The sequence below is a fragment of the Stenotrophomonas sp. SI-NJAU-1 genome (genome assembly GCF_020883215.1).
GTDB classification, from domain to species: Bacteria; Pseudomonadota; Gammaproteobacteria; order Xanthomonadales; family Xanthomonadaceae; genus Stenotrophomonas; species Stenotrophomonas indicatrix.
Genome location: NZ_CP086598.1, coordinates 4,082,468 through 4,138,987, shown reverse-complemented (window position 1 = coordinate 4,138,987; position 56,520 = coordinate 4,082,468). Strand labels below are relative to the sequence as shown.

The window sequence follows — 56,520 nt, the reverse complement described above, 5'->3', positions numbered from 1 at the left end:
TGCAGCCACTGCAGCACCTTCGATTCCATCGGGCTGCGCGCATCGGTCTGCGCGGCGTCGGGCGCGGGGCGGTCCAGCTGGCTGGCGTAGTAACGCAGCGCATGGCCAATCGCGCCGCGGAACGCATCCACCGGCATCGAATGGACGAACCAGATCGCCTCCTGCGCGCGGGAGAAGCCGACATTCAGGCGCTGCACTTTCAGCTTGTCTTCCACCGCATCCACCGCGCCGCTCAGGCTGACCGGGAAGATGTAGTTCAGCGCATCCTGGCCGGCGGTCGCCACCATCGAATAGAAGATCAGCCCGCGTTCCTCACCCTGGCAGGAGTCGACCGTCATCACCTTCAGGCGAAGCCGTTCTTCAAACTCGCGGCCGCGCGGATGGTTGAACAGCGTCTTGGACAACAGCGTCTGCTGCTCGCGGAACGGGGTGATGATGCCGACCGTGGGCGGCGCATCCGTTTCCAGCAGTTCCACCAGGCGCTCGGCGATGAAGGCCGCTTCGGCGTCGTTGGTGCTGCGGCTGGTGCGGTGCCCACTGGCATCGACCTGGCTGAAGCGGATCACCTCCTGCAGCGGCCGGCTGCGGATCTTCAATGCCTGCAGCTGGTGGTTGTAGAAGGTGGAGGACGAGAACCCGATCAGTTCCGCATAGCTGCGGAAATGCTTGCGCAGCATCACCGAGTACGAGGCCGAGAGCGAGCAGAACTCCAGCACCGAGCGCTTCACATCGAACATGGCCAACCGTTCCAGCACGTCGGCCTGCTGGCTGACGTGGGTGCGGAAATAGTTGACCAGGTCCGAGCGGTACTTGTCGTTCAGCGCGATGCTGGCGTTGGCGGCCTTGACGTTGGAGAACTGCTTTGAGTCGCCCAGTACCACCACCTTGCGCGCGCGCAGCAGCGCCGGCAGCGCCTGCGCCACCGAGACCTGCGAGCCTTCGTCGATCACCAGCACATCGAACAGGTCCGGCGCCAGCGGCATGTACTCGCCGAACTCGCGGATACTGGCGATCATCACCGGGAACGACTCGCGCACGCTCTCGAACTTGTCCACCGGGAATTTCTGCCGGTTGGCGATCACGCCCGCCAATGCCCGCGCATCGGCGCGGTGATGATCCATGAAGCTGATCAGGCGCCCATCCACATGGGCATTCATCACCGAGGTGTTCAAGCGTTCCAGCTTGGTCTTGGTGCCCACATAGTCATACTGCGGCGCGTCGACGAAGGCCTTGCGCGTGGCCATCCAGCCCTGCAGGAAGCGCAGGGTCAGCGCCCACAGCGCGGGGTCGTCCTTCGGCTCGGCCAGCAGGGCCTCGACGATGGCCGGATTGAGCCGCGCCAGCAGGGTCATCGCCTGCCGTGCAACCGCCGCACCCGGCCCCGGCGCGGCGCCGTGGGCAATCTGCCGGTAGCTGGCCGCCAGCTGCGTGCCCAGGCCTTCGGCCTCCAGTTTCATGCGCAGCGCGTTTGCGCCCTGCACGATGTCCTGCAGGGCAGCTGCATCCTGCTTGAGCAGCAGCGGGCGGGTGGTACCCAGCTGGTTGAGCTGAAGCTCCAGCCCGCGCACCGCATTGCCGCGCAGCAGATAGCCCAGCAGCGGCATCTTCAGCTGCTGGTGCTGCAGCAACAGCGTGCCCAGCAGCCGTATCTGCCCGGCATCCAACGACTCGAACAGCGCCCAGCCGTCAACCGGTCGGTCGGCGAGGAAGGCGGTGGTCACCGCATCGCGGCGGATACGTTCGTCCAGCGACGCCGGCGTGTAGTCGGTGCTGCCGAACAGGTCGGCAAGATAGGCCTCAAGCACGTCCGCCTGCGCAGCCACCGCTTCCAGCTCGGCCAGCACGTTGGCATCCATTACCGCGTGCACCTGCTGCAGCACTGCAGGGGCGCGCTCGCCCAGTTCCGCTTCCTGCTCGTGCATGGTCTTCACTGCAGCAAGCGATACACGCCCCAGCGTCTGCACGGTAGTGGAGATGGCCTGCCGGAGCGTCTGTGCCGTGTCCTGGCGCTCGCTCTCAAGGGCGGGCTGGTTGGCCTTCATGGCCTTGGCGAAGGCTGAAATCTGGCTGATCGTGCCGGTGGAGGTCAGGCGCTTGAAGTTGGCCGCCTGCTGGCCGAGCCGCAGGATCGGGTTGGGGAAATCGCGATCATGGCGGACCCGGCTCATCGCATCGGACAGCTTGTCGTACACCACGTCCAGCGCTTCGGTCTTGTCCGACAGCACCAGGCAGCTCTTCTTGTTGAACGCGCAGTCCGCAGCGATGGCGGTGATGGTGTGCGACTTGCCGGTGCCGGGCGGGCCTTCGACCACCACGATGCGGCCCTGTGGTTCGCGCACGGCCAGCAGGATCTTGCGCTGTTCCTCGTTCAACGGAATGGGCGAATCGAACACCATGCGCTCCACCAGCGGCAGCGCATCCCAGGCCGATTCCACCCGTTCGCCGATAGGTTCAGGGTTGCGCATCAGCACGCCTTCCACCATGCCGTGGAACAGATCCACCAGCTTCGACCCGCCATTGCGGGCCTGGTCGATGATCTCCTCGAAATCATTCAGCAGCGCCTCGTCGGCGCGCTCGAACGCAGCCAGGTGCAGGGCAGGCGACAGCGCAACGGTGGCGGTGGATGCCTCGCTGGCAGACGAGGAAAGCGAGACGTCGCCGCCCAGATCCACCGCGTTGGCTACCTGCCGGAACAGCGATGCCGCCACTTCAAACAGGCTCTGCGCCGGGTCGAGGTACTGGATGCGCTCCTGGATCGGCGACACCCACTCGCGGGCCATGCCCACGGCCAGTTCCTGCAGCACGAAATCGATCGCGCGGCGGTTGGCGAACAGCCGGTTGCTGAGGGTCAGGGTGTAACCCGATCCATCCTTGGCCCGCACCACGTCCAGCGGCAGGTAGAACACCGGGTACTGCACGCCCGCGTACTTGAGCGTGCCCACGTAGAGATACAGCTGCAGACCATCGCCGGTGGCGACATAGGTTTCCAGGTCGCGGAACTCATGGAAGGCGTCGGCCGCCACGAAGTTCTCGAAGAACGCCATCAGCGCGCTGATCGTGCCGTCGCGGGTCAGCTGGTGCTCGCAGGCCTGCTGCAGCGGCAGCTCGTCACCGGTGGCCAGCAAGCGCGCCAGCACCTCCGGCAGGGTCTGGTACAGATCGACAACGGAGCGGGTGACCAGGTCCGATTCAGCCGCGTGCAGCGAATCCATCACCCAGTACGCCTGGCCCTGCAGTGGACCGGCCAGATGCGCGATCAGCGGCCGCACCACCTGCACGCACATCGCATCCACCAAGGTGCCCTGCACCGATGCCACCCAGGCTTCCGGGTCTTCCAGCGCACCGGCCATGCTGGCGCGCGCCTTGTCCAGCACGGCCACGCGCACCGTGGCGATGGCGGTCTCGGTGATGGCGTTCACTTGCTCTTCGACGATGCGGCGCAGCGTCGCGCTGATCGGCCGGGTATAGCTGCGCGGGCCGATGGTGAACGACAGCTCCTCGCCGGAGGGCCGACTGAGCAGCTTCCACAGCTCCTTGTCCAACGCCGGATACGGCGCGGTGCGCATGCCCGCGCGGAAGCCGGAATCGCTGGTAAGCACGATGCGGCGCCGCGGTGCCTGCGCGCGCTTGAAATCCGATTCAAGGAAATCGCGGAAGTACTGCGAGATCCGCACCGCGATTTCGCGCATCTTCGTTTCACCCAGTGGCCCGCTGCCGCCGGTTGCCGCAGGTGTCAGCGGGGTGGATGCATCGGAGGTCGGCAGGTGCGGCGGTTGCAGAGTGCTCATGGATCAGAAGGCCGGCCTGCTGGGACAGGCGACAACGTAGACAGGGCCTTGCATGGTCGCACGCGGCGTGTGTGGCGGGGAGGGGCGCCTCCTGCGCCGTTGCTTCTGCTCAGGCCAGGTCGCGGGCCCACACCTGGCTGGTCTGGTCACTGCCGAAGCTGTGGTGGTGCTCTTCCTCCACCAGCGAAAAACCGGTCTTCTCATACAGGCGCACCGCATCCAGCAGCACCTTGTTCGTCCACAGCACCATGCGGGTATAACCGGCGGCACGCGCAAAGCCGATGGCTTCTTCCACCAGGCGGCGGCCGACGCCCAGGCCCCGCGCGGTGGCATCCACGTACAGCATGCGCAGCTTGGCCGTGGTGGCATCGTGGCGCACCACGAACACCGAGCCCACCATCTCGCCCTGGCGGTCGGCGATCCAGCAGCGGTCGGAGGTAGGGTCGAACTCGCGCAGGTACTTGCCGACGATGTCAGCCAGCAGCGCCTCGAACTCCTGGTTCCAGCCGTACTCCTGCGCGTACAGCCGCGCCTGCTTGTGTACCACCAGGCCCATGTCACCCGGCTGCGGGGCGCGCAGCACAACATCTGCCGGGCGCCTATCCAGCAGTTGCCCGATGCGGTCCATCGCGTACACCAGCGCCTGCTGCTGCGCCTCCGGCAACGGCGCCAGCATGGCCAGCACCTCCTGGCGCGACGCCTCCTCGAAAGGCTGGAACGTCTGCCGGCCAAGCGCGGTCAGCGCCAGCAACTGCGAGCGGGCGTCGTCCGGGTGGCGTGTCTTCTCCAGTAGCCCCTGGCTCTCCAGCGTGGCGATCACGCGGCTGAGATAGCCGGCGTTGAGCCCCAGCTCCGTGCGCAGGTCCAACGCCCGCGCTGCCCCGCGGCTCGACAGTTCGTACAGCACACGCATTTCCGTTAGCGAAAACGGGCTGCCCAGCAGGTGGTCCTGCAGCACGCCGATGCGGCGGGTATAGAAGCGGTTGAAACGACGCACCTGCTCGGCGCGGTCGAGGGCTTGGCTGTGCTGGGCGGGCATGGCGGGTGTTCTTTGATTGCCTGAGGCAACTAATATTGTGTGCCTCAGGCAAGCAAGTCAACAGTGTGAGGAAGGGGCCGCTATGTGCCTGACTTGCCCCGGTCCAGCTGCCGGTACCCAATGGCCTCGGCCAGGTGCGCGGTCTGGATGGTCTCGCTTTCGGCCAGATCGGCAATGGTGCGTGCCACGCGCAGGATGCGATGCATCGCCCGCGCCGACAGCTGCAGGCGCTCGATGGCTTGTTCCAGCAGATCCTGGTCGGCTTCGCTCAAGCGCGTGCACGCACGCAGGGCAGCAGGCGGCAGGTGCGCGTTGAGACCACCGCGCGCCTGTTGCCGCGCCTGTGCCGCTTCCACCCGCGAACGCACGCTGGCGCTGGGTTCGCCCAGCGGCGTGCTCTCGCGCAGCTCCACCGCATCCATGCGGCTCACGCTGATGTGCAGGTCGATGCGGTCCAGCAGCGGCCCCGATACCCGCGCGCGGTAGCGGGTGATGCGCTCGTCGCTGCACAGGCAGCGGTTGCTGCGGTCGCCTGCCCAACCACAGGGGCACGGGTTCATCGCCGCCACCAGTTGAAAACGTGCCGGGTAGACCACGCTGCGCGCCGCGCGGGAGATGCGGATATGGCCGGACTCCAGCGGTTCGCGCAGGGTTTCCAATGCGCTGCGGTTCCACTCCGGCAGTTCATCCAGGAACAGCACGCCGTGATGCGCCAGCGAGATCTCGCCTGGGCAAGGTGGATTACCGCCGCCCACCAATGCCGCCGCGCTTGCGCTGTGGTGCGGCGCCCGGAACGGCCGCTGTCGCCAACGCTTCGGGTCCAGCCCTTCGCCACTGACCGAGGTGATGGCCGCCAACTGCAGGGCATCGATCTCTTCGCTGTCCGGCAGCAGGCTGGGCAGGCGCGAGGCCAGCAGGGTCTTGCCGCAGCCGGGGCTGCCGATCAGCAGCAGATGATGGCCACCGGCGGCGGCAACCTCCAACGCGCGGCGTGCGAGCGCCTGCCCGCGTACGTCGGCCAGATCCGGCAATGGCAGCGGCGTGGTGTCCACGCGTTCCACCTGTGGCAGCAGGCGTGGATTGCCCAGCCCGGCACAGCATTCCAGCAGGGTACGCGCCACGCGCACATCGGCGTGCTGGGCCAGCGCGGCTTCGGCAGCGTTGCCAGGCGGCACGATCAGGATTCGCCCCGCTTCGGCGGCGGCAATGGCGGCGGGTAGCGCGCCGGACACCGGGCGCAGCTCGCCGGTCAGGCCAAGTTCGCCGAGGAACTCGTACTGCAGCAGCGACTGCGGATCGACCTGGCCACTGGCAGCGAGGATGCCCAAGGCAATCGCCAGATCGTAGCGTCCGCCTTCCTTGGGAAGATCGGCGGGGGCGAGGTTGAGGGTGATGCGCCGCTGCGGGAAATCGAAGCGCGCGCAGAGCAGGGCAGCACGCACGCGCTCGCGTGATTCGCGCACGCTGGTCTCGGCCAGGCCGACAATCTGGGTGACCGGCAGACCGCCAGAGAGATGCACCTCGATGCGCACCAACGGGGCGTCGACCCCGGCACGGGCACGGCTGTGGACCAGCGCCAGGCTCATGTGTGGGTTCCTGCGGAGGGGAAAGGGCTTGATGGTGGGGCGGCGATCTGCGGGCAGCCATCGGGAATTGCTGGAGAAACGACTCGGGAAACTCCGACCGATAGTTGGAGCGTGCTGCTTCCTCTGCCGAGCGCATCCTTGCAATTGAGTGACGGAAATAGACCGGCCTGAAGTACACCCGCGCGGGCGTAATGCCCGCTGTCGCTCTTCCCTGCGTGTTTTTGACACCAGGTGATCTGTACCCACGAGCTTGCTGGACTCAACCCGTTTTCTCGAAAGTTGCCTTGCGAACAGGCAATCAGGTCAACCCAAAACGACACCTGATTACTTGCAGGTAAGCGATCGGGACGCTAAAAATAGCCCCAACACACCCGCCACGCCTCTGACGCGCTAGTTCGCGACATGCCCAAATTGGCGGGTTTTTTTGCCTGCAGATTGGTGTCAGGATGACGCATTACCGCAAGCCGCCGCTGTCAATTGCCGCTGGCCACATAGGATGGGATGAAGCTGCGCGACAGATTGGAAAAATCTACCGAAATGGTGAGCGCATTGATGTGAATGGGACCGCAGGCCGCGACGATGACATTTCGTATGGGGACTACTACGGAAGCTGATGGGACAGCTCTCATCCTGCCCCCAGCCCTTCGCCAGGTAGCGGCGGCGGTGGTGGCGGTGGGGGTGGTTTGTTCGAGGAGATGGAGCGATGAACTTCAAGCCTTCGCGGAAGTACCTTCTGTCTCTATTTGGCGTGATGCTGGCGGTCTCATTTCAGGCATCAGCTGAAGATCCGAGCCTGCCGAAGGACAAGAGCCAGGGTTCACTTGACGAAATTTTTCAATCCCTAATTGACGCGCCTTGGCCACTTGGGTTTGATTACTTTCGACGCGTAGGGATAGCTGAATTCAAGCAGCAGGGCAGCAGCAATGCTGATCCCATAGTTTTTAGGTCGGGCCCGGTAGAGACTAGCGATGGCTACCGAATTGCATATACTGAGTCTCGGATTCCTTCTCGCTTGGTCGAAGGTATAAATTTCTACTATGGCCAGCTGGAAGAAGGTCGTTGCTACCCCGCCGCTCGACTGAAGGAAAAGTACGCGCTCGAGCGGTTCATATATGCGCCGAATCCACACAATGCAGTCGCCGAGCGGACGAGACGTCAATCTGGTTACCAGCTCCGTTCCAGCGGGACTGTGTTGCATTTTACAGCCGACGGATCCGACGACGATTGCTTAGTTAGCTTCTACCGCTCTACGCGGTAGGTGCGTAGGCCCAAATGCCTGGTGATGTCATTATTGTCGGGCGCTAAGTCGCCCGACATTTTGCCCTCTGTTGGGGGCGCAACAACGACAGGTAGTTGAGTTGTGATCGAATTGCAAACAAGTTGCGCGAAATTCGAGCGAATTATCCAGCCATTCCTATGAGGGGCGGATCTTGAGATCCATTTATTCATGAGGGTAAACTATCGTTCTACTTTTAAATGGACGGCGAGGCGCGCGCTGCAGCTCGAGCAGATCGGCGCAACTGTCGATCCGCCATCTGATTTCAATGGGGAGTGCATCATTGGTGTCGTCCACTCGGCGGAAGGGGCTCCAGAATGGGGTGGTGTTTCTTCGCTGATCAGGGAATGGGGCGGATCTTCCCTTGTAACGACGGATTTTTCTGCCGCTGAGATTGCCGCTGCGGATTATTGCGAACTGCTGGTTACTCATGCAAATGGGTATCCTCAGCCAGAGGATGATTTTGGCTTCCTGGCGCAGAGTTATGACACTTCGAAATACTGTGATGAGTGCGGAGCTTGGGCTGTCCAAATTGCGCCTTTTCGTGTGCGGAAGTCATTGAAGTGGGGGCGTAACGCCTTCCTCAAACTGTTCTGGGTTGAAGATGCGATTTTCATGCATAGGGAGGTATGGCAAGCGCACCTTGCTCCACTCTGCATTGAGACGTGGCCGGTTGAGGACACACAGGGGAATGTTCTTGATCACATCGTGCAGCTACGCGCTGACACGAGCGTGGCGTTGCAGATTGAGGAGGACTTGGGGGTTCGTTGTCCGAAATGCGGGCGCGTTCGCTACATGGGCCCAGAGCGAGGATTCCTCCCGGCGCCAGTTGGGGCTCCAGATCTTCCCATCTTCCGAAGCGAGCAGTTCTTTGGGGCAGGCCACCAGTCCTCCAATGCCATTCTCATCAGGCGGGATGTCGTCGCGGCGATTCAGGCGGCCAAGCTAAGGGGAGCTAAGCTATGGCCTTGTGCTGCGCCAGAATAGGCTTCGGGCCGACGTCCCCCAATATTGAGCAGCGGAATTCGACCGTATCAAGCGGAGCAGCGCTGTGGACAGACCCGCCGTCGTTTGGCCAGCCTGTCTCTCACGCGTCCTGACACCCGCCCGAAAGCTCGTTGGCGGGTGTTTCTTGCCCGCTGGCTGGTGCCACGATGGAGCATTACCGCGAGTGGCCGCTGTCAATTCAGGCACAGCTGGATCTGCTCCATCAACGGCGCGAGTGAGTCCCAAGATCGGCCGTAGTTGGCTTGGTGATTGTTGGCGACGTGGTGGCTCAAAATACACAACGCTGCCCATCAGGCACCGCCCCACTGAAGCGCCCAAACAGCGCTTCGATCCACGATGTTCCTGCACTCTGCACCAGCAACGCGCCCTGGCTCTGGTGGTAGTCCAACCATCGCTCGAAACTGAGGCGCAGGCGCTCGATATCCGGCGCCCGCGTAAGTGCATCGGCGGGCACCCGGATCAGCACACGTGAGGGGGCGTTCTCCACGTCCATAACCAGAACACCCTTGCATCGGATCTCGAAGGACGTCACCCCGGCATAGCGCGTGTGCAGTTCAAAACCCTCATCCGCTTTGGCGGTCACGAAGCCGAGTGCATCACTGTGCAGCAGCCGGTAGTCCGTTGGCTGCAGCTTCTGGTACGCCCACACCTGATCGCCCGCTGGCTCGGGCCACCCCGCCCATACTGCGCCGATCACCGCGATGCACACCGCCGCAGCGGCAAGGCCGCGTTTCTTCATTCATCACCCGCACAAAAACAGAACGTCACGCCCACAAGTGCGCCCTCAGTCCTGTGGCCGCACCCGCTCGTGGATGAAGGCCGTGAGTGCGATATCGGCCATTACCAGTCCCTCCATTACACGATCGCCCACGTACTGGTCGGGCTCGCCGTTCTGGCGCGTGCGCTCGGCCGCCAGCAGGATCTCCTGCACGATGCGCTGGCCCGTCAGCGCGCAGTCGGCGTCGGACAACGCCATCTGCCGGCTGCGCAGGTGATGGCGCTCGGGCCAGGGCCGGCCGTCGGCTGCAGCGCCGGCGCCGATGCTGCGCAGGATGGCGATGAGGCTATTGGGGTCCAGGGCATGGTTGGGCGAGGGCGCTTCCTGGATGGGGCGCGGGGGAGGGGAGTGCGGCGTGGTCATGGCAGGCTCCGTGCAAGCAGGCAGAAGCCGCCACCGATAAAGGTGGCGGACGATGCGTGGCTCGAAAACCGGGCTATTAGGACAACCGGCGGGCGCAAGGCCCCCACGCACCGCCCGCCATAGCCGGCAGACGGATTGCCAGCCGGCACCACGCGTGGTGGTGCCGGCTGACAAGCGTAAACAACTTCCTAATAGCTCGGGTTTTCGACGCCCGGCCACCCGTTGTCGGTGGCTCTACCAGAGTTGCCTGATGTTGTTTGGAATGCCAAGGGGTTGGGGCCAAAGCCGCCAAAACCCGAGACGTTTTTGGCATTGTCGCATAGGGGGCGGGGTCGCGAAATTCCTTGGGGGACAAGGCCTTTGGTAGCTATGGGGTTTCATCGACCAGTTCTCCCGATGGTGGATTCGGAAGATGGCAAGTGCGACATCGCTCGTCTAGCAATATTGCCGGGACGCCCATGGGCTGGAACTGGAAGGTGCCGCCTACCTACTTGCGAACACCGGGTGCGGGCTGGTGCGATGTCCGCTCCTGGCCGGAAGCAGACATAGGCCAATCTGACATCAGAGCCCGTGCGCTACTTTGAGTATTTCGGCGGCGCGCTCGCCGATGACGACACAAGGCGCCATCGTGTTTCCGCTGGGGACGTCCGGCATGATCGATGCATCTGAGATCCGTAGCCGGTCGATACCATAGACCTGCAGATTGCCGTTCACGACGGACATCTCATCCCGACCCATCTTCGCGGTGCAGGCTTGGTGCCAGTAGGTGACAGCCGAGTCGCGGACGTACGTCTCCATCTCGGATGAACTCAAATTTCCCGGCATCGCTTCACGCTTGAGCAGGCTGCTGAAGGGCGATGCATGCGCAAGGTCCCGAGCGAGTTGGATCGTCTTCGCTGCATCGCGCAGGTCATCCGGATGCGACAGCGTATTGGCCTCGATCCGGCAATGATCATTGACGCCGGCGCCAGTGAGATGTACTGAGCCGCGACTCTTGGGATGGGAAAGGCCGGCAAACGTCATCCAGCCATGCTCCGGTACGCCACGAGGCGCGGTCTCCAGCGTGGGAACCGGGAACTCCAACTGGCAGTGGAAGACATCCGGCGCGTCCAGTGCGGGGTCTGTCTTCCAGTAGAGCGTGGCTTCGGATCCTCCACTTCCCACCGCAACTGGTCCGTTCGCCTCGAAGAGGCATCCGAACGAGACGTGATCCTGATGGTTGCGGCCAACGCCGGGCAGGTGCTGCACCGTCGCGATGCCATGAGGCGCGAGCTCGTCCTCCGGGCCGATGCCGGACTGCATGAGGACCTTGGGCGTATTGATCGCGCCCATTGAGAGGATCACCTCGCGATCGGCCATCAGGTGCTTGGTGCTCGCGCCCTGGACGACCTCGACACCAACGACAGTGGTGCCGTTGAAAAGCAGTCTGCTGACCTGCGTATGCGTCAGAACGGTCAGGTTGGCCTGCCCCAGCTTCGGGAAGATGTAGGACCGGAAGATCGATGAGCGTCGGCCCGCCTTCACGATCAGGTCGTTGAGCGCGACGCCACCGCGTCCTTCCATCATCGCGCCGTTCGGGCTGTCGAAGATCGGCATGCCCAGCACTTTGGCCGCCTCGATCATCGCGATGGCCACTGGCTGCGGATGATGGGGCGCTTCCACATGCACGGGGCCACCAGTGCCGCGTCGGCGGGGATCCGGCATGCCGCGCCAGTTCTCGATCCGACGGTAGATCTCAAGCACGGACTCGTAGCCCCATGCATCGTCACCTGCTTCGCGTGCGAAGTGGTCCCAGTCGCTCTGATGACCGCGCGCCCACACCATGACGTTGATGCTCGAGCTTCCGCCCAGCGCCTTGCCCATGTTCAACGGGATCGCACGGCCATTGAGATGTGGATTGGGCTGGGCGACAAAGGCCCAGTCACGGTCGGATCCAAGATTCAGGGGCCACCGCGCGGGCTCCAACACCTCCGGCGTCTCATCGGAGCCTCCCGCCTCGATCAACAACACGCGTAAGCCCGGATGCTCGGCAAGACGGCCGGCCAGCGCGCAGCCGGCAGGACCGGCACCGCAGACGATGAAGTCGTAGCGTTCTTGATGGCCGGGATCATGCGTGTGCGAATGAGGGGGGAAGGACGTCGTCAAAGGGGGGAACTCCGGGCAAGGGAACAGCGCCAGGCAGCCGGATACGGCCGCCCGCCGTGGGCAGGGCGTGTTGTCTGAAGAGGAAAGCCGGACGCGACGGGGGAGGAGTCGGCGTCCGGCAGGTTGCGATCTTACTTGGTCGAGCGACCTGCTTCCTTGGCCGCCTGGTCGATCGTGTCGGCGACCACCTTGGGCTGGGTCATGAAGACCGCGTGGCTGGCAGAGACCTTAGTGATGCGCGCCTTGATGCGCTCGGCCATGTGGATGAGCATCGCTTGGTCGAACGCCTTGTCTTCGGTCGCTATCACCGCCCAGCTGGGCTTCGTGCGCCAAGCGGCCTGCGTCAACTTCGTACCGAACACCGACATGTTGATCGGCACCTGCGAATCACGCAGGAACGCCGCATCAGCGTCGGTGGTGTCATGGGCGAAGCCCGCCTTGAACTTGGCCGGGCTGATGAAGCCGTAGCCATCGCTTGCGGTCTCGATGACGAACTCGGGCGTGGGCGCGAAGCCTTCGTATTGCTGGGCGGTGGTCTCGCCCGCATCTGGCGCGAGCGCCGACACGTAGACCAGGCCTGCGACCTTGTCGTGCGCGCCAGCTTCGGTGATGACGGTACCACCCCACGAGTGACCGACCAGGATAGCGGGACCGTCCTGGCGATCCAGCACACGCCGGGTGGCGTTCACGTCATCGGCCAACGAGGTTAGTGGGTTCTGCACGATCGAGACGCGGTAACCGCGTGCGGTCAGGTCGTCGTACACCGGCCGCCAGCCCGCGCCATCGGCGAAGGCACCATGCACCAGGACGACGTTCTTGATCCGGGTAGCGTCACGGGCAGCGATATCCGCGGCGTAGGTGGAGGGGGTGAAGCTGGCCGCCAGGGCGGCGGCCAGCACGGCGGGAATGAGCTTGAACATGGGCGTGTCCTCAGGTGGTGGGTGATGGCGGTTCGATGTGCGGCGTTGGCGGGCAGGGCTACTTTGGAACGAACGGCAGAACCATCGGGTACGTAAAGTCCAGATAACTTGACCAAAAGTACTGACATGCCCCGAACGCAATCCCGCCTAGGGTCAGTGGACGGGCCAGCCAAGCGCGCGCGACCGGGCAAGAGGGGGCCGCGCCATGCCGATGTGGCTCATCGGCGCTTGTCACGCCGTCGGCACGGTCCCGCCGTCGATGACGTGTTCTGTTCCGACGATGGATGCGGCGCGGGGCGAGACCAGGAACGCGATGAGATCCGCCACTTCGCTCGGCTTGGCCGGGCGCCCCAGCGGAATTCCGCCCAGCGCGTCCATGACCATCTGCCTGGCGCCTTCGTAATCCGTGCCCGCGTTGGCTGCGATGGTCCCGAGGAAATCGACCGAGGCTTCGGTCTCGACCCAGCCCGGCGAGACGCGGACCACGCGTACGCCCTTGGAGGTGACTTCCTTGGACAGCGCCTTGCTGTATGTGGACAACGCCGCCTTCGCCGCCGCGTAGGCGATGGTGGAATCATGCAGCGGCAGCACGTGCTGGATGGACGTGACATGCAGGACCACACCGGATCCCTGCGCGATCATCGCCGGCAACAGTGCGCGATCCATCCGCACGGCCGCCATCAGGTTCAGGTCCAGCGCCTTGGCCCACTGCCCATCGTCCAGCATGGCGAAGCCACCCGCAGGCGCCGACGATCCGCCCACCACGTTGATCAGGATATCGACGCCGCCCAGGTTTTGCCGGGCGGCCTCTACCGCCTCTTGGACACCCTCGGCGGTAGAGAGGTCCGCCGCCACGTAGTGCACGCCATCGATCGGCTTTCTGGGATTTGAGAGTGATGTCGCCACGATCCGCGCATCTAGTTGGGAGAGCTGCTCGACGACAGCCTCACCGATGCCTCGCGTGCCGCCGGTGACCACGACGCGCTTGCCTGCCAGTTGGAGGTCGAAACCCATCACGCCACCTCCAGCGAGGCGATCTTGCCGCGCTCCAGGATGAAGGCGTAACGCAGGCCCAGCGGGCTGCCGGGGAAATTTCCCGACACCTGGCAGGTGACGATGTAGCTGCGCCCTTGCGTTTCCAGCGTGTGGGGCTTGGCGGTATAGGTGTACCTGGCGGACGACTCGGTCTTCCAGGCTTCGATCGCGGCGAGGCCCGAATGAGTTTTGCCCTCGTCCAGGACGACACCGTCCTTGGTGAAGCAGCGGGCCACCGTCCGGCCATCCCGGCGGTCAGCTTCGAAATACGCCGAGATCGGCTCGGGCAGGTCCAGATCTTTCATTTCAATGCTCCGGTTGGGGTGTGCGGAGCTAGAGTGAGCCGTTCCCGAAGGTTAGAGAATCAGCTAGGATCTGATCAGGCTATGTAGGAAGCAGTGCACAATGCGGGGCTCCGAATTCGCGGAACTCAAGGCCTTCGTGGCCGTCGTCGACCGGGCCAGCTTCGCCAAGGCGGCCGATCATCTGGGCCTGTCCCGCTCCGCCCTCAGCCAGATCATTCGGCAGCTTGAGTCCCGGCTCGGCGTGCGCCTGTTGAACCGCACGACACGCAGCGTGTCGCCGACCGAACCCGGACGCCGTTTGCACGAACGGATTGCTCCGATGCTGCGCGACATGGACGAAGCAGTGGCACAAGCCATCGGCATAAATGCGCGCACGGCGGGAACGTTGCGGATCAACACGCTGAGCATGGCGGCAAAGAAAGTGATCGCGCCGAGATTGGGGCGTTTCGCAAAGGCGCATCCGGATGTCGTGCTCGACATCGTGATCAACGATGGACTGAGTGACATCGCGGGCGAGGGCTTCGATGCCGGCATCCGCGTGGGTGGTCGACTGCAGAAAGACATGGTGGCGGTCAGGCTGACACCGGACATCGACCTGCTGGCCGTAGCCTCACCCGACTATCTCGCCAGACACGGCGAGCCGAAGACACCGGCCGAGCTCAGCCATCATGCCTGCATCAACTGGCGCTTTCCCGGGAGCGGGAAGGTCGCAGGGTGGGAATTCAAGAAGAAGGGGAAAGGCGTCGAGTTCTTTGGCGATGGCACGGTGATCTCCAATCACCAGGACATCGTGGTGCCCGCCGCACTCCAGGGCTTGGGCATCTTCTATGCCTACAACGATGACGGCATTGCCGAAGCACTGCAGGACGGACGACTCAAGCGCGTCCTCTCCGACTGGTCACCGACGGTGCCTGGCCTGTATCTCTACTACTCCAGCCGGCGCTATATGCTGCCGGCGCTCCGCGCCTTTATCGATTGTCTGCTTGATCGCGATATCGGCACCGATGACTCCTCCACGTCCGGAAGTGTTCGTTGATAGTCGATGTCCGCTTTCGACCCACAGCGGACACTGATGCGGTGGTCGAGCCTGCCGCTGGACCGGTTACGCGCTGGCTTGTTCGCCGCGCCCAGTCGTCGTCAGAAGGTCGCGCTGAACTCCAAAGGAGAGCGCCCTTTAAGGCGCGCAAGGGACATCCACTCGGGCGCGTCGGCCGCATACGGGTCCATGGCGGCATGTGCGACGGCAACAGAACTACACTGCGTTGCAATACCAAACTCTTTACAATTGAATCTCCAGTTCGGCGCGGAAGAGTGCGATCCCGCGCCGAGTACGGACGATCTCCTGGCTTCCTTCGGGGAGTAAGTAGCGCTGACCGCTGACCAGTTCCTGTTGTAGTAGGTTGCTGGCACTGAACCGAAGTCGAGTTTTTGCAGTTGCAGTCCACTGCGCATGAAGATCGAGCTCGCGATTTGGAGATTTCAGGTCCATCTGGACCGACGTGGTGCGTACATCGACGCTGCTGCGGTAGCTATAGCTGATGCCCCCGCTCCAGCGTGGGTTGATACGATAGTCCGCACCCAAGGTAGCGCTGAAGCGCGTTTGATCAGGAATGCGGTTGTCCGGCGCGGGAACGTCATCCACCCGTGACCAGGCGCGAGTGGCATTGAAGCGCAGGTCAATGGCCGGTGCGGTTCTGAAAAGCGCAGATAGCGGCAGGCCGCCGTCCAGCTCTAGTCCCCAGGCAGCGGCATTGCCGCCATTGACCGGTGCGATGAGCCAGCGACCGTTTTGGTACTGCAGTTCCTTCCTCACTACGCCTTTGATCTGGCGGAAATACCCACCCAGATTGAGACGCAACCCCTGGCCTGAGCCAATCTCATAGGCAAGATCGATGCCGGTCGCCAGTTCCGGGCGCAGTGCCGGGTTGCCGATCTCGTCTGGGTTTGCCGGCCGGTTATTGGTCGATGTGTAGGGCCGAGGCAACAGGGATGTCAATGCGGGCGCCTTGAAGGTACGACTCAGCGCGAGGCGAATCCGGTCGCCGTTGTCACCGTTCTTGCCGGGCAGCTTCCAGAGCGATTGCAGCACCGGCGAGAGTACCTGGCGTCGATTGCGGATCGCGACGAAGTCACCTCCGTCGCTGACTGTTTCAATCCGCTCCCACCGAGTACCAAGGTAGAGCGACCATTGCGGCCCGAACGTGAGCTCGTCTTGGAGATAGAAGGCCAAACGCCGAACCTGCGCGTCGTAGGCTTGATTGCTGTAGGTGTCTGGTTCCAGGCCGAAGTAGCGGATCGATTGGGTGCGATCTTCTCTGTGTCGGTCCAGGCTGCCCTCCCAGCCCATCTGCAGGTTATGACGACCTGATGCAGGAAGCGCATAGCTGCCGGTGCTGCTGACGCCGCTCACCCGCAACTCGCGGTCGGTGCGTTCCTCTAGGCTAGGCTGGCCTATGACGTCTTGGCCGTGTTCGCGATACGTATTCCGCTCTCGGTTGCCACCCAGGCCAATCTTCGCATCAAACCTTCCTCCATTGACGGACTGCCGCGACCAGCGCGCATTGCCCTGCAGCAGCGCCACCGCAATGTCCGTGTTCTGCCGGTAACGGGAGTGCTGCAGCGCAGGACCTTGCAGCGTGTTCCATTCAATATCAGTGACGCGGGTAAAGCGGCTCGCCTCTGCGTTGCCTTGCAACCGCAGAGTGTTGTCGTCATCGACGTGAACCTCGATGGTCGGCGCGAACGTCAGTACTTCGCGGCTTCCTTCGGCGCGCAGCTTCGTGGTCCGTGATAGCTGCTCTTCGTCGTCAGAATCCGTCCCATGCTCTTGACCAGTTTCTTCAACAAGGAAGGCACGACGCGAAGCCGTGGCGACCAGTGCATGGCTCCCAGCGTCGCGGTGGCGGTTCCGCTGCCAGGTGATCGCTGGAGCTTGGCGACCGTTGGCCGTCGCGGCCCAGACCAGCGATACCTTGTCCGTGTCCTTGCGCTGGGTGCCCGCCAGCACGATGTTGATCGTGCCAGCGATCGCTTCCGCACGTTGATCCGCAGTGGCCGAGCGCAGTATTTCGACACGCTCGATCATGTCGGGCGTCAGTGAGTCGATGTCGAAACCTGCCGGCGGCTGCTGGCCATCGACCAGGATCTGGGTGTAACCAGCACCCATCCCGCGAAGGGCGATCGCGCCGGAGCGGCCGGGTGCGGGGGTGCCTACCGTGATACCAGGCAGGCGCTTGAGCGCATCGACGAGGGTCGTGTCGCCGTGACGACCCAGTTCATCGCTGTCGACCACTATCCTCGAGGCGGTGCTGTCGCGCCGCGAATCGTACCGGCTTGACTGCACCGTAACGGCGCTGAGTTCGGTGGCATGCGATGCGCCTTTGTTGTCTGCAGCCGTCTGGGCAGACACTGGTCCAGTCGTGAACAGCAGAGCGACTACCAGTCGCGACGACGATGGAACGAACATCGTGATGGCTCCTCGAATGAATCTCCAGGCAGCAGCCGACCCTCCCGGGCCGGGCCGCCGTTGGACGAAGGGGAAAGCTCTCGCGGGGTGATGCGCTATGCCGTCATTGCAGCAGGCGTTCGGGGTCTACTCGCTGACCGTTGAACAGCGCTTCCAGATGCAGGTGTGGGCCGGTCACGCGTCCGCTGCGCCCTACCTTGGCAATGCGTTGCCCCGGCAGGACGCGTTGGCCGACGTGCACCTCGAAACTGTCCAGGTGTGCGTAAAGCGTCTGCCAACCGTTGCCATGGTCCAGTACGACGACCGTGCCATAGTTCGGTCCGTCCGGGTAATGCGTAGTGGCTGCGGTTACCGTGCCTGCCGCTGGCGCAAGTACCTGCGTACCGACACGCGCGCCGAAGTCCGTGCCCAAGTGGGGTTGCGAACGGATGTGACCGTTCTCACCGAAATGGCCGGTGATGTTCGGCGCATCGAGAGGGGATGCCAGGCGGAACGGCGACCCTGTCGCAGATGGGGTGGATCTTTGCGCAACGCTGCGCACAGGCGTGTGGGGATATGGCGCGCTGACACCCGGAGGTACAGCCAGCGCAGTCTGCAGCACTGACACGAACCCAACCACCGCCAGCGCCAGCCCAGCCAGTCCAAAGCGCCATGAAACTGGCAGCGTCCGGCTTCTGTCTCCGTCAAGCATGTGCTGGATCCGCACTGCATGGCCGGCAAGATCGCGGTGATTGAGTGCGGCAGCAGGCGCATCCAAGGATGAGTAGCTCCGTAACGTATGCAGGTAGGCGCTGGCGAACGCACGTCCTTGACCTACCTGGCCATCGAGTGCGTGCGCGTCGCATCGCAGTTCGCAGGCCATCTGCACCCGAGCTGCAATGGCGCGCACGAATGGATTGAACCAGAGCAGCGCGCCTACCACAGACATCAGCAATGCACGTTGCGGGTCACGGTGCGCAACGTGGGCAGCTTCGTGACGGATGATGAGGCGCAGCCCAGTATCGTCCAACTGCGCCAACAAAGCCCTAGGCAGAACGATCGCTGGACTCGGCCATCGCACTGCGAATGGGCTTATGGGCCGTGGGGTGATGCGCACTGCAATGCCGTGTCCGGCCAATCGCGCGGCTTCGGCGGCGGAGCCCGTTCCTTGCCAGTCTGCTGGACTGACGGGGCAGGCGTTACGGACGATGCTCGAGATCATGGCGATGCCACGCAGCCAGCGCAACAGCGTGATGCCCAGCCCGACCGCATAAACACTCGCGAGCACGACGGCCAGCGATGGCCATCCAGGCCGGCCAGTCGACAGCTTGCTCGCCACGGCCTGCGCGCTCGCAGCCGAATCGACTGCGATTGGGAGTGGCAACGCCAGTGGAAGTTTCGCGGCGGCTTCCGGCATGCAGGCCGCCAGGATCGCGACGAAAAGCGGCGGCAATGTAGCCAGTGTCCAGACGCCCAGCCAGTAGCCCCTGGCCGTATGTGAAAGCTGCAGCCTTGTGTGCAGTCGCGCCCCGATCCCGAGCGCCAATCCCGCCATGACCAAGCTGCACATGACATGGACAAGCCAGTACATGGGCGTGGCCGCGCTCATGGGCAGTCGTCCTTTCCATTGTCCTGCAGCAGCGCTTCAAGTTGTTCGAGTTCGTCTCGACTCAGCAATCGGCTGTCAGCGAAGGCCTGGGATGGCAGTGGGCCGTCGATCTCCAGGACGCGACGGGCGAAGTCCGCGCTCAGCGCGGCCAAGGTCGCCACCTTGCCCACCTTGGCCTTGTAAATATTGAGTCCGTGCTGAGCGCGCTCTGCAACCAATCCCTTGTCAACCATTCGTTCCAGCGTCTTGCGCGTGGATGAATACGACCAGCCCAATGTCGGTACGACCGCATCATGCAGTTCGCGTGCGCTGCAGGTATTGCAGCGCCACAGACACTTGAGAAGTTCCAGTTCTGCATTGGAAGGAGTTGGCGCGTGGCTCATTCAACGACCCTGTGTGACCAGTGTCGCCAGTATGCGACACGTGTCGCAGGTGATCAAGCGCGAATTTGGCTTCGGCGCCGCTACTGCGCTGGCGTGGCGGACGACCCTCTGGGGGTAGTGCGGTCAGGCCGAACCCGCGTTGCAGCAGGGTGTAAGCCAAACTTGGCTTCCGTCCGCTGCTGGCCGAAAGCGGACATCATTCGAAAACCTGCTGCGTTGATCGTCCGCCTGCCAAAGCACGGACACTTCTATTCATCAATTGATGATCTCCCCACTCCCCGACGCCACAAACGCCCTCAACTGCCGAACGAACTCCGCGTCGTAGGTCTCCCACTCCGTAATCTCCCCAACAACCCGCAACGGCTCCGCACTCCGATACGACCGTGTCGGATTCCCAGGAAACTTCTTGTTGGTCACATTCGGATCGTCCTCGAATGGCCCGGTCGGCTCCACCACATACACACGCGGTCGCCCCTCACCCTTGGCCATCACCGCAGCCAGCCCGGCGCCCTTGGCAATCGCCGTGAAATAGATGTGGTTCATCACCACGCTGTGGCGATAGTTGGAGCGGAACCCCGCGCTCAATAACTCGCCCACCGCGAGGTCAGCGCGGGTGCCGTGATAGAACGGCCCGGCAACCTGGTCGCAGGTGTCATGCGATACGGGTGTCCATTCGGTGTGCTGTGCCATCGGCACTGCTCCTACCTGTCCTGCCGGATCGACAGGCTGGCGAGTCTAGGGCGCCGGGCGGGCCTTGCGGCAAGGCCCCATCAAGGAAATAATCTGTAAGTGGGAGGCGCGGTGCGCCTCCTTTTTTATTCTGCCGTGCCGCGGCCTTCAAGCTCACGCACCGCCGCTTCCAGCGCATCCAGCTTCTCGCGGGTCTTCAATAACACGGCGCGCTGCACTTCAAATTCCTCGCGGGTCACTAGGTCCAGCTTGGCCAGCCCCGCCTGCAGCGCGCTCTTGAAGGTGGCCTGCAGCTCCTCGCGCGATTCGCGCAGGCCCGGCGGCACTCGGTGGTTTCGCGCCGGCTGCGTGCAAGCGCTATGCTCCGGGCCGGGGTGCAGCAGAACGCCGCTGTAAGGGCGTGTCGTGTACACGCTGTTTCGGGCCTCAGCCCAAGAGCGTTGAGGGTTCCGTCAAGTGCTGGGAAGCACGTCAGCAAAGGACCGCGAAGGACAAATGACCATGAAGCCAGCGTGTGCCGCGTTCGTGCTGACCCTGATGCTGCCTGCATGCGCGCATCGTGTCGCGACCACGGTGGAGGTAGAGCCCCGCGACGAATTACTGTGCGCCATCGCGGGCAACCCCAGCCAACACGATGGGGAAGAGCTTGTGTTGTCCGCAACGTACATAACGGATAACCGGCACTTCGAGATGTTGCGCAATTCCCATTGCGGCGAGGGTGGGCACATCCTGGTGATCGGCAGGCATGGCTCGTCCGATTCGGTCAAGCGGTTCTACGCGGAACAGAAGCGCATCTGCTTGAAGCGCGATGCTCCAGCGGTGTGCAACACCACGGCCGTCGTGGAGGTATCTGGGCGGGTACGGCTGCAGCCGGAGGGCGTCGTTGTCTTGGACATTGAGGAGGTCCGGTCGTTCCGGTTCAATAAGTAAGCCGCTGCCCCGGGCAGATACTGCGTGTAGACCATGCTGGAGTGAGCTCGCTGGGCATGACACGGCAAGGCCTGCAATCGCGGGCCTTGTTGTTCACCGCCGCAGGGGCGGTCCACTCAGCCGGCGTCGCTGCGGCCCTGTTCCAGCTCGCGCACCGCCGTTTCCAGCGCATCCAGCTTCTCGCGGGTCTTCAGCAGCACTGCGCGCTGCACTTCAAACTCCTCGCGCGTCACCAGGTCCAGCTTGGCCAGCCCCGCCTGCAGCGCGCTCTTAAAGGTGGCCTGCAGTTCCTCGCGCGATTCGCGCAGGCCTGGCGGCACCAGGTCGCTGAGGCGACGGGCCAGGTCATCGATTTGGTTCAGGTCGATCATGGGGTGCTCCGTGGGGTGGTGGGCCTGCGCATCCGGCGCGGCCACGGCTGTTCGGCCGTAAGGATACTGCCGGCCCCGGCCTGCCGGACAGGCGCTGCGGGTTTCGCACCGGCCGCGTTCAGGCGCTATCCTCCACGCCGGAATACAGGAGATAGACGATGAAGATGGTCATGGCGGTGATCAAGCCGTTCAAGCTCGACGACGTGCGCGAAGCGCTGGCCGAGCGCGGGGTTACCGGGATCACGGTGACGGAAGTGAAGGGCTTCGGTCGCCAGAAGGGCCATACCGAGCTGTACCGCGGCGCCGAGTACGTGGTCGACTTCCTGCCGAAGGTGAAGCTGGAAGTGGCGGTGACCGACGATCAGGTGGAGCTGGTGGTGGAAGCCATCGTGAAGGCGGCGGGCACCGGCAAGATCGGCGACGGCAAGGTGTTCGTGTACGACCTGGGCGGCGTGGTGCGTATTCGTACCGGTGAGCTGGACGCGGACGCGTTGTAAGCCGGTTGCGCGCGTAGGGCGGGGTTTGTGTCGCCGGAATGAAGAGCGGTCGAGCAAGCTCGACCTCTACCGGTAAAGCGGGTGAAGCGAAGCGCCTACCGGCGCTTGGCCCACTTGTAGAACCGCTTCCAGCCTTGGCGCACAGCCGCCACCCAACCGGGGTCGGCCACCAGCGCCGCCTGCGCAGGGCTCGGCGCCTGCCCGGTCACGCGCTGGCGCATCTTCAGCAGGTTCTTCATGTCGCTGCGGCTCAGCTGCCGGCTCAGCGGGTTGCGGCGCAGCCAGCGCGGTACGCGCCAGGCCGAGGTGAAATCCAGCAGTACCGGCACGCCGGCGCTGACCACCACGTTGGTGCCATGCAGGTCGTTGTGGGTGATGCCGGCGGCATGCAGGCGGCTCAGCGCGTGCTGCAGCTGTTCGAACACTTCATTGCCCACGGCCTGCGCGGTGCTGAGGGTCTGGCCGGGGATGAATTCCATGCCCAGGGCCAGGCCACCGAGGGTGCCGAGCAGGGCCGGGGCGTGCTTCCAGCCGCCCAGCCGCTCCAGCATGCGTGCCTCGCGGCGCACCATCAGCCGGGCGATCGGCGACACCGGGGTGCCACGGTAGCGGGAGTAGTCCTTCACCACCGCCGGACGGCCGTCCAGGCAGGTGCGGTAGACATCGGGGGCGAGGAAGCGCTCGCCGCGCTTGAGCAGCAGCGGCGCCACGGCGTCATCGCCGCAGGACGGGGAGGGAGTGATGGAAGGGATCATGTGGGGTCTCGGGCGACCCGGTGGGCGGCGCTGAAGCGTCAAGCGAACCGGTACGACGGGGGGAACTGGCTAAACTTTCGTTAAGTCAATTTTAGTACCGGCAAGTTCGCTATTCCACGATTTGTCGGAGAAATGTCGGCGTCGTGGCTGGAACAGTTCGTCGCGCTTTTTCGGACAATTCCGTCTCACTTTACGAAAAGCAATTTAATTTCAATAGCTTGCAAATGCGGCCGGCAGCGCTCGCGGCGCAGCGCTGCGGCCCACGCACGCCTGGCTTGACCCCGGCGCACGGCCTGCCGACCATAAGCTGTTACACGCGACATCGACGGCCGCACCCACCCGGCACGTCCCCGTCTCCTGCCGCGTTCCCCCACTGATGCCGGCCTTGCGGCCGCATCGCCCTGTTTCCCTGTCCGGCGCGTGCTGGAGGAAAGTGCTTTGATCATCAAAATCGTACTTGCGGCGCTGTTCGTGTCCTGCGTGCTGTACATCCACTTCCGTGGCAAGGTCCGTGCGCGCTGGTCGCGCCAGCTGCTGGACCACTCCAGCTTCATGGCCCCGATCAACGTGGTCATGTACATGTTCTCCAAGGTGCCGACCACGCCGTTCCTGGACCCGGGCAAGGAATTCCCGCAGCTGGAGCCGCTGCGGCAGAACTGGCAGATGATCCGCGACGAGGCACTGGCGCTGCGCGATGCGCAGGCGATCGCTGCCTCCAGCACGTTCAATGATGCCGGCTTCAATTCGTTCTTCCGCCGCGGCTGGAAGCGCTTCTACCTGAAGTGGTACGGCCCCTCGCACCCGTCGGCCAAGGCGATGTGCCCCAAGACCACCGCGCTGCTGGAATCGCTGCCGGACGTGCGCGCGGCGATGTTCGCGCAGCTGCCGTCGGGCAGCGAGCTGCGCCCGCACCGCGACCCGTTCGCCGGTTCGCTGCGCCTGCATCTGGGCCTGGCCACGCCCAACAACGATGCCTGCTACATCGAAGTGGACGGCATCAAGAAGAGCTGGCGCGACGGTGAGTGGATGATGTTCGACGAAACCTACATCCACCATGCGCACAACGAGACGCCCGATGACCGGGTGATCCTGTTCTGCGATATCGCCCGCCCGCTGCGCTTCGGCCTGCCGGGCCTGTTCAACCGTCTGGTGGCGTCCACGCTGCTGGCCGGTGGCGCCTCGCCGAACCTGCCGGGCGACCCGACCGGTGGCGTCAACAAGGCCTTCGGCAGCGTCTACAAGGTGCGGCTGAAGGCCAAGGCGCTGCGCGAGCGCAGCGTGATGGCCTATCAGGTGATCAAGTGGGGCCTGGTGGTGGCGGTGATCGCCGGTATCTGGGCGCTGTAAGCGGACCGCCGCCGGGCATGGCCCGGCGCTACCGGAAAACAAAAACCCGCGCTGTCGCCAGCGCGGGTTTTTGCTTTGGTAGGTGCCAACCTTGGTTGGCACGCTTTCCGGTCAACCCTTCAGCGCCGCCTTCACGAACGGCGGGGTCACCAGCACGCCGGTGTGCAGCGCGGCGGTGTAGTACAGGGTATCGAAGGTCTTGGCGGCCGAATCGGCCTGGCGGAAGTCGAAGCTGCTGTCGCCCTTGCGCGCCAGGGTCACGCTCCACCAGCCGGTGGGGTAGCACGGCTGCGGGAACGGCAGGGTCTTGAACGAGCCGAAGCCGGCCTTGCCCATCTCGGTGCGCATTTCGTTGATCAGTTCCAGCTGCATCAGCGGCGATTCGGACTGCTGCACCAGGATGCCGTCGTCCTTCAGGGCCTTGAAGCAGCTCTCGTAGAACGCCTTGTTGAACAGGCCTTCACCCGGGCCGACCGGATCGGTCGAATCGACGATCACCACGTCCACGCTGCCGGCCGGGCAGTTGGCCATGTAGGCCACGCCGTCGTCGAACATCAGCTCGGCGCGCGGGTCGTCGTTGGAATCGCACAGTTCCGGGAAGTGCTTGCGCGCCATCACCGTCACCTGCTCGTCGATGTCGCACTGGGTCACGCTCTCCACGCCCTTGTGCTTGAGCACTTCGCGCAGGGTGCCGCAGTCGCCGCCGCCGATGATCACCACGCGCTTGGGCGCGGCGTGGGTGAACAGCACCGGGTGGCTGATCATCTCGTGGTAGAAGAAGTTGTCCTTGCTGGTCAGCATGATGGCCCCATCGATGGTCATCAGGTTGCCCCAGTCGGTGGTCTGGAAGATCTCGATCTTCTGGAACGGCGACTGCACTTCGTCCAGCTTGCCGGTGATGCGGTAGCCGATGGCCGAGCCGGTGCGCTCGAAGTGTTCGATGTACCAGTTGCTGTTGTCAGTCATGGGAAAGCATTCCTGTTCGGAGGGGATGGAGCCGGGCTGAAGGCGGGGTGCCACGCATCCGGACGGATCGGCCCGTTCAGGTTCAGACCTGCCACGGGCGCGGGCGCGCATGATAACGAACCTGTGGGCATATAGGCGTTATCATGCCCCCCCCTTTTATTTGCCACAAAGGCCGACTGCAATGACCGATTGGTCCCTCGACCAAGCCCGCAAGACCTACTCGATCCCGCACTGGGCGGATGGCTATTTCGACGTGGATCAGGCCGGGCACATGGTGGTGAGACCGACCGGGGCGGATGGCCCGGTGGTGTCGCTGCCCAAGGTGGTCGATGCTGCGCGCGCGGCCGGTGCCAAGCTGCCGCTGCTGGTGCGCTTCCCGGACATCCTCGGCCAGCGCCTGGGCAAGCTGCAGGCGGCGTTCGCCCAAGCCCAGCAGGATTGGGACTACCCGGGCGGCTACACCGCCGTGTACCCGATCAAGGTGAACCAGCACCGCGGCGTGGCCGGCACCCTGGCCAGCCACCACGGTGAGGGCTTCGGCCTGGAAGCGGGCAGCAAGCCGGAACTGATGGCCGTGCTGGCGCTGTCGCGCCCGGGTGGCCTGATCGTCTGCAACGGCTACAAGGACCGCGAGTACATCCGCCTGGCCCTGATCGGCCGCAAGCTGGGCCTGCAGACCTTCATCGTCATCGAGAAGCCGTCCGAGCTGAAGCTGGTGCTGGAAGAATCCAAGGCGCTGGACGTGAAGCCGGGCCTGGGCGTGCGCATGCGCCTGGCCTCGCTGGGCGCCGGCAAGTGGCAGAACAGTGGCGGCGACAAGGCCAAGTTCGGGCTGTCGCCGCGCCAGCTGCTGGACCTGTGGAAGTCGCTGCGCGATACCGAATACGCCGATTGCCTGAGCCTGCTGCACTTCCACATGGGCTCGCAGATCTCCAACGTGCGCGACATCGCCAACGGCATGCGCGAAGCCACCCGCTACTTCGTCGAGCTGTCACAGCTGGGTGCGAAGATCACCCACGTCGACGTGGGCGGCGGCCTGGGCGTGGACTACGAAGGCACCCGTTCGCGCAGCTTCTGCTCGATCAACTACGGCCTCAATTCGTACGCCAGCAACATCGTGCAGCCGCTGGCCAATGCCTGCGAAGAACACGGCCTGACCCCGCCGCGCATCGTCACCGAGTGCGGCCGCGCGATGACCGCGCACCACGCGGTGCTGATCGCCAACGTGTCCGAAGTGGAACAGGCGCAGGAAGGCCGCGTGCCGGACCAGCACGACGACGAGCCGGCCTCGATCCGCCACCTGCGCGAGATCCACGAAGAACTGGACGTGCGTCCGGCGGTGGAGCTGTTCCAGGAAGCACAGCACTTCCACGCCGAAGGCCTGGCCAGCTATGCGCTGGGCCAGATCGATCTGCCGCAGCGTGCGCGCATCGACGATCTGTTCTATGCCATCGCCCATGGCGTGCGTGCGCGCCTGAGCTACGACGAGAAGAGCCATCGCCCGGCGCTGGATGAACTGAACGAGCGCCTGGTCGACAAGTACTTCGTCAACTTCAGCGTGTTCGAGTCGATTCCCGATGCGTGGGCGATCGACCAGGTGTTCCCGATCGTGCCGATCGAGCGCTTGAACGAGGCGCCGGATCGCCGCGGTATCATCGCCGACATGACCTGCGATTCCGATGGCATGGTCAAGACCTACGTCGAGAACGAAAGCCTGGACAGCTCGCTGCCGCTGCACGCGATCAAGCACGGCGAAAGCTATCGCATCGGTTTCTTCATGGTCGGTGCCTACCAGGAAATCCTCGGCGACATCCACAACCTGTTCGGTGATACCGACGCGGTGGAAGTGCTGGCCGATGCCGATGGCTATGCCATCACCCAGCAGCGCCGCGGCGATACCACCGACGTGATGCTGGACTACGTGGGCTACAGGCTGGATGACCTGCGTGCGGCCTACGCCGAACGCGTGGCCTCGGCAGACCTGTCACCGGAGCGCGCGCAGGAACTGTCCGAAGCGCTGGAAGCGGGCCTGACCGGTTACACCTACCTGTCAGATGAACCGTTGATCTGAGGGTGACGGGAACGCCGGGCATGGCCCGGCGCTACCGGTGCTGATGAGCGCCCGCGCGATCTTCCATCTGTTCCTGCATGCCGCCGTGCCAGCCCTGCTGGCATGGCTGTTCTGGCGCAAGCGCTTCGCCTCGGCGTGGCTGTTGCTGCTGCTGGGCTGGATCATCGATCTGGACCACCTGCTGGCCGATCCGATCTACGCCCCGAACCGCTGCAGCATCGGCTTCCACCCGCTGCATACCGCACCGGCGATTGCCGTGTATGCCGGGCTGTGCGTACCGAAGAAGACACGACTGGTGGGCATCGGCCTGATGGTCCACATTGTGCTCGATGCCATCGACTGCTGGTGGATGCATCACCGCTGATGGGGGCCGCCCTGGGCCCTGTGTAGCGCCGAGCCCACGTCGGCTGCGCTTGGGGCTGCCCCGTCTTTACTCAGTCAGCCGGTGCCAGCGGCAGTTCCAGCCGCGCGCGCAACCCCGGATTCTCGTTCGACAGGCGCAGTGACCCGCCGTGGCTGGCCGCGATGTCGGCTGCAATCGCCAGGCCCAGGCCACTGCCTTCCACCCGTTCGTCCAGGCGCACGCCGCGCTGCAGGACGCTTTCCAGCTTGGCCTTGTCCAGCCCGGGGCCGTCATCGCGCACTTCGATGTGCAGCCGGTCGTTCTGGGCCAAGGCGCGCAGGCGGACTTCGCTGTGTGCCCACTTGCCGGCGTTGTCCAGCAGGTTGCCCAGCATTTCCTCCAGGTCGGTGCTGGCGCCGGCAAAGGCCAGGCCCGGGGCGACATCCATCTGGAAGCGGATGCGACGGCCTGCATGCACGCGGGTCATCAGCCGGCACAGCGCCTCGGCAGCCGGGGCCACCTCACTGCGCTGGCGATGATCCACGGCCAGTCCTGCGGCCAGGTAGCGGTCGATGCTGGCCCGCATGCGTGCGCCCTGTTCGTGCAGGGTGCGGCGCCAATCGCGGCCTTCGCCCTGCGCCTCGGCGGCCAGTACGCTCAATGGCGTCTTCAGCGCATGTGCCAGGTCCTCGGCGCTGCTGCGCGCACGCGCCACCATGCGCTGGTGGTGGTCCAGCAGTGCGTCGAGCTCATCGGCCAGCGGCGCGATTTCCCGATCCAGCTGGCGGCGGTCGATGCGTTCGGCGTCGCCACGGCGGATGCGCTCCAACTGCTTGCCCAGCCCACGCAGCGGGCGCAGACCGAAATGCACCTGGCTGGCCAGTACCGCCAGCCACGCCGCCACCAGCACGGCCAACGCCATTGCGCTGCGTTGGCGGAACGCGGCGACGTCCGCATCCAGTGCACTGCGGTCGGTGGCGACCACGGCGACATAGGACTGTGCTGCGCGGGGCAGGCGTACCTGCTGAACGCGGGCGCGCAGCGATTGCTGCATCGGTCCGGGCAGGTTGCGCTCGGCCGGGCCAGCGGCGGCGGTCGCAAGGGTCTGGTCCCACAGCGAGCGTGATTGCAGCAGCACCTTGCCGTGGCTGTCGGCGATCTGCCAGTACGCACCGGAGAACACCCGCTGGAAGCGAGCGTCATTCGGTTCCTGGCGCAGGCGCAGCTGTCCTTCCGGATCCACCTCGGCCTGCGCCAGCAGGGTCAACATGGCCTGCTGCAGCTCGCCATCCAGGCGGTCGCGTGCGCTGCGCTCGAACAGCTCGCCCAGCAGGATGCTGGCCAGTAAAGAGACCAGCACCAACCCGATGCCGGCTACCAGCAGCAGCCGCCGGCGCAGTGAAGGTTGACGCGCGCTCATGCCTCGGCCAGCCGCCAGCCCTGGCCGCGCACGGTATGGATGAGGTCAATGCCCAGTTTGCGGCGCACCCGTCCCAGCAGCATGTCCAGTGCATTCGAGTCGGGGTCGTAGCCGCCTTCGAAGACCTGCTCACCCAGACGGTCGCGGCTGATCACGCTGCCAGCGTGGTGGATGAAGTAACTCAATACGCGGAACTCCTGCGGGCTCAGCGACAACGCCTGTCCCTCCAGTTCAAATCGGCCGGCATTGACGTCCAATTGCAGCGGACCGCACTGCAGCCGTGGACTGGCATGGCCGTGGCTGCGACGGATCAGCGCGCGCAGGCGCAGCACCAGTTCATCGGGCTGGAAGGGTTTGGTCAGGTAGTCGTCGGCACCGGCATCAAAGCCGGCCAGCTTGTCGTGCCAGCGTCCGCGCGCGGTCAGCACCAGCACCGGAAAGTCGCGGCCATTGCCGCGCCAGCGCTCGATCACGCTCAGGCCGTCCAGCCCGGGCAGGCCCAGATCGACGATGGCGGCCTGCAGGTCTTCAACCTGGCCGATCTCCTCGGCCTGGCGACCATCGGCCACCACCTCGACCACGTAACCGGCCTGTTCCAACAGCGGTTGCAGGCGCTCGGCCAGCGCGGCATCGTCTTCGGCCAACAGGATGCGCATCAGTCGTCCAGTTCCGTCTTCAGCAGCTTTCCACTCCGCGCATCATAGTCCAGCTCCACCACCACGCCGTCGCCCCGCAGGATCTCCACCTCGTACACCCCGTCATCCAGTTCCACTTCCAGCAGCTGGCCGGGGTGGCGCTTGAGCGCATCGCGCACCACGCCTTCCAGCGGCACGTAGCGGCCCTGCTGCACCGCGCGGCGCGCAACCTGCTGCGCCGGGTCCTGGGCAGGGCCGGTGGCGGTCGGGGCGCTGGCCAGGGCCAGCAGCAGGGACAGGGAGGGCAGGATCGGCACGGGAACGGCATCGAGCATGGGAACAAGTGACAGGCGCGAGTGTGCCGCGGCCGACTAACGGTTGGCTAACAGCGCCGGCTAGGCCGCTGTTAACCGCGCCGTGCATCGTGGCGTTGCCGGGATGGTCCGGCAACGAACAGGAGAACCCCCATGTTGAAGTCGCTCACCCTCGCCACCGTTGTCGCCCTGGCCGTGGCCCCCACCGTACAGGCCGCACCGCTGGGCATGGCTCAGGTCGAACAGACCCTGCGCAAGGCCGGCTACACCCAGATCCATGAAATCGAGCGGGATGATGGCCTGTGGGAAGCCGATGTCAGCCGTGCCGATGGTCGCTTCAGCGAGGTCTACGTGGACCCGAAGACCGGCGAGATCTTCGATGAGCACGATGGGCGTGCGCAGATGAGCACCGAGCAGGTGCTGGCCAAGGCGCAGGCGCAGGGGCTGCGCGAGATCCATTCGCTGGAACGCGATGGCGCGACGTGGTCGCTGGAAGCGCGCAATGCCCGCAACCAGAAGGTGGACGTGCGCCTGAGCGGTCATGACGGCCGCATCCTGCACAGCGAGCGCGATGGCTGGCTGGATTGATGCCCGCTCGGGAAGGTGTGTCGACCAAGGTCGACACCTACCTGGTAGAGCCGGCCGCTGGCCGGCTGCTGCACGGTGTTTCCGGGATCAGGAGGTACCCGGCCAGCGGCCGGCCCTACCGTGCGCTTACCAGCCGTAAGGCGGCGGGTAATCCCAATAGCCCGGGCCACCACCGTAATACCCACCACCGCCGTACGGCCCGAAGAAGCCCGGGCCCTTGCCTTCGCTCACGTGGATGTTGACGTTGACCCCACGGGTCTTGCCTTCATCGTTGGTGTAGTTCTTGCTGAGATTGAGCGTGGCGGCGTTGTAGTGGGTGTTGCCGTAATTCTTGGCGTAGCCGATGCCGGTGGTGAAGCTGCCGGAGACCTTGACCTTGTCGTCCTGCACGTCGGCGATCCTGCCGTCGCCGTGCACGCGCGGGCCGGTCTTGTCGCCGTAGAACGTGCCGGGCGGATCCTGTTGCAGCGTCGGATCGTTGAGATAGCGCATAGGCGTCTGCGGCACGGACAGGTCCAGGCCGGACGCCTGCGGCGCGGTGGCGCCGGCGGCGGACTGCGCCAACGCGGTCCCGGGCAGGGCGGCCAGGCACAGCAGCAGGGTCAGGGGGCGGATCATGACGGCACTCCAGCGCAGAGGGGCCGCGCAGCACGCGGCGGTACAGGCCGACGCTAGCAGGCGTTGCTTGAATGATGCCTGTCGGCGCCCGTTTGCGGTAGAGCCAGGCCATGCCTGGCTTCACGCTACAACCGCCCGAACCCGAACAGGTCCTGCAGCGGGTGCCGGCGCCGCTCGATCCGCGCCCGCAGCAGCCCGGCGCCGATCATCGAATAGGTGATGCCGTTGCCACCATAGGCCATGGCGAACTGTACCCGTGGACCCCATTGCGCATGCGGCCCGAAGAACGGCAGGCCGTCAGCGGTCTCGGCAAAGGTGCCCGCCCATGAAAACGCCGGGGTCGGCTGCAGGTGCGGGAACCACTGCAGCAGCTGCTTCATCAGTTTGCGGGCCTTGCTGTCCACCCGGCCATCGCGGCGGGCGGGAATATCGATGGAATCGTCCAGCCCGCCCACCAACAGCCTGCGGTCGCCGGTGGCACGCAGGTACAGGTAGGGGCGTGCGCTCTCCCAGACCATCGTGCGCTGCAGCCAGCCCAGCTCGTCGGCGTTGATCGGGTCGGTGATGAAGGCATAGCTGCTGCGGTTGCGGGCCACGCGCGGGTCCAGCCACTGCTGGTTGGCATAGCCCATCGCCAGCATCACGTGGCGGGCGCGGATCTGCATGCCGGATTCGGTGCGCGCGGTTACGCCGCGCGCGGTGGGGGTGAGGGCATGCAGCACGGTGCGGTCATGCGCCACGCCGCCGCGCCGCTGCAACCGCCGCAGCAGTCCGTAAGTGAAGCAGTAGGGATCAACCCGTGCGGCCTGGCGGGTCAGCAGCGCGCCTCCGGCATCGACGCTGAAGCGTTCCTGCAGCGCATCCCGGTCCAGCCAGCGCGCGTCCAGGCCGATGCCACGGCGCGCCTCGCCTTCGGCCATCAGCCGCGGTACGTCACGGCGGCGGCTGGCCAGGTACAGGCTGTCCATCTGCCTGAAGTCGACGTCCTTCAGGCCGCGCGCGACCTCGCCCAATGCAGGGATCGCATCCGCACAGGCCTGGTAGGCCAGCGCCGCAGCGTCCTGCCCATACTGCGAGGCCAGCTCCAGCAGATGGGTATCGATCTCGTACTGCAGCAGCGCGGTACTGGCTGCGGTGCTGCCCCAGCCGATGTCACGCTGTTCGATCAGCGCAACGTCGTGGCCATGGGCCGACAGCTCATCGGCGATCAGCGCGCCGGTGATGCCGCCACCGACCACCAGCACATCGCACTGCAGATCCTGTTCCAGCGGCGGAAAGGCCTGGATCAGGCCGTTGCGCACCGCCCACCACGGGTAACCACTCTTCAGGTCCATTCGGGGTCGTGCTCAGGCCGTGGGCTTGCCGGTATGCGGGGTCAGGATCAGTTCGGACAGATCGAAGCCCTGCAGGCGTGCGCTGGCCAGATAATGTTCCTGCACGGTGGCATCGAGCCGGGGCTCACGTGCCAGCAGCCACAGGTACTTGCGATCCGGGCTGCCGACCAGGGCAACGCTGTAGTCCGGCGCCACCTGTATCACCCAGTAGTCACCCTTGGCGAAGGGCAGCCAGCGCAGGCCCTTGGGCAGGAAGCTGACTTCCAGCCGCGCGCTGTCATTGTCGATCGCGCAGGCCTCGCCGGTGGCTTCCTCGATCTCGCCGTCCATGCGGCAGCGGTTGGTGACGCCGACGTTGCCGTTGTCCAGCAGCCGGTAATGGGCCGACACGTCGGTGCAGCCCTCCGGCTCGTGGCGCATCGGCAGGCGGGCGATCTCGTACCAGGTGCCCAGGTAGCGGGGCAGCTTGAGGTCGGTGACGGTCTTCAGGGGAGGCAGGTCGGTCATTGTCAGGCGTGGCAGGAGAGGAACTCCACGATGCCGAGGACACTGCCACGGGCGGGTGAAGCCGGGGCGAGGGCCATGTCCAGAACATTCCGTCGCCCGGGTGGAGCGCGTACCGTCATCGGCGCAGCGGTATGCTTCGGCCAGCGCCGCGTTTTTCCGATCCAACCGAAGTGGAGGTGCCGATGTACCAGGTGATCCTGTTGAAGAGTGAAACCCAGTTCGCCCGCGAGCAGTGGCCGCAGGTCGACGATCTGGTGGACTACGAAGGCGTGGCCTACAGCCTGCGCGCCGGGCCGCGCCAGCCGTTGCCGACCGACCACGCCTGGCACCCGATCGCGGTGTATGCGCCGGATGAGATCACCGAGGAAGAATTCCAGGACTGGTACGCGCTGCAGCAGCCGCAGGTTGAAGAGCTGCGCCTGAAGTACTGAGCCGCAGCCAGCGGCCAGCGCCCGCGCATCCGCCGTTTACGGTACCTGCCGTATAGTCGCGCGCAGGCGCGGTGGTCCGCGCAAAACGGTATGGCTGGCTTGTCTTCCTTCTTCCGAACGATCCTGGTGCGTGGCCCGTGGTTGGCCCTGCTGTTGTGCTGCACGCTGCTGCTGGCTGTGCCGGCGCTGGCCCAGGATGACGACCCCACGCCCAAGCAGCAGCTGGCCCAGATCGACAGCACGCTGAAGGATATCGAGCGCAAGCGCGTTGATGCTGCAGCGGTGGAAACCCTGTCGATGCTGTCCGAGGAGGCTTCGCAGGCGCGACGCGATGCTGAAGCCCTGGAGAAGGCGCTGCAGCCGCAGCTGGATCGGCTCGACGAACAGCTGGCGCAGTTGGGTACGCCCGCCGAGGGAACCACCGAGCCGCCGGAGCTGGTGACGCAACGGCGGACCATTACCCGCCAGCGCGATGGCCTGATGGCCTCAATGGCGCAGGCAAAGGCCAGCGCGGTGCGCGCCCAGCAGATGGCGGCCGACATCGACCAGCAACGCACGGCACAGCGCACGGAGGAACTGGGGCAGAAGGTGGCCTCGCCGCTGTCTCCTGCGCTGTGGACCAAGGTGGCCGAGCGCTTGCCGATCGATATCGCACGCGTCGCCCCGCTGGCGCAGATGGGCCGGGATGCGCTGGTCGCCGGCATCCGTACCCATGGTTGGGGCACCCTGCTGCTGGGCGTGGCAGCTGCACTGGTGATGATGTTCCCGCTGCGCCTGTGGCTGCGCGCGCTGGGACGGCGGTTTGCTGCATCCGAACGTGCGCCTGACGGCCGACTGCGCCGTTCCGGGCTCGCCATGTGGCTGCTGCTGGTCGGTACGCTGCTGCCCGGCTACGCCGTGGTGGTGCTGATGGCGGCACTGGATGCGATCAATGCGATCGCACCGCGCCTGCAGGTGGTGGCCGAGGGGATTGAGACTGCCACCTTCCGCGCGGCCTTCATTGCCGCGCTCAGCGCCTGCATGCTGGTACCCCAGCGCCCGTCATGGCGCCTGTTGAATCTCGATGACACCGCCGCGCTGAAGCTGCGCAAATACGCCTGGGGTGCGGCGGCCCTGGCCTGGTTGAGCACGGTGCTGGTGGCTGTCGACCAAGCCACCCGCACCAGCGACGTCACCACGGTGGCGCTGGACGGCGTGATCGCGCTGACCTATCTGGGCCTGATCATGGCCATGCTGGTGACCCTGGCGCGCCTGCACCGCCGGCAGACCGCCGAGGCCGAGGCGAAGCTGGAAGCGCAGGCCGACGGCCAGGGCGCGGCCGTTCCGGTGCGGCGCAGCAGCTGGCTGGTGCTGGCACGTGTGGCTGGCAACATCGCCGTGGTGGCCGCGATCATCGCCACCCTGATGGGCTATGTGAACTTCGCCAAGTTCGTCAACCAGCAGCTGATCGGCGGCAGCATCGTGGTGCTGGCGGCGACGCTGCTGTTCAAGTTCGTCGACGATTTCTCCACCTGGCTGCTCAACGCCGACAGCAAGGTCGGCCAGACCATCCTGCTCAGCACCGGCCTGAGCGTGTCGCGGCTGGAGCAGGCCGGTGTGCTGCTGTCTGCCGTGCTGCGCACGTTCGTGGTGCTGATCGCGTTGCTGGCGCTGGCGGCGCCGTTCGGCAACATCGGCTCGGTGGTCGAGCGCGTCGCTTCGCTGGCCAACGGCATTCCCATCGGCGACATCACTCTCAAGCCCGCACGTATCGCCATCGCGCTGCTGGTGATGCTGGTCGGGTTGGGGCTGACGCAGCTGCTGCAGCGCTGGTTGACCGACACTTACCTGCCCAAGACCGAGCTGGACCTGGGCGCGCGCAATTCAATCAGCACCATCACCCGCTACGTGGGCATCATCCTGGTGGGGTTGTGGGCACTGACCGCGATGGGCCTGAACCTGAAGAACCTGGCGTTGCTGGTCAGTGCGCTGTCGGTAGGTATCGGTTTCGGCCTGCAGGCGATCATCCAGAACTTCGTCTCCGGCCTGATCCTGCTGGCCGAACGGCCGGTGAAGATCGGTGACTGGGTGAAGCTGGGCGATCAGGAAGGCGACATCCGCCGCATCAACGTGCGCTCCACCGAGATCCAGGTGGGGGACAAGTCGACGTTGATCGTGCCCAATTCGGAACTGATCACCAAGACCATCCGCAACATGACGATGGGCAACAACCAGGGCCGCATCCAGATCCAGTTCGCGGTGCCGGCCAGCACCGATGTGGCGGGGCTGCGACAGGCGCTGCTGGACGCCTATGGAGCCCACGACACGGTGCTGCCGCAGCCGGCGCCGGCGGTGTACATCGACGGCATCGCTGGTGGCCAGATCACCATCAACAGTTTCGCCTACGTGGTTAGCCCACGGCAGGTGTACGGCACGCGCAGCGATCTGTATTTCAGCCTGCTGCAGATCCTGGCCGAGCGGCACATCCCGCTGTCCACGCCGACCGACATCCACATCACCCGCGATCCGCCGCAGTAAGAGGGTGGGTCGGCAGGGCTGCGCCCTGCACCCGCGGTAGTGCCGGCCGCTGGCCGGCAACCTCAGGAGCAACAGCAAAAGCAAAAGCAAAAGCGGGTTTCCTGTGGGATGGCGGGGTGGGTCCGGTTGCGGGGGACGCTGCAAGTACGTCCCTGTAAGCTCGGTCGCGCCATCCATGGCGCTCACGCCCCCGCAACCGGACCCACCCCGCCTTCGACAGATTCCCGCGATCTGTCGGAACGGTGTTCTGTGTTGCTGTTGATGGGTGTCGACCTTGGTCGACACGTAGATCCACGCCATGCGTGGATGCTCTTCGATGAACTGTCGAAATATTCGATTTCATGCAGATGGGGTCAGATCCGTTTTCCGTAAGAAAACGGATCTGACCCCGGATTGATTTCCATATCTGACAGAAGTGTCGACCAAGGTCGACACCTACCGACAGCTGCAGGAATCTGTCAGAGGCGGGGCGGTGTGGGTTGGCAGGACCGTTGGCGCCATGGATGGCGCCATCGAGCCCCCAAGGACGGGTTTACGGCGTGTCCTGCCAACCCACACCGCCCCGCCATCCCGCGGAACACCAGCTTTGCTGTTGCTGTCGCTTCGGCTCGTAGCAGGTGAAGGGCGCAGCCCTGCCGAACCCCCTTTACCCCCGCGGTCGGCCGCGCGAGGGCACCAGTGCGAAGGTATCCACCGCCAGCGTCTCGGCATGGTTCAGCCACGCGCGGATTTCCAGATCATCCACTTCGTGGTCGAGCCCGAACGATACGTTGATCTTGCCGTCCGCATCGGGCTGCACCCACTGCTGGGCCAGCACCACCTTGCGCTGCGAGGACACCGCTTCGATCCAGAAACCGCGATCCGGGCGCGTGCTCGCCACCAGCTGCAGCATGTACTGGCCGGCGCGGGTACGGCGGCCCTTCTGCGTGATCATGTGTGCCTGGCGCACGCTGGGGCGGGGGCCCTGGAAGGCATCCAGTGGTGCATCCACGTCGATGCCGTTGCGCAGCTGGCCATCGCGGTACAGCTTGATGCCGTTGTCGCGGTTCACCAGCAGCGCGCACCAGTCGCCGTCGGCCGAGCCATCCTCGAACGCGGTGCAGCGATCAACGTAGGCGAGCGTGTTGTCCGGGTCGGCATCGTCGAACTGGCGCGAGGTGTTTTCCAGATACACCGATTTCAGGTCCCAGTCCTTGTCGTATTCCAGCAGCACCGGCGGCTGCACGTGCTGCAGGCCCACCACCACCTGGTCGTCGCCGTCGATCTTCAGCTGCCGCGTCGGCTCACCCAGCCACAGCGAGCGGGCGAAGGCCAGGTACTGCGGATAGTCGCGGCCGCCATCGCGGCGTGCCGCGGCGCTGGCACTCGGCGCGCGCTTGTCGTCCAGCAGCGAACGGCCAAAGCCCATCGTCTGCAGGTTCGGATCGAGCAGGCTGAGCAGGGTGGCCCCGGAATCCAGGGTCGAGCCGTCTTCAGCGGCCAGCTGGCGCGGGGCGACGCCATCACCGAGGAACAACAGCAGGTTCTCGCGCTTCTGCCTGGTCAGGATATGGCTGAGGTCATTGGGCATGGCCAGGTGATCGGAGGCGATCACGATCAACGTGTCCTTGCCGTAGGGGCTGGCCTGGATGCGTTCGACCAGCTGCGAGATCAGGCGGTCGGTGCACTTGAGCGCATTGAGCATGCCGATGTTGCCATACTGGCTCTGGTAGCGCTCGCCCTTGCACGCCACCGGCAGGTGCCCGGCCGGGTGGTGCGTGTCCATGGTCAGCGTGGTCAGCATGAACGGCACATCCTGTCGCGACAGCTGCTCGAAGCGCTGGTAGGCGGTGTCCAGCAGCACGTCGTCATGCACGCCCCACGCCGAGTAGTGGATGCGGCCGATCTTCTTCTGCTGCTTGAACCACGCCAGGTCATGCACTTCATCGAAGCCGTGGCTGGCCAGGAACTGGCCCTTGCCGGCGAACTGGCCGTTGGCACCACCCAGGTAATGGTTGGTGTAGCCCTGCTGCTTGAGGTAATCGCCCAGGCACACGGCCTTGGGCAGGAAGCTGCCCATGCGGTCCATGCTGTTCTCATCACCCTGCGAGGTGGTCAGCGGCACGCCGCACATCGACGACACCAGGCCGGCGATGGTCCAGCCACCGCCTTCGGCCGAGGCCAGGCCGCGTACATCCAGCGACCTGGCCGCCAGGCGGTTGAGATTGGGCATCAGGCCGGGAAACACGGCCTCATCCAGATAGGTGCGCTCCAGGCTCTCGCCGTAGATCCAGACGATGTTGCGTGGGCGCTGCAGGGCCTGCGTGGGCACCTGGTATTCGGGGGCGATACGGGCGAAATCCACCGGGCGCAGCTGCTGATAGAGGCGCTGCCCGTCACGTGCCAATGGACTGATCATGATCGTGGCCACCCACAGCGCGGCGAAACCGGCAAACCACGCACCACCGGCCGTGGGGCGGCGCCAACGCTTCACCCGCGTAGCGAACAGCGGCAGCAGCGACACGGCGGCCAGCACGATGAAGCCGGCGATATAGCCCTTGAAGTCGGCGACACCGGCGCCTTCCATGTCCGCACCCAGGTGGTACAGGGTGGCGGCGTTGAGCCCGTCACCGGACAGCTTGTCGATCAGCCACCAGGCACTGAGCGCCAGCAGCAACAGCGAGAACAAGCCTGCTTTCCACCACACCCACTTTGCGGACGCGAGGAACAACCAGGACAGCAGCAACAGCGACAGCAGCAGAATCCAGAGCATAGGCAGCTTCGGCAGTGACGGGGTGGCGATGGACGTCGTACCGACGCGTGTCCATCCGACCGGCGCTGCTGCAAGCACATCTGCATGACAGGCCGATGACCCGATAGTGCATGCACGAACCTGACTGAAATGTTTGTTGAAATCGTGCGCGCGATATCACGCTGCGAACGTAAATCGAGCGTGAAAACTCACGCTCGATTGCATTAAAAACCTGCATGAATGCACTGTTTTCGCTGATCCACGTCGAGCGTGGATGCGACACTATCGATGCCCGCGTTCCTCGCGCGAACGCGCACGGCGATCGAACAACAATGCGCTGGTCACGATGCCCAGCCCAAGCACCACGCCGATCAGCAACAGCACCAGTGCGATGGCGGGATAGCCCAGCACATGCCAGCCGGTGTCGATCTTCATCATCATTGCCGCCGCCATGATCAACGCGGCGCTGATGATGCCGGCGGCCACGCGGTTGGCGATCTTCTGCAGGTTCTCCATCAGCCGCGATTCTTCCAGCCCGGTCACCTTCATCTGCAGGCGGTTCTCGGCCAGCAGCGCCATGATGTCCGACAGCTTGCGCGGCCCGTCGCGCAGCAGTTGCTGCAGCTCCATCGCCTCGCTGGCCAGGTTGGCGGCCGACAGCGATTTTTTCAGGCGCGCGCGCATCACGTGCTGCAGCTGGCGTTCGACGATGCGGCGCGTGTCCAGATCCGGTGCCAGCAGGCGGCATACGGTTTCAAGGTTGAGCAGCGCCTTGCCGAGCAGGCTCAGCTCCGGCGGCGTGCGCAACCCGGATGAGGTGGCGATGCGCACCATGTCCAGCACCACGCGCCCTTCGGAGAAATTCGCGCTGGCGGCATAGCGTGCGATCAGCTGGCCGGTCTCGCGCAGGTAGCGCTCCTCATCGAATGCCTCCAGCCGCGTGCTGATGCTGATCAGGTCGTCGGCCACTTCCTCGCCGCGGCCATCGACGGCGGCAAACAGGATCTTCAGCAGGCGCTCGCGCAGCCGCGGCGGCATGTGCGCGACCATGCCCAGGTCGAAGATGGCCAAGCGCCCATCAGGCATCACCCGCAGGTTGCCGGGGTGCGGGTCGGCGTGGATTTCGCCGTGCACGAAGATCTGGTCCAGATAGCCGCGGATCAGCGCCGCCGCCAGCGGGTCCATCGCCTGTTCGGTGCGGCGCACATCGGGAATGGCATCCACGCGCACGCCGGTGGCCAGTTCCATGGTCAGCACGCGATGGCTGCTGTAGTCCCACAGCGGCTGCGGAATCCACAGGCGCCGGAACGGTTTCAAATGCCGGCCGAAGCGCGACAGGTTCTCGGCCTCGGCGTGGTAGTCCAGCTCCTGCATCAGCGTCTTGGCGAATTCATTGAGCCAGTCGCGCAGGCGCACGCGGCGGCCGATCTGGGTCAGGTGGTCGGCGGCCAGGGCGAAGCTGCGCAGTACTTCCAGGTCCGAGCGCAGCTGCGCGGCTACCTCCGGTTTCTGCACTTTCACCGCCACCTCGCGGCCGTCATGCAGCACCGCGCGGTGCACCTGGGCAATCGACGCACAGCCCAGCGGCTGCGGATCGAATGCGGCGAACAGCTTGTTCACCGGCGCCCCCAGCTCCTGCTCGACGATGGCGTGGATGCGTTCGACCGGAATCGGCGCCACCTTCTCCTGCATGCGCTCCAGTGCGGTGGCGAACTCCACCGGCACCATGTCCGGGCGGGTCGACAGCATCTGTCCGAGTTTGACGAAGGTGGGCCCCAGCGCTTCCAGGTCACTGACGAACTGCTCCGGATTGCCGTCCGGTGGCACGTCGGTGTGGCTGCCGGCAGCGTCCAGGTTCATGCCGGAGAACACCCCGGAGTGCCGGTAGCGCATCAGCAGGCGCAGGATCTGGCTGCGCCGGTTCATGCCCCTGATCAGCGGCGGATTGCCTGTGGCGGTGGACGGATTGCTCAAACGACACTCCTTGAAGACGACGACCCGATGTCCGTGATCCCGCCGCTGGCGGGACCGGATTACGCTTCCAGTGTCCCTGCCGCCCGGTGGGCGCGCGGTGAACCCGCTACCGCAGGTGGCACCGGATCGGTCAGAATCCGCTCATTCCCTTTACTGGATCCCCCATGGCCGGTGCCAGCCTGTTTGCCCTGCTCGACGATATCGCCTCCCTGCTCGACGACGTCTCGGTGCTGACCAAGGTCGCTGCCAAGAAGACCGCTGGCGTGCTGGGCGACGACCTGGCGCTGAACGCGCAGCAGGTAACCGGCGTCAACGCCAACCGTGAACTGCCGGTGGTATGGGCGGTGGCCAAGGGCTCGCTGGTGAACAAGGTGATCCTGGTGCCGGCGGCGCTGGCGATCAGCGCGCTGGAAGCCTGGCTGCACAGCCGCGGCTGGAACGTGCCGCTGATCGTGCCGCTGATGATGATCGGCGGCGCCTTCCTGTGCTTCGAGGGCGTGGAGAAGCTGGCGCACCGGTTCCTGCATTCGGCCGATGAGGACGCCGAACACCAGGCCGAGCTGCGCAAGGCGCTGGCCGATGCGCAGGTGGACATGGTCGCGTGGGAAAAGGACAAGGTGAAGGGCGCGATCCGCACCGACTTCATTCTCTCCGCCGAAATCATCGTGCTGTCGCTGGGCGTGGTTGCGACGGCGTCGTTCATCAACCAAGTCAGTACCCTGGTGGTGATCGCGCTGGCGATGACGGTGTTCGTCTACGGGCTGGTAGCCGGCATCGTCAAGCTGGACGACCTGGGCCTGTACCTGTCGCGCAAGGGCGCGGCGCTGGCGGCAGTCGGCCGTGGCCTGCTGGTGTCGGCACCGTGGCTGATGAAGTTCCTGTCGGTGGCCGGTACCGCAGCGATGTTCCTGGTTGGTGGCGGCATCCTGGTGCACAACGTGCCGGCGCTGCACCACGCGGTGCAGGCGCTGGGCGGTGAGGGCCAGTGGGGCTGGCTGGTCAACGCGCTGGGCAACATGGTGGTCGGCATCATCGCCGGTGCCATCGTGCTGGCGGCGGTGACCGGGTTCCAGAAGCTGCGCGGCAAGTAAGCGCCGGCGCGTTGCCCGGAGGCCGACCTTGGTCGGCGGTTTGTTGCCCGCACGTGCCAACCAAGGTTGGCACCTACCCAGCGGTTTCCGGCGCTTGTCCGGTAGAGGCCGACCTTGGTCGGCGGTTTGTTGCCCGCGCGTGCCAACCAAGGTTGGCACCTACCCAGCGGATTCCGGCGCCTTGGTCGGCGGTTTGTTGCCCGCACGTGCCAACCAAGGTTGGGACCTTCCCAGCGGTTTCCGGCGCTTTGCCCGGTAGACGCCGACCTTGGTCGGCGGTTCGTTGCCCGCACGTGCCAACCAAGGTTGGCACCTACCAAGCGGTTTCCGGCGCCTTGCCCGGCGGTTTGTTGCCCGCACGTGCCAACCAAGGTTGGGACCTTCCCAGCGGTTTCCGGCGCTTGTCCGGTAGAGGCCGACCTTGGTCGGCGGTTTGTTGCCCGCGCGTGCCAACCAAGGTTGGCACCTACCAAGCGGTTTCCGGCGCCTTGCCCGGTAGAGGCCGACCTTGGTCGGCGGTTTGTTGCCCGCACGTGCCAACCAAGGTTGGGACCTTCCCAGCGGTTTCCGGCGCTTTGCCCGGTAGACGCCGACCTTGGTCGGCGGTTTTGTTCCCGCAAGCACCAACCAAGGTTGGCACCACCGACGAGCTAGCCCGCGTGTACCCGGTTCTTGCCTTCGCGCTTGGCTACATACAGCGCGTCATCGGCGCGCCGCAGCAGCGTATCGGCATCGTCTCCTGGCTGCCATTGCGCCAGCCCCGCGCTGAAATGCACGGGGATGCGTCGCTCCTGCAGGGTCAGCACGCGATGCGCCAGTGAGCGCTGCAGCCGCTGCACCGTGGCCATGCTGTCCGCGCCGGGGGTTTCGGGAAGCACCAGCACGAACTCGTCGCCGCCCAGCCGGGCGATGCCATCGGTGGCACGCAGCAGCAGACGGCACACCGCCACCAGGTGCTGCAGCAGCGCGTCGCCGCCGGCATGGCCGTGTTCGTCGTTGGTCCGGTGGAAATCATCCAGGTCGATCACCGCCAATCCGAGCGGCGAGTGGTTGCGTGCGGCGCGGGCCAGCTCGCGCTGCAGCAGTTCATCCAGGCCACGCCGGTTCAGGGCCTGGGTCAACGGGTCGATACGCGCCAGATCGCCGGCCGCGCGCAGATCCTGTTCCAGCTGGTTGATGCGCTGTTCGGCGCGTTCCACTTCCTGCCGCGCGCTGGCCAGGTGATCGCGCGCCTGCGCCGCCTGCTGCTGCACTTTTCCGGTGTCCTGCATCACTTCCTGCAGCAGGTGGTTGAGGTCGGCGATGCTGCGCGCCTCGCGCAACTGCAGCGCGTAGCTGCCGATGCGGTCGTGGTATTCGCCGGTGCTGGCAGCCATCCCATCCATGCGTTCGATGAACTCGCCCATCAAGCTGCGCATGGCCGCTTTCGAATCGTCGATTCCCTGCCGCAGCAGGCCCTGCTTGTAGATCACCTCGCGCAGCTCGGCGCGGGTGCGCTCGACCGATTCGGCTTCCAGCGGCCCGGCCAGCAACTGGCGCACGGCCGCGATCTGTCCCTGCAGCCAGCTGCGGTCATCCAGCAGCTCGCTGACGTTCTCCAGCAGCAGGGCGAACAACTCAAGCAACAACGCCTGCTGTTCCTGCCAGCTTTCGGCGCGCACGCCGATCTGGTGGCCCAGCTCGCGCGCGCCCTGTTCGATCGGTTCCAGTGCCGCGCCCGGTTGCCATTGGCGCAGGCGTACGGCCAGGGCCTGCGCCTGCTCGCGCAGGTCGGGATCGTGCTGCAGCAGCGCGACCACCGCGCCGCCCAGCAGCAACCGCAGCTGCTCGGACAGGCGCAGGCTGTCGGGCTGCCCATCGGGCGAGTGCTGGTCGATGGTGCGGATGTATTTATCGATCAGCTGCCGCATCGCCCGGCCATAGCGCGGCCAGTCGGCACTGGCCTGCGCCGATTGCAGGCGATCACCCATGTCGCCCAGCTCACCCGGCAGGGTGGCCATGCCATTGGCGAAGGCGGCCAGCAGCGGCTCGGGGGCATCGGCCCCGGCAAACAGCTGCTGCAACGCCACGCTGCTACCGCCCTGCAGTACCACCCGATCGCCGCGCCCGTCATCGACCACCGCGCGCACGCGCGCAGGCGGCCCGATGGCGGTGCCGGGGACAGGGCGGGGGTCGGGCTGGTCCGTCATGGAACGCATCCTGGGATGGCAGGGGGCTGGTCACAGCATATCGGCGCAACCGGCGGTGGCTTGAACCGATAGGATGGGCGACAGGATGCCGCAGTGGAGGTGGGTATGCGTGTGATGTTGCTGGGGGCGACGGGACTGGTCGGAGGCCACGCCCTGTCGCAGCTGCTGGCCGACCCCCGCTGCAGCGCCGTGGTCGCGCCCAGCCGTCGTCCGCTGGCTGCGCCGCACGGGAAACTGCACAACCCGGTGCTCGACTTCGCTCGGCTGCCCGATGCGCCGGACTGGGCCCGGGTGGACGCGGTGATCTGCGCCCTGGGCAGCACCATCGCCCAAGCCGGCAGCCGCGAGGCGTTCCATCGCATCGACCACGATTACCCGCTGGCCTTCGCCCGCCTGGCCCTTGCGCAGGGTGCCCAGGCCTTCGCGCTGAACTCGGCCGCAGGCGCCAACCCGCGTTCGTCGATCTTCTACAGCCGGGTCAAAGGCGAGCTGGAGCGCGACCTGCGCGCGTTGGGTTTCCCGTCGCTGACGCTGGTGCGGCCGGGGCTGATCGGCGGTGAGCGGCAGGAGGTCCGCCGTGGCGAACACTTCGCGCTGCAGGTGCTGGGTGTGCTGGGGCCGGTGTTGCCACGTGCCTGGCGGATCAATCCGGCACCGGTGATTGCCCACGCGCTGGTGGATGCGGCGCTGGCGGCAAAGCCGGGCGAGCACGTGGTGCCGTCGCGCGATCTGGTCGGCTGATGTCGCGCGCGCTGCGCCTGAACCAGCTGCTGCAGGTGCTGCGCCGCCATCGCCGGCCGGTGGCCGGGCAGGCGCTGGCCGAGGAACTGGGCATCAGCCTGCGTACGCTGTACCGCGATATTGAAACGCTGCGCGAGCAGGGCGCCGACCTGCGCGGGGAAGCCGGTGTCGGCTACCAGCTGGAACCGGGCGATGTGCTGCCGCCGCTGACCTTGCCACCGGCCGAGATCGACGCGCTGGTGCTGGGCCTGCGCTGGGTGGCGGCACGCACCGAGCCGGCCCTGGCCGAGGCCGCACGTGATGCCTTGGCGCGCATTGCGCATGTGCTTCCGGCGGCGCGACGCGATGCGCTGCGTGACAGCGGCCTGCGGGTGGGGCCATCGCGTACGACGGCCAAGGTACCCCCGGCGCGGCTGCAGGCTGTACGCGAAGCGGTGGGCACGCAGCAGCGGCTGCAGTTCGCCTATGAAGATGCGCAGGGCAGGCGTACCGAGCGCGTGGTCTGGCCGTTCGCCCTTGGGTACTTCGATGAAGTGCCGATGCTGGCGGCGTGGTGCGAGGGCCGCGAGGACTTCCGTCATTTCCGCCTGGATCGCATTCGCCATGCGCGTGCGTTGGAAGAGCACTACCTGGTGCCACGCGCGACCTTGTTGCGGCGCTGGCAGAAGGCGCAGGGCATCGCCCCGGATTGGCTGGACCGTTCGTGACGAGGTCGAGCTTGCTCGACCGCTTCTGGTCGTTGCTCTGGCTTTGGTAGGTGTCGAGCTTGCTCGACGCTCTTGCTCTTCGCTCTCTGCGCTCGGTAGGTGTCGAGCTTGCTCGACGCTCTTGCTCTTCGCTCTCTGCGCTCGGTAGGTGTCGAGCTTGCTCGACGCTCTTGCTCTTCGCGGAGAGCAGTCGAGCAAGCTCGACGTCTACCAAAGGCAGAGCAAAGGCAGTCGAGCCTGCTCGACACTGCTGACAGGATCTGTCAGCAGGGCGGGGCCACCATGACCGCTCCCAACCACGGAGCTTTCCCATGTTCAAGCCAAGCACCCTGCTGCAGTACGTGCGCGACGTTGCCACCAGCGCCACCTTCTACAGCGGCATCCTCGGCACGTCACCGGTCGAACAGTCACCCGGCTTTGCCCTGTTCCTGCTCGGCGATGGCGCCGCGCTTGGCCTGTGGCAGCGCGATGACGTGCAGCCGCCGGTGGATGCGGAAGGCGGTGCAGCCGAGCTGGCGATGGTGGTGGCAGATGCAGCAACGGTGCAGCGCATGCACGACGAGTGGCGCGGGCTTGGCGTGCGCATCGCCCAGGCGCCGGTAACGCTGGAATTCGGCCACACCTTCGTCGGTGTCGACCCCGATGGCCACCGGCTGCGTGTCTACAGCCGGGCCGAGGGCATGGTCGCGCGCGATTGATCCAGGAATTTCGTATAGCAGAGCCCAAGCTCGGCTTGCTTCATGCCTTCATCCACGCATGGCGTGGATCTACTGAAAAGCAGCCGAGCATGGCTAGGCGACATAGTGGAGCATGCACAAAAAAACGCCGGGCATTGCCCGGCGTTTCTTGTGTTTCAGAGGTGGTGGCCGATCAGCTGGCCAGCGCCAGATCGTCCATCATCGCGCGCAGGAAGCGGGCCGCTTCGCCGCCGGTGGCCGCGCGGTGGTCGAAGGTCACCGACAGCGGAATGACCTTGTGCGCTTCCACGCCGCCCATCACCGGGGTCATCTGGTGGCGGGCACGGCCGGCACCGACGATGGCCACGCACGGCGGCACCACGACCGGGGTCGCGTAGCGGCCGGCGAACATGCCGAAGTTGGACAGCGAGATGGTGTAGCCGCTCAGTTCCGAGGCCGCGATCGAACGCGCTTCCACCTGCTCGCGCAGGCGGTTCACGCCTTCACGGATGCCACGCGCGTCGAGCATGTCGGCGTTGCGCAGGGCCGGCACGAACAGGCCGTCGTCGGTATCCACGGCGATGCCGATGTCCACCTGCGCGTGCAGGGTGCGGGTCAGCGCTTCACCGTCGAACCAGGCGTTCATCGCCGGCACCTTCTGCGCGGCGACCACGATCGAGCGCACCAGGCGCGCGGTGACGTCGTTGCCCGGCAGCCAGGCGTGGATGTCGGCGTCGTCGTTCAGCGTGGTCGGCACGACCTTGCTGTGCGCATCGGCCATGACGCGGGCCATGTTGCGGCGCACGCCCTTCAGCGGTTCCGGCTGGCCCTTGGCGACCACGCCCGGCGGCTGGGTGCGCATCGGCTTGCCGGCAGCGGACAGCGGGGTGCGTGCGTCGGACGGTACCGGTGCGGCCACCTGGGCCGGCGGCGGTGCGGCGGCAGCCGGTGCAGCAACCGCTGCCGGTGCCGCGCCGATCTTCGCGCTGCCATCGGCGGCGGCCTGCTTGACGTCGGCCATGGTCACCGCGCCATCGGCGCCGGTGGCACGTACGCGGCTCAGGTCCACGCCCAGCTTGCGCGCGGTGGCACGCACCGCCGGCACGGCCTTGACGCCGCCCACGGCCAGCGCCTGTTCGGCATGCACCGCGTTGGAGCTCTGCATCGCGCCGACCACGGTGCCGGCGTCATCACGCTCGGCGGCAGCCGGCTTGGCTTCTTCAGCGGCCACCGGGGCGGCTGCGGTGGGCAGCGGCGGCGGCGTCGGAGCTGCGGCGGCAGCCGGAGCGGCATGGCCGTGGCTGTGCCCGGTGTCCTGGCCATCAGCGCGCTGCGGCAGGTTCGGGTCCAGCGCGAAGCTGGCCAGCACCGCGCCGGTCGGGATGATGTCGCCGGCAGCGCCGGACAGCTTCAGCACCGTGCCGGAGAACGGCGAGGGCACTTCGACGACGGCCTTGGCGGTCTCCATCGAGACCAGCGGCTCGTCCAGCTTGATCACATCGCCTTCCTTGACGAACCACTCGACGATGGTCGCGTCCGGCAGGCCTTCGCCCAGGTCGGGCAGGTTGAAGTTCTTGGTCTGGCTCATTTGCAGTTCTCTTCCAGCAGTTCCAGTTCGCGGGCAGGCAACCAGCCCGTCGCGCCATTGGCGCGCTCGGACCACCACCACCCGCCGTGTTCGTGATGAAGCTTGACCATCTCGCCGTTCTCCACATCCAGCTCGCGGGCGTCGTAGTCGCGCAGGGCTTCGGCGCGACCATCGTCCAACAGCTGCAACCACGCTACCGGTGCCCATCCGGCGCGCCCATCGCTGGTGCGCACCCAGGCAAACGCCGGCCATTCCTCGTCACGTACACCTACTTCGACGATCTGGCCGGTGCGGAACCGGAGCGGGTTGGGATACTGGCTGCGGTAAGCCCCGAGAAGGCGGGCCCGCATGTCAGCCTGCCGCCACCGCGCGCTTGGCCGCCGCCACGATCCGCTCCACGCTCGGCAGATACTTCATCTCCAGGCGGAACAGCGGAATGTGGGTGTCGTAACCGGTGACGCGCTCGACCGGAGCCAGCAGGTCGTAGATCGATTCCTCGGCCAGGCGTGCGGCGATTTCCGCGCCGAAGCCCGCGGTCTTCGGGGCCTCCTGCACGATCACGCAGCGGCCGGTCTTGGCCACCGACTCGGCGATGGTGGCAAAGTCCAGCGGACGCAGCGTAGCAACGTCGATGACTTCGGCACTGATGCCTTCGCCGGCCAGCTTGTCGGCCGCTTCCAGCGCTTCCTTCACCTGCGCACCCCAGGTCACCAGGGTCACGTCGGTGCCATCGCGCAGCACGAAGCACACGTCCAGCGGCAGGGCTTCGCCGTCGTTGACGACCACTTCCTTGTACTGGCGGTAGATGCGCTTGGGCTCCATGTAGATCACCGGATCCGGCTCGCGGATCGCGGCCAGCAGCAGGCCATAGGCGCGCTGCGGCGAGGACGGCAGCACCACGCGCAGGCCCGGTACGTTGGTGAAGATCGCTTCGTTGGCCTCGCTGTGGTGCTCCGGCGCACGGATGCCGCCACCCCACGGCACGCGCAGCACCATCGGGCAGTGCAGGCGGCCACGGGTGCGGTAACGCAGGCGCGCGGCGTGGCAGATGATGTGGTCGACCATCGGGTACATGAAGCCATCGAACTGCGCTTCGGCCACCGGCTTCATGCCCTGTGCGGCCAGGCCGATGGTGAGGCCGGCGATGGTGGTTTCATCCAGCGGGGTGTCGAGGATGCGGTCGGCGCCGAAGCGCTGCTGCAGGCCGGCGGTGGCGCGGAACACGCCGCCGTTGACGCCCACGTCTTCGCCCAGCACCAGCACCGACTTGTCGTGCTCCAGCTCCCAGGCCAGCGCCTGGGTGATGGCTTCGATGAGGGTGATCGGGGTGTCGGTCATGTTCTGTTCTCCGCGCGCGACGGCAGCGCTGTCGGCGGCGTTGGTGTGCGCGCTGGACGCGCCGTTCTTGATCTCATCCATGGCGCTGCTCCAGGGCGATGGCCTGGGCACGCTGGGCCAGCAGGTCCTGCGGCGGGTCGGCATAGAGGAAATCGAACATCGCCTCGACCGGCTGCACCGGCGTGTTGAGGTACAGGTTCACTTCCTCGTCCACGCGCTTGCCGCACTCGGCGGTCCAGGCAGCTTCTTCTTCCTCGCTCCAGACACCGGCGTTGGTCAGGTACTTGCGCAGGCGCAGCATCGGCTCGCGCTGCCAGGCATCCTTCACTTCGGCGTCGTCGCGGTAGCGGCGCGCGTCATCGGCGGTGGTGTGGTCGGACAGGCGGTAGGTCATCAGTTCCAGCACGGTGCCGCCGTCGCCGGCCAGCGCACGCTCGCGCGCCTGCAGCATGGCGGCCATCACCGCGATCAGGTCGTTGCCGTCCACCTGCAGGCAGTGCAGGCCGCCGGCCAGGCCCTTCTGTGCCAGCGTCTCGGCACCGGTCTGGGCCGAACGCGGGACCGAGATGGCCCAGCCGTTGTTGACGATGCACAGGATCAGCGGCAGCTTGTAGGCACCGGCCGAATTCAGGGCCGCGTAGAAGTCGGTCTTGGAACTGCCACCGTCGCCGCATACGGCCACCGCGATCTGCGGTTCCTTGTTGAGCTTGAACTTCAGCGCAGCGCCTGCGGCGTGCAGGCACTGGGTGGAAATCGGCACGCAGAACGGGAAGTCCTTGGCGGCATTGCCGCCGTAGTCGTTGCCGCGCTCGTCGCCGCCCCAGTACATCAGCACGTCGTGCGGGCGCACGCCACGCATGAACATCGCGCCGTACTCGCGGTAGGACGGTGCGAACACGTCGTCCTTCTGCATCGAGGCGCCGATGCCCACATGCGCGGCTTCGTGGCCGAGGCAGGCCGCGTAGGTGCCCAGCTTGCCGGTGCGCTGCAGCGCGATCGACTTGCCGTCGAACACGCGCACGAACAGCATCTGCTTGAACATCGGCAGCAACGCGCGTGGGTCGCGCAGGGCTTCGGGCAGGTCATCGCGGACGAGCGTGCCGTCCGTGTCCAGATACTGCAGGTATTCGATCTTGAACTCAGCGGCAACCGTCATTGCGTACTGCACCTTCGACAGAGAAGTTACAAATGATATGAATCGCCATGTTAAGGAATGCGTACGAAAAAGCCGTCCTGCGGCGCAGCACGGCCCACCGGCCTTTGTACCCCCTTCCAGGTGCATGATGCCAATAACTTCAACGTATTCAGCCATTGCTGCAAAGCATCACAAGCGACCCTGGGCTGAGCGCCAGTAGAACGGCGCAAACGGTTCCACGCGCAACCACCGTTCCACAGCCCGAACCGCACGCCCCGGTACGGTCATCGCGGCTGCCAGCGCGGCGGCAACGCGCTACCCTTGCCGCCCCCGATCTGGTCCCGCCCATGTCCGTCGACAACAACCAACGCGATCTCGAAGCCGGTATCCACACCGATCTGCAGGGGCGGCTGACCTACGGCGGCTACCTGCGGCTGGACCAGCTGCTCAGCGCGCAGCAGCCGCTGTCCAACCCGCCGCATCACGACGAGATGCTCTTCATCATCCAGCACCAGACCTCCGAGCTGTGGTTGAAGCTGCTGGGCCACGAGCTGGGTGCGGCGATCGGCTTCCTGCAGCGCGATGAGGTCTGGCAGTGCCGCAAGGTGCTGGCGCGCAGCAAGCAGGTGCTGCGCCAGCTGACCGAGCAGTGGTCGGTGCTGGAAACGCTCACCCCGTCCGAGTACATGGGCTTCCGCGACGTGCTGGGTCCGTCCTCGGGCTTCCAGTCGCTGCAGTACCGCTACATCGAGTTCCTGCTGGGCAACAAGAACGCGCAGATGCTGCAGGTGTTCGAGCACGACACGGCCGGGCAGGCGCAGCTGCGCACCGTGCTGGAGGCGCCGAGCCTGTACGAGGAATTCCTGAAGTACCTGGCCCGCTTCGGCCACGCCGTACCGGCGGTGTACGAGGCGCACGACTGGACCCAGCCGCACGTGGCCGACGACAGCCTGCAGCCGGTCTTCGAACGCATCTACCAGGACACCGACCGCTACTGGCGCGAGTACGCGCTGTGCGAGGACCTGGTGGACCTGGAAACGGCTTTCCAGCTGTGGCGGTTCCGCCACATGCGCACGGTGATGCGGGTGATCGGCTTCAAGCGCGGCACCGGCGGCTCGTCCGGCGTGGGCTTCCTGGCCAAGGCGCTGGAACTGACCTTCTTCCCTGAATTGTTCCAGGTACGCACCACCCTGCAGGCCGCGCCCCCGCCGGATCTGGCCTGATCCCCATTCAGCTTGGCCGCCCGCGGCTGGCTGGATCGTTTCAGATGCAAGTTCAGCGAGCAGGCTGCGACCTGCCTCAAACGGCGTGTATTTGACGTGAACGCCAGAATTCGGTGATCCTCGCGCGTTGCTTCACCGCACATCGGACGTGCCTCCATCCACCGAACCAGGAATTCCGCATGAGCGTAAACGCCACTGCGAACACCCCAGAGCCGGCGCTGCCGGACTTCAACACCACGATGGGCCACCCGCGCCCGTTGTGGATGCTGTTCATGACCGAGTTCTGGGAGCGCTTTGCGTTCTACGGCATCCGCTGGGCGTTGGTGCTGTACATCGTTGCCCAGTTCTACAACGGCAACGCCGCCGGTGAAGGCGACGCCAGCCGCATCTACGGCGCCTACCTGGCGCTGGTGTACGCCGCAGCCATCTTCGGCGGTTATGTGGCCGACCGCGTTCTGGGGTACCAGCGCTCGATCCTGACCGGCGCGATCATCATGGCCGTCGGCCTGTTCATGATCTCGCTGCCGCAGGAGCACATCTTCAAGCTCGGCCTGGCCACGATCATTGTCGGCAACGGTCTGTTCAAGCCCAACATCTCGACCATGGTCGGCAAGCTGTACGGCCTGAAGGACGAACGCCGCGACTCGGGCTTCACCATCTTCTACATGGGCATCAACATCGGCGCGATGATCGCTCCGGTGCTGACCGAGTACCTGGCCCGCAAGGTCTTCGGCACCTCGGAAATGCCGTCGTACAAGGTCGTGTTCATCGCTTCCGGCGTGGGCATGCTGATCTCGCTGGTGTGGTTCTACATCGGTCGTGCCGGCCTGAAGGGCATCGGCGCACCGCCGGCCGGTGCCGAAGGTTTCGGCCGCATCGTGATGGTGCTGGCCGGCTCGGTCGTGGCCATTCCGGTGGCCTACTTCCTGCTCGCCACCGGCGCCACCGCGCTGGCGTGGATCCTCGGCGTGATGTTTGCCGCGCTGGCCGTGCTGCTGCTGGTGGAAGGCATCCGCGAGGGCAAGGTGCAGCGCGACCGCGTGATCGCCATGCTGATCATCTTCGCCTTCAACGTCATGTTCTGGATGTTCTTCGAACAGGCCGGCAGTTCCTTCACCTTCCTGGCCGAGAACATCGTCAACCGCCAGCTGGGTGATTGGACCTTCCCGACCGCGTGGTTCCAGTCGGTCAACTCGGTGGCGATCATCACCCTGGCGCCGATCATCGCCTGGATCTGGGTGGCCCTGGGCCGCGCCAATCCGTCCATTCCGCGCAAGTTCGGCCTCGGCCTGCTGTTCAACGGCGCGGCCTTCGCCCTGCTGATGTTCGCCCTGTCGACCATGGTCGTGGACGGCAAGATCCCGTTCTGGACCCTGTTCATGGTCTACGTCATCCAGTCCGTCGGTGAGCTGTGCCTGTCGCCGATCGGCCTGTCGATGGTGACCAAGCTGGCCCCGGTGCGCCTGGTCGGCTTCGGCATGGGCGGCTGGTTCCTGTCCACCGGCATCGGCAACAACCTGTCAGGCATCTTCGCCGGTGCGGTCAGCGGTGAAGGCGGCATGACGGTCGAATCGGCCCTGAAGGGGTATACCTTCGGCTTCTGGGCCTTGATCGGTTCGGGTGTGGTCCTGTTCCTGGTCGCGCCGCTGATCAACAAGCTGATGCATGGCGTGAAGTAATGAGAGGGTAGTGGGCATGCGTACAACGTTCGGTGGTGCAGTGGTGGCAGTGGTGTGTGCGGCGCTGATCGGCGCCTGTTCGCAGCCTCAACCTCCCGCGGCCCCTGAGCCCACGCAGCCCCTCGACACCCGCCCCACCGAGCCACCGGTCGCTGACCCCAGCGAACCGGTGGTCTCGGGCAACACCCCGGCGGCGGCCGATATCGCCGCCATTGCCGGGCTTGGCGCACAGTTCGACCCGGCCCGCGACCCCGCTGCCGACCTGGAAACGGCCAAGGTCGAGGCCCAGCGCGGCAACAAGCGCATCCTCCTGGAAGTGGGCAACGCTGCGTGCGAGCCCTGCCATGCGCTGGATGAAGCCGTGGAAGGCAATGGCGATCTGCGCCGCTTCCGTGATGCCCACTACGTGTGGGTGAAGGTCAACGACAGCGCCGAGAACCCGAACGCGGCCTTCCTGGGCCAGTTCCCGCCGTTCGAGGGCGAGTACCCGCGCCTGCTGGTGATCGATGCCGACGGCACCCTGCTGGCGCCGCAGCCCAGCGAAGCAATGCGCAAGGGCAATGCCGTGCAGACCGCACGCGTGATGGCGTTCCTCAAGCAGTGGGCGCCTGACCGGTAGCGCCCGGCGTTTCCCGCCCGCTGCCTGGACATCCACGCGTGGCGTGGATCTACAGATCATTACCCTTCGGCCGCTAATGGCAAGGACCTCACTGCGCCACCCGGCGCGACCGGAGCGCCCATGCACAGCGACCACGCCGAACGCCTGCCCGAACCTGCCAGCCCGTTGGCCGAAGGAGAGGCGCCCGATGGCGTGAGCCTGCCTGCGCAGGAAACCCTGCTGGACGACGCCGGCACCGGCGAAGACACGCTGGAGTTGGCACCGCCGCGGCATCGGCTGCCGCAGATCGCCCTGCCCGACAACGTGGTGCTGAAAGGCGCGGTGCAGAAGCTGGTGGAACAGAAGGCGCGGCTGGATCGACTCGCCGCCGAAGGACAGCTGGCCGGACTGCTGCCGCCGGAATGGCACGGCAACGGCGTTCGTGCCATCGACCTGTCCAGTTTCGTGCAGGGCGTGCTGCCGTTCCTGCAGCCCGCTGAGCGCGGTGAAACCGCACCGGCCCGCCTGCCGGTGCGCCATGTGCTGGGCGACGACAGCCGCTGGGGCCTGGCCGACGTACCCGAGCCGAAGTCACTGGCCTGGTACCTGGCCAGTGATGACCGCGCCAACGCGGGCAGCAAGGATGTCGCCGAGGCTTACCTGGTCGGCGCGCTTGGCCTGGCCTGGATGCAGGAAGGGCGCAGCCGTCCCGGCTTCCTGCGTGCGATGGACCAGGATAGCCTGGCGGCCCGGGTGACCATGCTGGGCTACCCGCCGCCGAGCGAGCTGGCGTTGTACAGCGTGACCGCACACGGCCAGCCGCAGATCTGGTGTGTGCATGGGCGGCGCAGGCTGCGTCCGCTGGTGGCGCCATGGCTGAGCGTGCCGCTGCTGACCGCCTATGGCGTGCCGGCACCGGTGGCGTGGCCGGGCAGCTTCCCGCCCGTCGAGGCCGTGGCCGAGGCGATTGCCGCCGCGCGTCCGGGCAAGCTGCTGCCGGAAGTGGATCTGGGCAGAGTGGTGGCGAAGATCGCCGAAGATGCCTCGTCCGAAGCGTGGCAGCCGGTCAGCCTGCTGCAGCTCAACACCTGGTCGCCGCGCTGGCCGTTCTTCCTGGGGACGTTCGTCGGCCTGCCGTCGCTGCTGCTGGTTACTGCTGCACTGGCGTTGCCCGGGGCAGTCGAAGCGGCCACTGTCGCCGCATCGCTGGGCTTTGCAGGTGGCGCCATCGGCGCGCTTGCGGTGCCGTGGATCCATGCGCGGCGCAAGCATCTGAGCTGATCGAGTGGGTCATCCCCGCATGGCGAGGATCTGTCGATCCTTGCTGAGTGGAGGCTAGGGATCGATGTCTTCAGCAGTGAGTTCCATGCGTTGCCGGGCACGCTCGGTGGCGGCCTGCAGTCGTTGCTTGAGGACTTCCCGGGAGGGAAGGGAGGTCAGGTACTCCGCCACATGGATGCCTGAGCGGTCCAGCTCCAGCAACTCGATCTGGCCTGCCTTCTTGCCTGTGCAAAGGATGATGCCCAGCGGCGCCTCTTCCCCTTCCTCTCGTTCATAACGATCCAGCCAACGCAGATAGAGCTCCATCTGGCCCTTGTACGCTGGCTTGAAGTCACCGATCTTCAATTCGACAGCCACCAGCCTGCGCAGGCGGCGGTTGTAGAACAACAGGTCGAGATGGAAGTCATCGTCGTCGATCTGGATGCGTTTCTGGCGGGCGACGAAACTGAAGCCTGCCCCGAGTTCAAGCAGGAACCCCTGCATTTCACGCAGGATGGCGCCTTCCAGTTCCTGTTCGTCCCAGCAGTCCTTCAACCCGAGAAAATCCAGTACGTGCGGGTTGCGCAGGACCAGGCCCGGGGAGAGCTGCTGGTTCCTGCGCAACGCCGACAGCTCATTGGCGATTGTCTGTTCGGGCTGGCTGGAGAGTGCTGTGCGTTCGTACAGCATCGAATCGATGCGCTGGCGCAACATGCGGACACTCCAGCCTTCCGTGCTGGCCATCTGGGCGTAGAAGTCGCGTTTGAGTGGATCAGACAGCGGAATCAGCGCGATGAAATGGGTCCAGCTCAATTGTCGTAGCAGTGATACGACAATCTGCTCGTCGGCAAATGCGATGGAGAACTGCACCATCCTGCGCAGGCTTTTTTCACCGAACGAGCCGCCGAACTCGGTAGACAGCGTCCTGGCGATGCGCTTGAACAGGACCTCCCATAGCGTGTCCTATGTCCACCCATCTGATCGACATGGATGCGACGTCCTATACGCCAGTGAAGCAGCGTCAGTTCGGCATTGACGGTCCTGACCATCCCGGCGCGGGCCGTGGATATCAGTGTCCGGATATCAGCCAGCAGGTCGTTGGTATGCGACAGGGTGGAGCGCGGTGTGTCATCCATGAGGTGCTTTCCAGCAGGTTCAGGGCTCGGCAATCACCCGCAACGCACTGGCATAGCCCTTGGCGAGACTGGTCAGGTCAAGCAGCCGGTTCAACGACAGCAGCAGGCCTGGCTGGCAGGCCTTCAGGCGATGATGCTCAAGCCAGGCCTCGGTGACGGTTTCCAATGTGGCCAAGGCCTCATCGATGCGCTGCAGGTCGGCATCGCGGTCGATGGGCCCGGTGGTGGGGTGATGGGGGCGTGTCATGGCGAAGCTCCGTAGCGGGCCGCCGGGAAGGCGGCAGGCGATGCGTGGTTGAAAGACCGCTCAAACGCGAAAACGGTGGGCACCAGGCCCCACGCACCGCCCGCCATAAGGCAGACCCGGCTGCAGAATGGCGCCCACCGTAAGATGGGCACCATGGGTGCAGCGTCGTTACGCGTTTGAGTGACGGGCTTT

General features: G+C 65.4%; 50 protein-coding genes and 1 pseudogene (1 of these 51 running past the window's edge). 19 read left to right on the top strand and 32 right to left on the bottom strand.

The annotated features are described in order from the left end of the window. From LMF57_RS18840 to LMF57_RS18830, 3 genes are all read right to left on the bottom strand, one after another. Positions 1-3,788, bottom strand: the 5' portion of a protein-coding gene (locus tag LMF57_RS18840) for an AAA domain-containing protein (protein ID WP_229290391.1). The gene continues 559 nt to the left of window position 1, outside the view; only the first 3,788 of its 4,347 coding nucleotides appear in the window; the start codon lies at positions 3,786-3,788; the stop codon falls past the left edge of the window. Positions 3,789-3,897: 109 nt separating this feature from the next. After that, positions 3,898-4,827 (bottom strand): helix-turn-helix domain-containing GNAT family N-acetyltransferase, encoded by a 930-nt coding sequence (locus LMF57_RS18835; protein ID WP_229290390.1) that lies wholly within the window; start codon positions 4,825-4,827, stop codon positions 3,898-3,900. 80 nt (positions 4,828-4,907) lie between these two features. Then, positions 4,908-6,413, bottom strand: coding sequence for a YifB family Mg chelatase-like AAA ATPase (locus tag LMF57_RS18830; protein WP_229290389.1), 1,506 nt, complete (start codon positions 6,411-6,413; stop codon positions 4,908-4,910). Positions 6,414-7,116: 703 nt separating this feature from the next. Here LMF57_RS18830 and LMF57_RS18825 point away from each other — a divergent pair. Then, positions 7,117-7,671, top strand: coding sequence for a hypothetical protein (locus LMF57_RS18825; protein ID WP_229290388.1), 555 nt, complete (start codon positions 7,117-7,119; stop codon positions 7,669-7,671). A 189-nt stretch (positions 7,672-7,860) separates the two neighbouring features. Further along, a complete protein-coding gene (locus LMF57_RS18820; RefSeq protein WP_229290387.1) occupies positions 7,861-8,676 on the top strand; it encodes a hypothetical protein in 816 nt (271 codons plus the stop codon). A gap of 289 nt (positions 8,677-8,965) precedes the next feature. Here LMF57_RS18820 and LMF57_RS18815 read toward each other — a convergent pair whose 3' ends face one another. From LMF57_RS18815 to LMF57_RS18790, 6 genes are all read right to left on the bottom strand, one after another. Then, complete coding sequence (locus LMF57_RS18815) at positions 8,966-9,436, bottom strand: cold-shock protein (RefSeq protein WP_229290386.1); 471 nt, start codon at positions 9,434-9,436, stop codon at positions 8,966-8,968. Between the two features lie 45 nt (positions 9,437-9,481). Beyond that, complete coding sequence (locus LMF57_RS18810; RefSeq protein ID WP_229290385.1) at positions 9,482-9,838, bottom strand: hypothetical protein; 357 nt, start codon at positions 9,836-9,838, stop codon at positions 9,482-9,484. Positions 9,839-10,399: 561 nt separating this feature from the next. After that, positions 10,400-11,983: a GMC family oxidoreductase N-terminal domain-containing protein gene (locus tag LMF57_RS18805; RefSeq protein WP_229290384.1), complete on the bottom strand. Its 1,584-nt coding sequence runs from the start codon at positions 11,981-11,983 to the stop codon at positions 10,400-10,402. Positions 11,984-12,114: 131 nt separating this feature from the next. Further along, positions 12,115-12,903, bottom strand: coding sequence for an alpha/beta hydrolase (locus LMF57_RS18800; RefSeq protein WP_229290383.1), 789 nt, complete (start codon positions 12,901-12,903; stop codon positions 12,115-12,117). Positions 12,904-13,134: 231 nt separating this feature from the next. After that, positions 13,135-13,917 (bottom strand): SDR family oxidoreductase, encoded by a 783-nt coding sequence (locus LMF57_RS18795; protein WP_229290382.1) that lies wholly within the window; start codon positions 13,915-13,917, stop codon positions 13,135-13,137. Beyond that, the gene (locus LMF57_RS18790; protein ID WP_229290381.1) at positions 13,917-14,243 is read right to left on the bottom strand and encodes a nuclear transport factor 2 family protein; all 327 of its coding nucleotides are present in this window, start codon (positions 14,241-14,243) and stop codon (positions 13,917-13,919) included. Before LMF57_RS18790 ends, LMF57_RS18795 begins: the two co-directional genes overlap by 1 nt. Before the next feature lie 100 nt (positions 14,244-14,343). Between LMF57_RS18790 and LMF57_RS18785 the strand changes: the two genes are divergently transcribed. Further along, positions 14,344-15,279, top strand: coding sequence for a LysR family transcriptional regulator (locus LMF57_RS18785; RefSeq protein WP_229290380.1), 936 nt, complete (start codon positions 14,344-14,346; stop codon positions 15,277-15,279). Between the two features lie 243 nt (positions 15,280-15,522). On the opposite strand, the gene LMF57_RS18780 is transcribed toward LMF57_RS18785, so the two are convergent. The 5 genes from LMF57_RS18780 to LMF57_RS18760 form a co-directional block, all read right to left on the bottom strand. After that, on the bottom strand, positions 15,523-17,709 hold the full coding sequence (locus tag LMF57_RS18780; protein WP_229290379.1) for a TonB-dependent receptor: 2,187 nt from the start codon (positions 17,707-17,709) through the stop codon (positions 15,523-15,525). Between the two features lie 103 nt (positions 17,710-17,812). Continuing rightward, a complete protein-coding gene (locus LMF57_RS18775) occupies positions 17,813-19,297 on the bottom strand; it encodes a M23/M56 family metallopeptidase (RefSeq protein ID WP_229290378.1) in 1,485 nt (494 codons plus the stop codon). Further along, entirely contained in the window at positions 19,294-19,680 is a 387-nt protein-coding gene (locus LMF57_RS18770; RefSeq protein ID WP_229290377.1) for a BlaI/MecI/CopY family transcriptional regulator, read from the bottom strand. Before LMF57_RS18770 ends, LMF57_RS18775 begins: the two co-directional genes overlap by 4 nt. A gap of 255 nt (positions 19,681-19,935) precedes the next feature. Further along, positions 19,936-20,370, bottom strand: a complete 435-nt coding sequence (gene arr / locus LMF57_RS18765; RefSeq protein WP_229290376.1) for an NAD(+)--rifampin ADP-ribosyltransferase — start codon at positions 20,368-20,370, stop codon at positions 19,936-19,938. Between the two features lie 125 nt (positions 20,371-20,495). Continuing rightward, positions 20,496-20,696 carry an accessory factor UbiK family protein gene (locus tag LMF57_RS18760; RefSeq protein WP_229290375.1) on the bottom strand — a complete coding sequence of 67 codons (201 nt, stop codon included), beginning with the start codon at positions 20,694-20,696 and terminating at the stop codon, positions 20,496-20,498. Between the two features lie 169 nt (positions 20,697-20,865). Here LMF57_RS18760 and LMF57_RS18755 point away from each other — a divergent pair, with 169 nt between their 5' ends. After that, positions 20,866-21,300 (top strand): hypothetical protein, encoded by a 435-nt coding sequence (locus LMF57_RS18755; RefSeq protein ID WP_229290374.1) that lies wholly within the window; start codon positions 20,866-20,868, stop codon positions 21,298-21,300. 116 nt (positions 21,301-21,416) lie between these two features. Here LMF57_RS18755 and LMF57_RS18750 read toward each other — a convergent pair whose 3' ends face one another. Then, positions 21,417-21,671 carry an accessory factor UbiK family protein gene (locus LMF57_RS18750; protein ID WP_080149656.1) on the bottom strand — a complete coding sequence of 85 codons (255 nt, stop codon included), beginning with the start codon at positions 21,669-21,671 and terminating at the stop codon, positions 21,417-21,419. A 158-nt stretch (positions 21,672-21,829) separates the two neighbouring features. Between LMF57_RS18750 and LMF57_RS18745 the strand changes: the two genes are divergently transcribed. Continuing rightward, positions 21,830-22,168 (top strand): P-II family nitrogen regulator, encoded by a 339-nt coding sequence (locus LMF57_RS18745; RefSeq protein ID WP_108766640.1) that lies wholly within the window; start codon positions 21,830-21,832, stop codon positions 22,166-22,168. 95 nt (positions 22,169-22,263) lie between these two features. Here the strand turns inward: LMF57_RS18745 and LMF57_RS18740 are convergent, their stop codons facing one another. Next, positions 22,264-22,923, bottom strand: a complete 660-nt coding sequence (locus LMF57_RS18740; protein WP_051585083.1) for an RIO1 family regulatory kinase/ATPase — start codon at positions 22,921-22,923, stop codon at positions 22,264-22,266. Between the two features lie 441 nt (positions 22,924-23,364). On the opposite strand from LMF57_RS18740, the gene LMF57_RS18735 reads away from it, so the two are divergent. Further along, positions 23,365-24,270, top strand: coding sequence for an aspartyl/asparaginyl beta-hydroxylase domain-containing protein (locus tag LMF57_RS18735; protein WP_229291410.1), 906 nt, complete (start codon positions 23,365-23,367; stop codon positions 24,268-24,270). Positions 24,271-24,381: 111 nt separating this feature from the next. Here the strand turns inward: LMF57_RS18735 and speE are convergent, their stop codons facing one another. After that, a complete protein-coding gene (gene speE / locus LMF57_RS18730) occupies positions 24,382-25,236 on the bottom strand; it encodes a polyamine aminopropyltransferase (protein ID WP_032977218.1) in 855 nt (284 codons plus the stop codon). Between the two features lie 181 nt (positions 25,237-25,417). Here speE and speA point away from each other — a divergent pair, with 181 nt between their 5' ends. Together speA and LMF57_RS18720 are read left to right on the top strand one after the other, a co-directional pair. After that, entirely contained in the window at positions 25,418-27,307 is a 1,890-nt protein-coding gene (gene speA / locus LMF57_RS18725) for an arginine decarboxylase (RefSeq protein WP_229290373.1), read from the top strand. Positions 27,308-27,350: 43 nt separating this feature from the next. Next, positions 27,351-27,671 carry a DUF6122 family protein gene (locus LMF57_RS18720; protein ID WP_229290372.1) on the top strand — a complete coding sequence of 107 codons (321 nt, stop codon included), beginning with the start codon at positions 27,351-27,353 and terminating at the stop codon, positions 27,669-27,671. Between the two features lie 70 nt (positions 27,672-27,741). On the opposite strand, the gene LMF57_RS18715 is transcribed toward LMF57_RS18720, so the two are convergent. The 3 genes from LMF57_RS18715 to LMF57_RS18705 are packed head-to-tail and all read right to left on the bottom strand — an operon-like array spanning position 27,742 to position 30,016. Then, the gene (locus LMF57_RS18715) at positions 27,742-29,070 is read right to left on the bottom strand and encodes an ATP-binding protein (RefSeq protein ID WP_117311630.1); all 1,329 of its coding nucleotides are present in this window, start codon (positions 29,068-29,070) and stop codon (positions 27,742-27,744) included. Further along, on the bottom strand, positions 29,067-29,726 hold the full coding sequence (locus LMF57_RS18710) for a response regulator transcription factor (protein WP_117311629.1): 660 nt from the start codon (positions 29,724-29,726) through the stop codon (positions 29,067-29,069). The genes LMF57_RS18715 and LMF57_RS18710 overlap by 4 nt, the downstream gene beginning before the upstream one ends. After that, positions 29,726-30,016 carry a PepSY domain-containing protein gene (locus tag LMF57_RS18705; RefSeq protein WP_117311994.1) on the bottom strand — a complete coding sequence of 97 codons (291 nt, stop codon included), beginning with the start codon at positions 30,014-30,016 and terminating at the stop codon, positions 29,726-29,728. Before LMF57_RS18705 ends, LMF57_RS18710 begins: the two co-directional genes overlap by 1 nt. Positions 30,017-30,172: 156 nt before the next feature. Between LMF57_RS18705 and LMF57_RS18700 the strand changes: the two genes are divergently transcribed. Further along, the gene (locus LMF57_RS18700; RefSeq protein ID WP_208081562.1) at positions 30,173-30,607 is read left to right on the top strand and encodes a PepSY domain-containing protein; all 435 of its coding nucleotides are present in this window, start codon (positions 30,173-30,175) and stop codon (positions 30,605-30,607) included. A 126-nt stretch (positions 30,608-30,733) separates the two neighbouring features. Here the strand turns inward: LMF57_RS18700 and LMF57_RS18695 are convergent, their stop codons facing one another. The 3 genes from LMF57_RS18695 to LMF57_RS18685 form a co-directional block, all read right to left on the bottom strand. Continuing rightward, entirely contained in the window at positions 30,734-31,225 is a 492-nt protein-coding gene (locus LMF57_RS18695; RefSeq protein WP_025874569.1) for a hypothetical protein, read from the bottom strand. Positions 31,226-31,350: 125 nt separating this feature from the next. Continuing rightward, complete coding sequence (locus LMF57_RS18690; RefSeq protein ID WP_229290370.1) at positions 31,351-32,559, bottom strand: FAD-dependent oxidoreductase; 1,209 nt, start codon at positions 32,557-32,559, stop codon at positions 31,351-31,353. A gap of 12 nt (positions 32,560-32,571) precedes the next feature. Then, a complete protein-coding gene (locus tag LMF57_RS18685) occupies positions 32,572-33,066 on the bottom strand; it encodes a lipocalin family protein (RefSeq protein ID WP_117311625.1) in 495 nt (164 codons plus the stop codon). Between the two features lie 182 nt (positions 33,067-33,248). On the opposite strand from LMF57_RS18685, the gene LMF57_RS18680 reads away from it, so the two are divergent. Beyond that, positions 33,249-33,497, top strand: a complete 249-nt coding sequence (locus LMF57_RS18680) for a hypothetical protein (protein ID WP_025874572.1) — start codon at positions 33,249-33,251, stop codon at positions 33,495-33,497. A gap of 90 nt (positions 33,498-33,587) precedes the next feature. Continuing rightward, complete coding sequence (locus LMF57_RS18675) at positions 33,588-36,014, top strand: DUF3772 domain-containing protein (RefSeq protein ID WP_229290369.1); 2,427 nt, start codon at positions 33,588-33,590, stop codon at positions 36,012-36,014. Between the two features lie 646 nt (positions 36,015-36,660). Here LMF57_RS18675 and LMF57_RS18670 read toward each other — a convergent pair. Further along, the gene (locus tag LMF57_RS18670; protein ID WP_229290368.1) at positions 36,661-38,766 is read right to left on the bottom strand and encodes a phosphoglycerol transferase I; all 2,106 of its coding nucleotides are present in this window, start codon (positions 38,764-38,766) and stop codon (positions 36,661-36,663) included. Between the two features lie 261 nt (positions 38,767-39,027). Next, on the bottom strand, positions 39,028-40,671 hold the full coding sequence (locus LMF57_RS18665) for an AarF/UbiB family protein (protein WP_223483053.1): 1,644 nt from the start codon (positions 40,669-40,671) through the stop codon (positions 39,028-39,030). Between the two features lie 212 nt (positions 40,672-40,883). Here LMF57_RS18665 and LMF57_RS18660 point away from each other — a divergent pair, with 212 nt between their 5' ends. After that, a complete protein-coding gene (locus LMF57_RS18660) occupies positions 40,884-41,810 on the top strand; it encodes a DUF808 domain-containing protein (RefSeq protein WP_117311618.1) in 927 nt (308 codons plus the stop codon). Positions 41,811-42,460: 650 nt separating this feature from the next. Here LMF57_RS18660 and LMF57_RS18655 read toward each other — a convergent pair. Beyond that, a complete protein-coding gene (locus LMF57_RS18655; RefSeq protein WP_208081531.1) occupies positions 42,461-43,999 on the bottom strand; it encodes a GGDEF domain-containing protein in 1,539 nt (512 codons plus the stop codon). A gap of 105 nt (positions 44,000-44,104) precedes the next feature. Between LMF57_RS18655 and LMF57_RS18650 the strand changes: the two genes are divergently transcribed. The 3 genes from LMF57_RS18650 to LMF57_RS18640 all read left to right on the top strand — a co-directional run bounded on the left by LMF57_RS18650 (position 44,105) and on the right by LMF57_RS18640 (position 46,145). Continuing rightward, positions 44,105-44,740: an NAD-dependent epimerase/dehydratase family protein gene (locus LMF57_RS18650; RefSeq protein WP_117311615.1), complete on the top strand. Its 636-nt coding sequence runs from the start codon at positions 44,105-44,107 to the stop codon at positions 44,738-44,740. Continuing rightward, positions 44,740-45,447: a YafY family protein gene (locus tag LMF57_RS18645; RefSeq protein WP_088101778.1), complete on the top strand. Its 708-nt coding sequence runs from the start codon at positions 44,740-44,742 to the stop codon at positions 45,445-45,447. Before LMF57_RS18650 ends, LMF57_RS18645 begins: the two co-directional genes overlap by 1 nt. A 311-nt stretch (positions 45,448-45,758) precedes the next feature. Continuing rightward, entirely contained in the window at positions 45,759-46,145 is a 387-nt protein-coding gene (locus LMF57_RS18640) for a VOC family protein (RefSeq protein ID WP_117311613.1), read from the top strand. A 172-nt stretch (positions 46,146-46,317) separates the two neighbouring features. Here LMF57_RS18640 and LMF57_RS18635 read toward each other — a convergent pair whose 3' ends face one another. From LMF57_RS18635 to pdhA, 4 genes are read right to left on the bottom strand one after another with little or no spacing between them, the layout of a single operon-like run. Next, the gene (locus tag LMF57_RS18635) at positions 46,318-47,712 is read right to left on the bottom strand and encodes a dihydrolipoamide acetyltransferase family protein (protein WP_208081532.1); all 1,395 of its coding nucleotides are present in this window, start codon (positions 47,710-47,712) and stop codon (positions 46,318-46,320) included. Beyond that, on the bottom strand, positions 47,709-48,062 hold the full coding sequence (locus tag LMF57_RS18630) for an SH3 domain-containing protein (RefSeq protein ID WP_025874583.1): 354 nt from the start codon (positions 48,060-48,062) through the stop codon (positions 47,709-47,711). The genes LMF57_RS18635 and LMF57_RS18630 overlap by 4 nt, the downstream gene beginning before the upstream one ends. A gap of 1 nt (position 48,063) precedes the next feature. Then, complete coding sequence (locus LMF57_RS18625; protein ID WP_025874584.1) at positions 48,064-49,131, bottom strand: alpha-ketoacid dehydrogenase subunit beta; 1,068 nt, start codon at positions 49,129-49,131, stop codon at positions 48,064-48,066. Then, positions 49,124-50,206 carry a pyruvate dehydrogenase (acetyl-transferring) E1 component subunit alpha gene (pdhA, locus tag LMF57_RS18620; protein WP_032976633.1) on the bottom strand — a complete coding sequence of 361 codons (1,083 nt, stop codon included), beginning with the start codon at positions 50,204-50,206 and terminating at the stop codon, positions 49,124-49,126. Before pdhA ends, LMF57_RS18625 begins: the two co-directional genes overlap by 8 nt. A gap of 326 nt (positions 50,207-50,532) precedes the next feature. Here pdhA and LMF57_RS18615 point away from each other — a divergent pair, with 326 nt between their 5' ends. The 4 genes from LMF57_RS18615 to LMF57_RS18600 all read left to right on the top strand — a co-directional run bounded on the left by LMF57_RS18615 (position 50,533) and on the right by LMF57_RS18600 (position 54,966). Continuing rightward, a complete protein-coding gene (locus LMF57_RS18615; protein WP_025874586.1) occupies positions 50,533-51,408 on the top strand; it encodes a tryptophan 2,3-dioxygenase family protein in 876 nt (291 codons plus the stop codon). A gap of 179 nt (positions 51,409-51,587) precedes the next feature. After that, complete coding sequence (locus tag LMF57_RS18610) at positions 51,588-53,087, top strand: oligopeptide:H+ symporter (protein ID WP_117311609.1); 1,500 nt, start codon at positions 51,588-51,590, stop codon at positions 53,085-53,087. A gap of 16 nt (positions 53,088-53,103) precedes the next feature. After that, positions 53,104-53,706: a thioredoxin family protein gene (locus LMF57_RS18605; protein WP_208081534.1), complete on the top strand. Its 603-nt coding sequence runs from the start codon at positions 53,104-53,106 to the stop codon at positions 53,704-53,706. A gap of 120 nt (positions 53,707-53,826) precedes the next feature. After that, entirely contained in the window at positions 53,827-54,966 is a 1,140-nt protein-coding gene (locus LMF57_RS18600; protein WP_229290367.1) for a hypothetical protein, read from the top strand. A 54-nt stretch (positions 54,967-55,020) separates the two neighbouring features. On the opposite strand, the pseudogene LMF57_RS18595 reads toward LMF57_RS18600, so the two are convergent. Next, positions 55,021-56,081, bottom strand: a pseudogene (locus LMF57_RS18595) (PDDEXK nuclease domain-containing protein). A 19-nt stretch (positions 56,082-56,100) separates the two neighbouring features. Continuing rightward, positions 56,101-56,328, bottom strand: coding sequence for a hypothetical protein (locus LMF57_RS18590; RefSeq protein WP_033832409.1), 228 nt, complete (start codon positions 56,326-56,328; stop codon positions 56,101-56,103). Positions 56,329-56,520: the final 192 nt, after the last annotated feature.

Excerpts from the sequence above, each read along its gene's own strand:
- LMF57_RS18650 (WP_117311615.1), top strand. The coding sequence starts at position 44,105 with ATGCGTGTGATGTTGCTGGGGGCGACGGGACTGGTCGGAGGCCACGCC.
- LMF57_RS18605 (WP_208081534.1), top strand. The coding sequence starts at position 53,104 with ATGCGTACAACGTTCGGTGGTGCAGTGGTGGCAGTGGTGTGTGCGGCG.
- LMF57_RS18655 (WP_208081531.1), bottom strand. The coding sequence starts at position 43,999 with ATGACGGACCAGCCCGACCCCCGCCCTGTCCCCGGCACCGCCATCGGG.
- LMF57_RS18750 (WP_080149656.1), bottom strand. The coding sequence starts at position 21,671 with ATGATCGACCTGAACCAAATCGATGACCTGGCCCGTCGCCTCAGCGAC.
- LMF57_RS18700 (WP_208081562.1), top strand. The coding sequence starts at position 30,173 with ATGTTGAAGTCGCTCACCCTCGCCACCGTTGTCGCCCTGGCCGTGGCC.
- LMF57_RS18610 (WP_117311609.1), top strand. The coding sequence starts at position 51,588 with ATGAGCGTAAACGCCACTGCGAACACCCCAGAGCCGGCGCTGCCGGAC.
- LMF57_RS18770 (WP_229290377.1), bottom strand. The coding sequence starts at position 19,680 with ATGAGCCACGCGCCAACTCCTTCCAATGCAGAACTGGAACTTCTCAAG.
- LMF57_RS18740 (WP_051585083.1), bottom strand. The coding sequence starts at position 22,923 with ATGATCCCTTCCATCACTCCCTCCCCGTCCTGCGGCGATGACGCCGTG.
- speA (WP_229290373.1), top strand. The coding sequence starts at position 25,418 with ATGACCGATTGGTCCCTCGACCAAGCCCGCAAGACCTACTCGATCCCG.
- LMF57_RS18615 (WP_025874586.1), top strand. The coding sequence starts at position 50,533 with ATGTCCGTCGACAACAACCAACGCGATCTCGAAGCCGGTATCCACACC.
- LMF57_RS18710 (WP_117311629.1), bottom strand. The coding sequence starts at position 29,726 with ATGCGCATCCTGTTGGCCGAAGACGATGCCGCGCTGGCCGAGCGCCTG.
- LMF57_RS18810 (WP_229290385.1), bottom strand. The coding sequence starts at position 9,838 with ATGACCACGCCGCACTCCCCTCCCCCGCGCCCCATCCAGGAAGCGCCC.
- LMF57_RS18695 (WP_025874569.1), bottom strand. The coding sequence starts at position 31,225 with ATGATCCGCCCCCTGACCCTGCTGCTGTGCCTGGCCGCCCTGCCCGGG.
- LMF57_RS18830 (WP_229290389.1), bottom strand. The coding sequence starts at position 6,413 with ATGAGCCTGGCGCTGGTCCACAGCCGTGCCCGTGCCGGGGTCGACGCC.
- LMF57_RS18780 (WP_229290379.1), bottom strand. The coding sequence starts at position 17,709 with ATGTTCGTTCCATCGTCGTCGCGACTGGTAGTCGCTCTGCTGTTCACG.
- LMF57_RS18790 (WP_229290381.1), bottom strand. The coding sequence starts at position 14,243 with ATGAAAGATCTGGACCTGCCCGAGCCGATCTCGGCGTATTTCGAAGCT.
- LMF57_RS18720 (WP_229290372.1), top strand. The coding sequence starts at position 27,351 with ATGAGCGCCCGCGCGATCTTCCATCTGTTCCTGCATGCCGCCGTGCCA.
- LMF57_RS18755 (WP_229290374.1), top strand. The coding sequence starts at position 20,866 with ATGACCATGAAGCCAGCGTGTGCCGCGTTCGTGCTGACCCTGATGCTG.
- LMF57_RS18635 (WP_208081532.1), bottom strand. The coding sequence starts at position 47,712 with ATGAGCCAGACCAAGAACTTCAACCTGCCCGACCTGGGCGAAGGCCTG.
- LMF57_RS18815 (WP_229290386.1), bottom strand. The coding sequence starts at position 9,436 with ATGAAGAAACGCGGCCTTGCCGCTGCGGCGGTGTGCATCGCGGTGATC.
- LMF57_RS18660 (WP_117311618.1), top strand. The coding sequence starts at position 40,884 with ATGGCCGGTGCCAGCCTGTTTGCCCTGCTCGACGATATCGCCTCCCTG.
- LMF57_RS18690 (WP_229290370.1), bottom strand. The coding sequence starts at position 32,559 with ATGGACCTGAAGAGTGGTTACCCGTGGTGGGCGGTGCGCAACGGCCTG.
- LMF57_RS18685 (WP_117311625.1), bottom strand. The coding sequence starts at position 33,066 with ATGACCGACCTGCCTCCCCTGAAGACCGTCACCGACCTCAAGCTGCCC.
- LMF57_RS18670 (WP_229290368.1), bottom strand. The coding sequence starts at position 38,766 with ATGCTCTGGATTCTGCTGCTGTCGCTGTTGCTGCTGTCCTGGTTGTTC.
- LMF57_RS18600 (WP_229290367.1), top strand. The coding sequence starts at position 53,827 with ATGCACAGCGACCACGCCGAACGCCTGCCCGAACCTGCCAGCCCGTTG.
- pdhA (WP_032976633.1), bottom strand. The coding sequence starts at position 50,206 with ATGACGGTTGCCGCTGAGTTCAAGATCGAATACCTGCAGTATCTGGAC.
- arr (WP_229290376.1), bottom strand. The coding sequence starts at position 20,370 with ATGGCACAGCACACCGAATGGACACCCGTATCGCATGACACCTGCGAC.
- LMF57_RS18785 (WP_229290380.1), top strand. The coding sequence starts at position 14,344 with ATGCGGGGCTCCGAATTCGCGGAACTCAAGGCCTTCGTGGCCGTCGTC.
- LMF57_RS18675 (WP_229290369.1), top strand. The coding sequence starts at position 33,588 with ATGGCTGGCTTGTCTTCCTTCTTCCGAACGATCCTGGTGCGTGGCCCG.
- LMF57_RS18745 (WP_108766640.1), top strand. The coding sequence starts at position 21,830 with ATGAAGATGGTCATGGCGGTGATCAAGCCGTTCAAGCTCGACGACGTG.
- LMF57_RS18800 (WP_229290383.1), bottom strand. The coding sequence starts at position 12,903 with ATGTTCAAGCTCATTCCCGCCGTGCTGGCCGCCGCCCTGGCGGCCAGC.
- LMF57_RS18775 (WP_229290378.1), bottom strand. The coding sequence starts at position 19,297 with ATGAGCGCGGCCACGCCCATGTACTGGCTTGTCCATGTCATGTGCAGC.
- LMF57_RS18640 (WP_117311613.1), top strand. The coding sequence starts at position 45,759 with ATGTTCAAGCCAAGCACCCTGCTGCAGTACGTGCGCGACGTTGCCACC.
- LMF57_RS18645 (WP_088101778.1), top strand. The coding sequence starts at position 44,740 with ATGTCGCGCGCGCTGCGCCTGAACCAGCTGCTGCAGGTGCTGCGCCGC.
- LMF57_RS18825 (WP_229290388.1), top strand. The coding sequence starts at position 7,117 with ATGAACTTCAAGCCTTCGCGGAAGTACCTTCTGTCTCTATTTGGCGTG.
- LMF57_RS18835 (WP_229290390.1), bottom strand. The coding sequence starts at position 4,827 with ATGCCCGCCCAGCACAGCCAAGCCCTCGACCGCGCCGAGCAGGTGCGT.
- LMF57_RS18590 (WP_033832409.1), bottom strand. The coding sequence starts at position 56,328 with ATGACACGCCCCCATCACCCCACCACCGGGCCCATCGACCGCGATGCC.
- LMF57_RS18820 (WP_229290387.1), top strand. The coding sequence starts at position 7,861 with ATGAGGGTAAACTATCGTTCTACTTTTAAATGGACGGCGAGGCGCGCG.
- LMF57_RS18630 (WP_025874583.1), bottom strand. The coding sequence starts at position 48,062 with ATGCGGGCCCGCCTTCTCGGGGCTTACCGCAGCCAGTATCCCAACCCG.
- LMF57_RS18625 (WP_025874584.1), bottom strand. The coding sequence starts at position 49,131 with ATGGATGAGATCAAGAACGGCGCGTCCAGCGCGCACACCAACGCCGCC.
- LMF57_RS18715 (WP_117311630.1), bottom strand. The coding sequence starts at position 29,070 with ATGAGCGCGCGTCAACCTTCACTGCGCCGGCGGCTGCTGCTGGTAGCC.
- LMF57_RS18680 (WP_025874572.1), top strand. The coding sequence starts at position 33,249 with ATGTACCAGGTGATCCTGTTGAAGAGTGAAACCCAGTTCGCCCGCGAG.
- speE (WP_032977218.1), bottom strand. The coding sequence starts at position 25,236 with ATGACTGACAACAGCAACTGGTACATCGAACACTTCGAGCGCACCGGC.
- LMF57_RS18665 (WP_223483053.1), bottom strand. The coding sequence starts at position 40,671 with ATGAACCGGCGCAGCCAGATCCTGCGCCTGCTGATGCGCTACCGGCAC.
- LMF57_RS18795 (WP_229290382.1), bottom strand. The coding sequence starts at position 13,917 with ATGGGTTTCGACCTCCAACTGGCAGGCAAGCGCGTCGTGGTCACCGGC.